Genomic DNA, 57,671 nt, shown 5'->3' on the forward strand with positions numbered 1-57,671 from the left:
GACGGTCTTTCAAGGACGCGGGTTCAATTCCCGCCATCTCCACTAAGTGCCTGCTGGCGTTGATGCACTCACGCGCCAGCAGGCACTTTGTCATGCGGGTGTGCCATTTTTAGCTCCGCGCGTGAGTGTTCACGTTTTCGACGCAAACCCCTAGTTGGGGCGTTACGCTGATGTGTTGACTCTGGTGTGGCATTGCTTACAACTCGCGCTTCGAAAACAGCCATCCTGCCAGGGCGACGATGGCAGCCATAGCGGCAAGCCCGGTCCCCATGGGACACCATGATGGGACGGGTGTACCAGTCGCGATCTTGCCCTGGACATCTGCCAATCCAGCGGGGGAGTACTTCGCGCTGATCCTCAGAGCTCAAGCAGGCTGACATGAGCATGGCTGCGAGGCCAAGCCCCGATGCGGCCGGCCAAGGCGCTGGTGAAGATGGCCGACCCTACGAGCGTCACCGCGACCAGAATGAGCGCATAGAGGAGCCATGCGGCAGTGAGCTGGAGGAGGGGAACGGCTTGGTTGTCGCGGAAGAAGATCAGACTTGCGGCATACTCGACGAGCGCTCCTACGGCCACCGTCGCCGTGCAGAAGATGACAGACGAGACGAACTTCGCCAGCACGTAGCCCCAGCGGGAGACGGGTTTGGTGAGAATCAGGATCTGGGTGCCCTGCCGATCCTCGGCATTGATCGTGCTTCCAGACATCAGGAGGATGGCGACGATGCCGATCTGACTGAGATTCTTCGTCCACTGGCCGAGGGTATAGCGCCGTGTGGGATCGGGGATCAGGGCTGACATGTCGCTGCCAGCCGGGAGCAGGGATTGCATCAGCTCCGTGGTGAAACGGGCTGACAGCACGCTGGTGACCGCCAACACGATGAACAGACCAGGAATCACCCAGACTTTCCAGGTACGAGCGAACTCGAGGAGCTCCTTGCTCGGCAAGGAGATGAAGCCGTTCATCGGTCCTCCTCGGTCAGTAGGACGAAAGCGTCCTCCAGAGTGAACAGCGCTGGCCCGTACTCGCGAAGGGTGAGGCTGGCTGACGCCAAGAAGCCGAGGAGTGCCTTGCCCACGCGGTCCGCGTTGTCGGCGGCGAAGACAACGGCATCGCCGCCGATGGTCACATCCCCGACCCAGGCTTCGTCTTCCAGCAGTGCGGAGACGTGGGCAGTGTCCCCGTCTGTGACCAGACGCATCTTCTGAGCCCCGTCGTAGCGGGAGCGCAGCTGTGTGATGGTGCCTGTGGCGAGGACATGCCCCTGGTTGAGCACGACAGCAGAGTCGCAGATGCGCTCCACGTCGTCCAGCAGGTGTGTCGAGAAAAGGACCGTGGCCTTGCCGCGAAGAGCTTCAATCATGGTGAGCACGTCCTTGCGTCCCAGCGGGTCCAAGGCTGACGTGGGTTCGTCGAGCATCAGGAGCTTCGGAGCGTTCACCAGGGCCTGGGTGGCGCCCAACCACTGCTTCATGCCACGTGAGAATCCGCCGATCTTATGGTTGACCCCGGTCAGCCCTGCCAGCTCCAGCAGGGAATCGACGCGGGAGTCCAGCGTCGCCTTGTCTATACCGAACAGGGATCCAGCGAAACGCAGGAACTCCGGGGCGGTCATCCAGGCGGGGAAGCCAGGGACGTCGGGCAGATAACCGATTTGATGTCGGACGGCGTTTCCGGCCTTTGTGGCATCGTGGCCGAGGACCTGGATAGATCCAGACGTGGGCCGAGTCAGCCCCAGGACCAGGTGCAAGGTGGTCGTCTTTCCTGCGCCGTTAGGGCCCAAGAAGCCCACGATCTGACCCGCGGGAATATCAAAGGGGACAACGCCGATTGCACGTTTGATCTGTCCAGACCCCGCGGTGTAAGTCTTGACGAGGTGCTCGATGTGGATAGCGGGGGCACTCACTGGTAGAGTTCGTCAATCACGGAACTGGCAGTGGCCTTGTTGGCTCCTGCCGTCGTCACGGATGATTGCACCTTGCGACGACCTGCCACGAGAAACGCAAGGGGTTCGACGACACCGATGAAGACCGAGATCGCCAGCCAGACAACGTGGGGAAGTGTCAGACGGTTCTCCGGAGTCTTGAGATTGACGACCACCGCGAACAGGAGAAGAACGAGCTCAACGACGATTAAGGCAACAGTGCCGATCTGAAGGCCAGTTGACAGGGATGAGAAATCAACGTTCACGGCAATCTCCATTCGTGCTGGCTGCGCGGCCGACGGCTGCACGCAGTGGGGCAAGGCCGCAACCCAGACCGATCAAAGCTCCGAAGCCACCTGTCCACGAGCGGCGGCTGCGGGTCAGAATCGCACTGACGACGACATAGCCCAGCGACCGGACAGCGATACGGTCCAAAATGGGTGCCTTGGTGAGCGTAGGCAGAGCAGCTACGGCGTCGTCGGGCTGGATGATGCCCATGTGGACGGCCACGGCGCCCAGATTTAGTGCCCAGCCCACCCCAGCGCATGCGGCACGATGACGCGATCATCGGCGGAGTTGAACAGCCGCCGCCCCCAGCCCGCCCCTACGGACAGGTTCCACGGAATGCCGAACAGGTGGGAAGCTTGTGGCGGGTCAAACTCATCGGGCTGGTCTGCGGAAAACTCGGCGTCCAGTTGGGCCGCGAACTGGTCCGGGTCGCCCATCTCGGCGCAGGCAGCATCCTCTCCGATGGCAGTCGCACGTTCCTCTAACGTAGTGTGTAGGTCATCGAGGCCCGCTCGTGCAGCAGGGTTGGTCAAGCCTGTGCCCACACTGGTCAGGTATTCGTCGATTTTCACTTCTTTTCTCCCTTCGCGGACATGAGGTCAGACATGTCTTGAACCAGATCGCGCCACGCGTCGGCGCGGCGCGATCTCGCACTTTCACCCTCGGAGGTGAGTCGGTAATACCGGTGCGGCGGGCCGCTGGGGGACTCGTGCCACGTCGTCTCCACGAGGCCGGAACTGCAGAGGCGACTGAGTATCGGGTAGACGGTTCCTCGGGTTGTCGCCAGGGCTCCGTACTGGCCAAGCAGGTCGACGAGTTCGCCTACTCCGAGCGTGCCGATCTTGAGCCGCAAGACGATTAATCTGCTGATCCTTGGTGAATCAGGCGACGTTCTCGAAGCACTGACCCGCGTGCCGGAACTGGCGGAAAAGTACGTGGGTAAGGTCAAGTTGATCTACATCGACCCGCCCTTCAACACCGCCCAGACTTTCGCGAGTTACGAGGATAACCTCGAACACTCGGTGTGGCTCACTATGATGCGCGATCGGCTGCTGCACATGAAGAAGTTGCTGAGTTCTGGTGGTTCGATATGGGTACATCTCGATTACGCTGAGAACCACAAGATGCGCGTAAGTCTGGACGAAGTGTTTGGCGGAGAGAATTTCGTTGCTGAAATCGTGTGGCAGAAAGCAGATTCGGGGCGGAACGACGCCACCTACTTCTCTACCGATCAAGATGTGCTCTTGGTATACAGAAAGTCTGCCTTGTTCGAGCTGAACCGCCTCCCTCGGCCCGATGCGATGAACAGCAGGTTTGCGAATCCGGATCATGATCCGCGTGGACCATGGGCGATGGCTGATCCGTGTGCGCCCGACGCGCCGAATAACCAACCGATGGTGTACGCGATTCAGCATCCAATGACTGGGGAGTTGATGTATCCGGCTCAAAGCTCGTGCTGGCGACTCGCTCCTTCCGTGATGTTCGAGGAGATGTCCAAGTGGGCTCGTTATGAATTACGTGATACTGGCGATCGGGTGAAAAGGGCTGAAGTGTCCGGTGTGCCAGTCGAGGCCGCGCATGACATGGTTCCGGCAATCATGCTTGCTGAGCCGTTGGACTCAGCAAGGGAGCATTCAAGGGCAGTCTTGGAGCCCGGCTTGCCGCTCCTGGAGCTGGTCTTCCCTCGCGGCGGGCTCGGGCGGATCATGAGAAAGTCCAGAATCCCTTCACGAGGCATGGTCCCTCGCACGCTTTGGCCCAACTCGGATGTGAGCCACAGTCGTGGCGCGAAGAAGGAACTTGTGAATCTGTTCCCGGGAGTTACGGCTTTTGCGACTCCGAAGCCCGAGCGTCTGCTTCAGCGGGTGCTGTTGATCAGTACGGGTGCGGGTGACCTCGTGCTGGATGCGTTTGCTGGGTCAGAGACAACCGCGGCGGTAGCGCAGAAGATGGGGCGTCGCTGGGTGACGTGCGAGCTGGTCGAGGACACGTTCGAGCGATTCACTAAGGCGCGTCTGGCGAAGGTGGTCAACGATGCTGATCCGGGTGGTGTGACGCGCACGAAGGGGGAGCGGATCGCTGCTGAGGATGTCGAGTTACCCGAGGGCGTCTCGCCCGAGGATGCGGCGAAATTTACATCCGTGCTGAACAAGCTGATTGCCGATGAGCCGGAGGCGAAGAAGGATCCGCGGGTTAAGGCGCTCAAGGCCGCTGCGAAGACCACCCGCACCAAGGAGGTTATGAACTGGCGCGGTGGTGGTGGGTTCCACGTGGCGCACCTCTCGCCGGCATGCTTCGACTATGACCCGGCGCTGGACCGGGTGGTGTCGACGCCGGAGGCGACAGGCCAAGTGCTCATCGAGTCGGTAGCGGCGAATCTGGGCTTCCCGCTGCTGCACCCCGATGACGACTACATTTTCGAGGGGCGACGCGGAAACACGCTACTCAAGGTGATCGAGGGGGTGACCACGGTCGAACTGGTGGATGATCTGGTCAAGGAGCTGGCTCCGGGGGAGACGCTGGTACTGGCGGCCACGAGTGTGTTGGATGGGGTGCGGGAGTATCTGCGTAAGGTGCGCAAGGGCTCGCGGGTGGTGGCGGTGCCGGATGATGTATTCGGCTACCAGAAGGAGACAGCGCTGTGAGCAGGCTTTCCATCTTGTTCGACTCGGACCTGCTGGAGCAGATCGCGTCAGATTTCGATCTGCGTGCCCCAACAAGGAGGCGCTGCGGCAGCTGATTTTCACCCTCGATGGTGACTATGACACGTCGGTGATGCAGGTGCTGAACCTGGCCACCGGCGTCGGCAAGACGTATCTGATGGCGGCGTTCATTGAGTATTTGCGTCGCCAAGGTGTGGGCAATGTGGTGATCGTGACGCCGGGCAAAACAGTGCAGGCTAAAACAGTGCAGAACTTCGCGCTGGGCGAGCCGCGCTACATTGCGGGGTCGTCAGTTCCGCCAGAGGTGGTGACTCCACAGGATTATTCGGCGTGGATTGCCAGGCAGAATGGTGCCGAGATTCTCTCGTCTGGCCGGGAGAAGCCTGTGCTGGCGTTCATCTTTAACATCCAGCAATTAATTGCCCCGAAGTCGGAGGACGGCGAGACCCACGGAGCAGGGGCAGAAGCGCAGCGTCGTAAGCCGCGGCGCTTCGATGAGAACGCGGGCGTGTTGTTCGACTACCTCAAGAGCCTGGACGATCTGGTGGTGATTGCCGACGAGTCCCACCTGTACGGGTTGAGCGCGGTGGCATTCAACGCAGCGTTGAAGGAGCTGGATCCAGCAGCGACGATCGGGCTCACCGCCTCGGTGGACACAGGCGATCACATCTACACCTATCCTCTGTACCGGGCGATCGCAGACCGGTTCGTCAAGGCACCGGTGTTGGCGTTTCGCAAGGCCGGGTATGACGCCACACCTGCCTCGGAAGAGCAGCAGCTGCGAGACGCGCTCGCGCTGCGGGCGATCAAGCAAGCCCATTACGACACCTATGCGAAGGCTAACGATCGGCCGTCGCTGAATGCGGTTGCCTTCGTCGTGTGTTCCGATGTGGACCACGCTACCCAAGTGGCTGATCTACTGCGCACTCCGGAGTTTTTGGGGCGGGATGATACCGTGCTGCAGGTGGACAACAAACATGACGACGACACGACCCAGCGACGCCTCAACGAGCTGGATGCCCCGCATTCATCCGTGTTGGCGGTGGTGAGCGTCAACAAACTCAAGGAAGGCTGAGACGTCAAGAATGTCGCCGTTGTCGTGACGCTGCGGGCGATGGCCTCGGAAGTGTTGACCCAGCAGACCATGGGCCGCGGCTTGCGCCTGCCGTTCGGGCGCTACACCAGTGTGGGGCAGATCGATCAGCTCGGCATCATCGCCCACCAGTCTTTCGCCGAACTGCTGGCTGCCGAGAACGTGCTTCAACAGTTTGGCCTGGACGACACCACCATGGCTGATCCGGCCGCCGTGCGGCAGGCGATCCGAGACGCCGGGCGACCCACGGCCCCCGAGTCCAACGGTGGGATGACCGCCACCTGTCCTGGGCCGTCTCCATCGGGAGCCACGCGATCGGTCGATCCAGCTTCCGGGGTTGTGCCGGTGGACGATACTGGCGAGGGTGACGGCCCGCCGGGACTGGGTGTACGGGCGCTGGATTCCGACCTCGAGGACGATGCGAGCGATTCGATGAAGCTGGTGAGCATCGAGCGCAACCCGGCGTTCGCTGAGGTGGAGTACTGGTTCCCCGTGACGAGGGTGAGTGTGCAGCAGCCTTCGATCGATCTGTCGGACATTCACGATGACGCGATCCATGCAGCCGCCCTACGCGTCACTCACACCGGCGATGTGCTGCTGCGCAGGGAGATTGTCGCCGCACTCGGTAAAAAGTTGCGCGTGGAGGATCGAGAATCTGCGGAGGTCGAGTCGGCGCTGAACAAGCTGAACAAACTCGTCGTCGGCATGGGCGTGGTGCCCAAGACCGATACCACGATCCGCTACGTCGCTCGCTATCTCGTGCCGACGTTCATGAAGCACGTCACGTTCACCGAGTGGACGGTCAAATCGTTGGCATCGCCCAAGTACGAACTGCAGACGCTGATGGATGGCTATGTGGAGGAGGCCCTTCAGTCGAGGCGCGATGTGCCATCTGTCCATCCCAAGCGTGAGCCCGGGAAGGGCTACATGCTGTGGCCGAGAGAGCAGGTCCACGACCAGATTCAAGACCGCTCTCAGTTCGTGCGTGGCCGCGTCTACGGTGGCTGGTCGAAGTCCCTATTCGACAACGAGTCCTTCGACTCCTACACCGGTGAGTACCTGTTGGCTCAGTTGCTCAACACCTCGCCGCACATTGTGTGGTGGCACCGGTTGCACCCGCAGGACCAGGCCTACGTCTACCACACCTCGAAGGACCGTTACTTCCCCGACTTCGTGGCGCTGGACGATCAAGGCGTGCACTGGATCATCGAAGGCAAGGATGAGCGCGGTCGCGACAACGAGAGAGTCCAAGCCAAACGCAAGGCAGCCGAAGCCCTTGTGCGTCGCTTGGTTGCCGAGGATTACTTCGCGGATCAGAAATGGGGTTACCTCATCGCCTACGAAGCTGATACTCAACGTGCCGACTCCTGGGATGACCTGAAGGCCTACTCGGCACCTGTTACCAACGAAATCTGACCAGACGGGGCAGTAACTGTGCGACGAAAAGGAGGCTGTGGCTGCCTCGCCGGTGGTGAACACGATCCCGAACTGGCCCTCGGGAAGGACGCGCACACCCTGAATCGGCGGGACGGGCGCTCGGCCACCGTCGGCAAGGATGCGTGCAGCGTTGCGACCTGCCACTCTCAGGCAGCCCGTGGTGACAGGTGTCTTGGTACACCCGGGGCTTGAGCACGACCAGCGTCTGGCCCCGGGCATGTAGATGCGTCCACAGACCCTACACACCACCGGGACCGACCATTCTGTTCTGGAAGTGGCGGATGCAGCTGCGCTACACATGTGTCCGTACACGCTCTGACAAGGCAAAATATCAACGCGGCCCCGGGTCGCCCACAGCGCAAGCGCCCTGCGGCCGCGATAGACGAGGCTGTGGGCTCACTGACGAAGATGTGGCTCGGCTGGGTGTCTAGCCAAAGAAGATGGGGTCGCCATTATCGGCGATGTAGTCGAGGAGGCCTTGGACGGTGGGAGTTGGTTGGATGTCGTAGGCGTGGAATGCGAGGTTGCGGTCGCGCTAGTACAGGCTCTATAGGACGGTGGCCTTGGTGTAGCGGAGTCTGGCGATGGGGAAGAGGCGGGCTTCGATGTCGGCCTCGATCTTGAGCTGGTCCAACAGGTCTTTGGGGACGCGGGCATCGCACCAGCGAGGGATGCGCGCGAGGTCAATGTTGGGGTTAGCCATGCCTCAACGCTACCGGCGTTTGAGCCGGTCGTAAGGCTTGGCGGATCAGTAGTGTCGGCTGGGTGTCCATCCGCGGGTGAGCGGGATGTTGATCGTCTCACCGGTGGTAGTTTCGACGATGATCCGCGTGGTGCTTGTCACGGTCGCGCACCCGACCTGCGCGAGTACATCCTCGAGACGGAAGAGTGCTCGGTCTGGTCGTGCCGCGAGAATCCGCCGGACGGTGTCGGACGTGTCGGGGACAGCGCTGGTGACGAGGTCGGGGATGTGCTGTGTCGGCAGAGTTTCTGCATAAGCAGGTTCGCGCGGCTGGTGAGGTGGTCCTGTAGATGTGCGGGGTGCCGGTGTTTGCGGCCGTGGGGTTCGCCGCAGTGCCCGCACCAAAGGTAGCCGTGGTGCTGTCTCTGGTAGCTGCCGGGGACCAGTTCCTGGGGCCGTCCCACGGTGGTTTGGTGAGAGCGTGGATCCAGCCGAGTGCTTCGGCTATCTGGAGTCGTGCCCTGTATGCTTCTTGGAAGGTGCAGGCTTCTCGGGCGATCAGGTTGCGAAGCAGCCAGCATGCCCGCCGGTAGAGGGCCCAGGTGTGGTCAGGTGAATGGCTCGAAAGCGATCGCTGAGGGAATGATTGTGGTGGGTGCGTAGCTTGTCGTCATGGAGGCTCCTCTCGTCGTGATGGTGACGGGTCCATACGTCACTCAACAGCGCACGGATAGTAAGTTGTTGACATCGCAGCGGCGAGGCTGCCCGAGGACGGGCGGGGGAGCGAACCAACTCTCACACGCGGGATTCGCGCCGACTGGCGTGGTGGTTCAGTTCAGCCACATCGACTCGACCAGCGAGCTCGACGGTCACACCAGGTCCATGCTTCTGCTGCGCAGATCTCTGGCGACTGACCGCGAAATGGGCTGTGACGGGGGAAAAGAGCGGAGATAGGCCCTCCGTGGTACGGGGCCGCCCACAGCAATGACAGTGTCTACATAACTAGAGGGAAGTGTTGAACTCTTCAGCTGGAGTCAGCATTTTCTCGTTTTGTCGGCATGAGATTTCTATGTGCGATCTCTTCTTCCCTGTTTTGTAGAACCGCGACGCTATGGTGGGAGTTTTTCGACCGACGGAGTGCTCCAGCAATGAGTCCTGTGCCTCATGCTCGCCCGTGCTGGCCTTCGCGTAGCGCTGGTTCAAGTACAGTGCGATGAATGGACAAGACTCTTACGGTCGCTTCGATAGGGTAATCTAATCCTGGGCATCAGAGATGTCCAGGTACCATTTTCTCCGAAGAGAAGAGAGTCTCGTGTCATCCAATCCTGAGTCCAATGTTTCTCCGCAGCGCGGCGAGGTTTCGCTCGCGTCACAGCCGTATTCTGACCAGGCCTGGCAGGCCTATGGTCAGCCGTTGCCCCAAAGCCAGCAGTCATGTGACCCGCGCAGTGTCCCGCAGCCTTGCGCTCCGGCGTTTCAGATGGGGCACTCTTGACACCAACCGGTCCTTGCTCAAGTACATTCTGCTGGGGATAATCACCTTCGGCATCTATGACACCTGGGTGCTGGCCCGGGCCGGCGAGGACCTCAATGTCATCGCATCGCGGTGGGACGGCCGACGTACGATGAATTTCTGGCTCGTCGCCCTGGTGATCTCTCCGCTGACTATTGGAATTGCCGTGTACATCTGGATGCACCAGGTCTGTGGGCGTATTGGGCGCGAACAGAATCGACGAGGCATGAAGTCTGGCGTGACGGCGGGGGATTTCTGGTTGTGGGCAGTGTTGGGCGGGTTCATCATCGTCGGCCCGTTTATCTTCATGCACAAGTTCCTGCACGCCGTGAATGCGCTGGCCGCCGACTATAACGTGCGCGGCTGACGTTGCCACTGATGAGGATCATGCTGTGGCGGTGCCAGTGACAGGGCCGATATCCTGATCAATTCGGTTGGCGTCAGCGCAGTGATTGCCGAGCTGTAGTGCAACGTTTTCGGACGGTTGTTCCAAGAGAAGCGGGGCGAGGGCCCAGGATCAGCTTGTTAACGATCCTTGGGAATCTATAAGTGCCGAGAATACTCGCACTGACTTTGCTCTTGCTGCCTGATCAGTGGTCGAGGGGTCAGCCCGGATTCTGGTTTCGTTGCGAAGACTTGCCGCCCAGTTGTTGCCGTGGTGACTGGGCGGAATTATTTCTACGATCGGGTTGTTTGCACCATGTCGGTGTGAGTGCAGGGGCCGAGCAATAACGACAGCATCGACTGCGCCCGGAGAATGTCTGGACGGTCTTTCAGGAACGTGGGTTCAATTCCCGCCTCTCCACTAGGCAGAGACCCGCAGGCGCTTCTCGGTGGCCCGTCTGGGGGTCTTGCTGTTCGTAGAAGGCGGTGAGCATGCCGGTGAAACCCAAACGCCCCTGCTTCCCACCCTGGCTGTCCCGAATTCACTTCTGAGCGGTTCCACACCGCATATGTCAAAGCCGAGGCGTTCGTTACCGACGCTCGTCGGATCTCTAGAGTTGGCCGTCTCCTCAACGAGTGGGGCCAACCACGCACGAACCCCGAATTCAAACATGGTATTGACCCTCAGCGGGTCAAGAAGCGACGTTAGTGTGCGAGGATTCTCGCGTAGGCGCGGGTTTTCTTGGCCGCCCACTCGTAGTGGGAGCTGGTCGCCGACACAAAGTAGGAACCCAAGCTGGTCGTCCCCGTCCACCCGAAGTGCTTCTTGCTGAACAGCTCGTCGTTACTGAAACCTCCGATCATACCGAGTACGTGCTGGTGTGATGCCGCCAAGAGATCGCGAGCTGCTTCGTAGGTCGTATTCTGATGTTGGCGGATGAATTGTTCGTTGAGCGCGGCGTAGTTACGCCACGTGTACGGTTCAGGAAAAAGCCTGTGAGGGTGCCAGCTTGATTGGCACTGACCCACACGGTGACGAGGTTGTACCATTCATGCAGGTGGATCACGACGTCACGTAGACACTTGTCGCGCTGCCAATGTGCCTCAGCACCGCCCGACAACAGCGCTGCCGGGAATGGCGCGTGGGCTTGCTCGGGAGTGAATCCGTCCCACAGCTCCGTGAGCTTCTTGAAGGAGGCACTCGCTGCGGCCAGCAGTTCGCTCTTCGTCGTCGGGGTCATCATCTTCCTGATCGGTGTGGCCATTGTCGGTGTTCTGGCGCTCAATGCGGCAAATAGGCGGGCTGGCATTTTCGGTCTGGTCATCATCGTTGCGTGTGGCGTCATCGGGTGGCGAGTGGCTCATCCTCGTGCCCGCTGACCGTGGCTGTCCAGGATCTGTGACGTGATCGCCACGGCAATCCGACGCGCCGTGATGACCGGGGATGCGGTGATAGTTAGGTACGTGTCTTGGGAAGGTTGCGTTGGGGATGTATGTCACGGTTGGGTCATCATCGCTGCCTATCCCGTCATCTCCACATATCACGATCAACGCCCCTTGCCAGGGGCGTTTTCATAGTAAAGTACGGTTTGGTGATCGTACAGCGGAGCCATTGGAACGATTGAAAACGAATCTGAGAGTAGCGTAGAGGTCACGGTGTACATGCATCTGAATGCACGTGGCTAGACGTCGAAGCCGAGGCCCGATCAAGATGCAGCGCAACGGGTCGCTATCGGTTCCAGCGCGTCGGACCGGGCGGTCAAGTCCAACGCCGTCATGCTGACATTTTGCACCCGTGCGGGGCGGTGTAGGCCAGACTCTACCTGCCGAAGTCGCTTGCCCCCCAGCGGCGTGGTCAATGATAAGAGAACGGGCACACGGCGGTGACGAGCGTCGATGCCCAAGGCAAACTGCAAAAGCCGTCGACGGTCAGCATCCTGCTTTCTGTCGCGTCGAGCACTGGATGAATGTCTTGAGGGCGCGTTTACTCTCACCCGTCTAAAAAGCCTTGTCAGTCATCATTTTACCTTCTTTTTGATGTCGGAGATCTTGGATTCAAGGCGGCCCGGTTCTCGAGCGCGTAGTACCAGATGTGTCATAGGGTGTCCTGGTCTTCCACATTTTTTGGTGGCGAGGTTCTTGACAGTGGAGATGTTTGCTTCCTGCTGTTTCGACTTGCTGTTCTGGTTTTGCGCCATGCGGATATCGCGGGCCATTGCTGAGTGGACGCCTTGATGGGTTTCGTGATCTGGCTGGTGTCGGTCATGGTGGGTTCGTCTCCTTCTGAGTAGATTGGGTGCCTTTGCATGACGGCCATGAACCTGTCCTAGTGGAACCATCATGGTCCGGGGTCGTTGCCGTGATCGGACTTATGGGGCGCCGAACTGTCGATTCCCGCCATATCGGCCCGTATTTGGGCGGTGGAGAGCTTGCAGGTGGGGACGTGGTGACGGGCGCAGATATTGCGCGCGAGAATGCGGCCTCCTCCACGGCAGGTCAGACCTGGGTGACAACCACTGCTCGTGGGTATAGGCACGTGACAGGCTGGCAAATGAGGCATGGGAGCTGCCGCCAGGGCATATTTCTATGCTGATTGAATGGGTATTTGGTTGGGTGTGGTATGCGACTGCATCCCCGGGCATGCATCGTACCCTTGTGGATATGTCACGCATGTAATGGGCAGGGGTGGGTCGACATGCTGAGGCGAGGTATTCTTCTGTTGATATTGCTTGCCCCAATAAGGACAACAACGAGGATTCTGTATCGGGGTATGGTGAGAGAATTATCGACCGTTCCTGAGTAAATTATGGTGGCCTTCTTGGTGACAGGATGGGATATGTCTCGCGGCATTTTCTCCTTTCTTGGGTTGGATAGAAAGGGGATGTGACACCCATCGTCCTTACCCTGACAAGGGTAGATGTCATGTCATAGAAATGTGCATAAGTGCCATTGATGTCTCTCGCAATGGAAGATGATATGTCACGGGTTTTCTGGCGCCGTTTCCCGACGCGAAACCGTCAGCTTTGAATCAGATTTGAACTGGGGACACCAAGTTGACCCCCTGGTGTGCAACGATGCTTCTAGCTTGCAGTTGCGAGCAATTGTTCCAGGTGAAAGGAACCCACAATGAAGGTTAAGTTCTTGGCAGCGCCGCTGGTTGTTGGTGCCTTGATGGCCCCGGCGGCCTTCTCTGCAACGACAGTCCATGCGGCTCCGGTTGCCCCCATGGCGGCGGTAAGCACCACTCAGCCCAATAAGACCCTTTCTGTTGCGGAGGCGCAGAAGGAACTGCAGGTTGTCAATACCCGCATTGCCTCGCTTCTGGATGCCCAGAGGAGCGCAAAAGAGGCCTTCGCGCCCACGAACATCACCAACATCATTGGCAAGCTCCTTGAGACGGCCAAGCGGATCAAGGAAGCACTTGTCAACATTATCAAGGGTGGGGTTGCCTTCCTCAAGTCGATCCCCACTCGTGTCGAGTTGCTGGTGACGATGGTCGATGCCGTCAACGGTGCGGCCCATACCCTGCAGGATAAGGCCCAGCCAGCCCACTCCCACGTGTTCCTTGAGTTGGTTCACGCCAGTGTGCTGCTGGTGACCTTTAGCGCCACTAACGATCAGCTGAAGAACGAGATGGCGGCTGTGAAGAAGGCTCTTGCTGAGGCTCAGAAGATGCCTGACCTCAAGCCCAACGATGTGGCCACCTTCTACACCAAGACCAAGTTGGCTCGCGTGCTTCGCCAGGTTCGTTTCGATCGCAACACCTGCGTGCTGCCCTTCAAGCACTTGGGCACTATCTACTTCATGAGCCGTGCCCTGCTCAAGGCCACCGGTGTCTTGATGGACCCGCTGGTGCGTGTTTCCGAGGTTGATCAGGCCATCACGGATGTCAAGGCTGCCTACCAGGATGCCCTCAGGGCTCCCAACAGGTTGCTGACCCCGGCAATGCCGTCCTTCTGCGCGCCGGCTCCGGCCGCCTCCTGATGCTGTTGTCCTGACACTTGCATCGGGGTCATTTACGGCATGGGCCCATTCCTCTTGAGGGATGGGCCCATGTTCGTGTTCCCGGTCTCTTCTCCTCCGGGCTCGATTGAGGTGGTGGAGCGGGCACGTAGTCACCCACGACGCCGGATATGCCAACGCTGAAATGGGCCACGGGGTGACCGGACACGCACTCAAGTGACGAAATACCTTGCCCCTCTGGCTTTCGAATTCCGCTGGTCCAGCGAGTCTGCGGGATTGGTGTTTGGCGGTGTAATCGGGTCCGGCCAGACCAATAGCCGTCCAATCCGCCCCTAAGTGTTCATTGGCACCGGGGCGCGTCGAAACCTAGGGCTCTCCTTGGTGCCCCGGGTGGGCTTATTGGCCCTGGCGCATCCATGTCCTGAACTGGCCTCAGCTCACACCCCTGCGGGTCGTGGCAGTAACCCGACACGGCCTGGCATGTTGCACCGACGTGGAATCAGGGCCGGCCTGTGATTATCTTGAGGGTCCAGTCGCGGCGGCTCGGCGGTCGAGATCTGCCAGGAACTGTGTGCCAACGATCATGGAAGTCTGCAAAGTTATGAACGTGGGTGTAACACCCTCCCCTTAGATTTACTTGGATCCGCTCACCATGTGGGGTGGGGATGGTCGATCAGCCCCACAACACACCAGTACGATCGTGAGAGTTCGTTGACGATCGTGCCTCGATTCCCCGCCCGTGGGTGACACAATAGACCTCGTGATACTCGCGAACCCTCTCAAGGCTGGTGACCTGCTGGTGGCAAGTCGCCAGATCGACGAGGGGATTTTTTACGAGTCCGTCACCTATCTCATCGACGTTGGGCTCGACGGCGCCCTCGGGGTTATCGTCAATCAACCATGCACAGCGGGAACTCTGCATAGACAACTGCCGGGCTGGGTCCATCTAGCCACTCCGCCGCAGGACCTCTTCCTCGGTGGTCCGATATCACCAAGTGGGGCTATTTGCCTGGCCCGGGTACAACGATCGAGTGAGGAACCTCCCGGGTGGCGACGTGTCGATGGGCTGACCGGTTTGCTCCATCTTGACACCCCGACCGAACTCGTGGAAGGTGCCTTTACCAACGTTCGTATCTTCGCCGGATACGCCGAATGGGGCCCTGGCCAGTTAGAGGCCGAACTGATCCGCGGCGACTGGGTCAGAGCCGTCGCTCACCCTGAGGACGTCTTTTCTTCTGAGCCACGGGGCTTGTGGCGAGCCGTGCTGCATCGTCAGAACGGCCCTGTCGCGTTGCTCGCAACAGCGACCAGCACCCCGACCCTCAATTGATCGTCGTCCCCCCCAATCGGTCACCAGTTAGGAGTATGGGGACTACCATATGCACCGTCACGGAACCCAGTGAGGAGGCCTATGGTGGACACCGCCGGTGATCATGGGCCGATTCTCGTCGTTGACGACGACGCGGCCTTAGCCGAGATGCTTCAGCTTGTCCTTGTCAAAGAAGGATTCTCGACAGTGTGGGTCGGGCACGGCAGGGATGTCATGGACGTCTTCCGTGAGCGCCGACCTGCCCTGGTCCTCCTCGACCTCATGCTACCCGGGCGTGACGGTATCCAGATCTGCCAAGACATTCGACGCGAATCAGGTGTCCCGATCATCATGCTCACGGCCCGCTCTGATACCCCTGACGTCGTCCGAGGCCTTGGTGCCGGAGCCGATGACTACGTCTGTAAGCCGTTCCGATCCGCAGAGCTCGTTGCTCGTCTCCGGGCCCGGTTGCGCACACCCGCCGCCCAGCGTGAGGAGGCCGGGGTCATCACCGTCGGTGACCTGACCATTGATCCCGCTGCCCATGTGGTCCAACTGGGTGGTGAGGAGATTTCGCTTACTCCGTTGGAGTATTCCCTGCTCCTTACGTTGGCTCAACACCCCAACCAGGTCTTCAGCAGGGAGACCCTGCTGCGTGAGGTATGGGGATACACCAACAGTGCCGACACCCGGTTAGTCAACGTTCACGTGCAGAGACTGCGTTCCAAGGTTGAGCGCAATGCCGATCACCCCCAGATGATCATCACTGTTCGTGGTATCGGTTACCGCATCTGTACCCCGGGGGAGGAAAGCTGATCACCCCGGCCCGGCATGCCGGTCGTGGTCGCCGGCCGGGCCGACGTCCACCGTGGCTGGCCGGACTGCGACGACTATGGTGGTCCTCCCTACCACTGCGCACAGTCACCATCACCCTTTCGAGCAGCTTGGTCATCCTCGTCGTCGGTGGCTTCTTCCTCGTTCGCCAAGCCACGGCTGGCATCGTTGAGGCCAAGTGCACCTCGGCCATCGCCGAGACAACTGCGACCATCAATCGGATCCAAGGGCAACTTCGCCACACCGACCTGCGTACGGCAGCCTTCTACGAGCGGCTCAACCGTCTCGCCGACGACGCCGCGAGCCAGTCGGGCCAATACCACGTCTTCATCCAGGGACCGGTTTCCGGCTTCATCTCCCAAGGCGTGTCCCCAAATTCGGTCCCAACAGACCTGACAGCCAAAGTGGGCGAGTCCAACGGCACGTGGTCTTCCCCCACGACAGTGCACTACACCGACCACGTCCGTCCCGACGTCCCCGGAATCGTCGTCGGGTCGATGCTATGGCCGCCTGGGGCCAGCCAAACCGTCCCGGTGTATTTCATCTTTCCCGAGACCCAGGAGGTCGCTACCATCGCCCTACTGCGCCGCAGCGTCATCAGCGTCGGCGCCCTTATGGCCCTGGCCATTGCGGTTACGACCTATCTGGCAACCCGTCACATTTCTCAGCCGATTCGCCAAGCGTCCATCACCGCCTCCAAGCTGGCCGGTGGCGCCCTTGACGAGCGGATGGTGGTGCGCGGCACTGACGACCTGGCGACTCTGGCATCGTCCATGAACGACATGGCTGCCCAGCTGGACCGACGCATCGGCGAACTCGAGAGATTGTCGAGTTTGCAACAGCAGTTTGTCTCCGACGTGTCCCACGAGTTACGCACGCCGATGACGACGATGCGGATGGCCTCAGAAATGATCGAGGCTGACCCGGAAGATCCAATGCAGGTACGATCCGTCGAACTCATGCGTGCCCAGATGGAGCGGTTCGAACTACTTCTCGCTGACCTGTTGGAGATCTCGCGGTTCGACGCCGGAGCCACCCAACTCACCTTAGAGGACTGCGACATTGTTGAATTGGCACGGGCTGAGATCATGGATGTCACACCGGTGGCCGATCGTCTAGGAACTCCAATCGCGCTCGTCGCCGAGGCCGCGCAGACCGCAGAGGTAGATCCGCGTCGTATCAGTCGCATTATCCGGAACCTGTTATCCAACGCCGTTGAACATGCTGACGGCACGACCGTCGAAGTCACGGTGTGTGCGGTGGGAGTCGGGGTGCGTGATCACGGTGTCGGGTTTGAGCCATGGCAGGCTGAGAAGGTCTTCGGACGATTCTGGCGAGGCGCCCCATCACGGGTGCGTACGCTGGGCGGAAGCGGCTTAGGGCTGGCGATCTCCCGTCAAGACGCGAACCTGCACCATGGTTGGCTAACAGCCTGGGGACGTCCAGGTCAAGGGGCCTTTTTCCGATTGGTGGTTCCCAGACAGCCCGGCGGAATTATCGTCGAGTCCCCGCTTCCCGCATCTCCGACCGATGCCGACTATTCGGACGATGAGGAGAAATGATGACCCTATGCCCCTCCCGGCGCGCCGTGCCGTCGGCCGCCGCTGTCCTGCTTGTCGGATGCGTCGAAGTGCCACCCAGGGCCCGGTGAAGAGAGTCGATGCCCCCACGCTGTCGCGCGCGAGAGCATTGACGTGGCTCCCATCCTCCGGCTAACGGCGCGTCCATCAATCTCGTGATGGCGGGTTCCTACAAGCGATGACGAGGGCGTGACGACTACCGGGTCGCGAGGTCCTACCTCACCAGCGACATGACGGATCGATGAGGTCCCCATGCGAAAGCCACCATCTACGACGCCACGAACCATAAGTCGATCAGCACCGCCGCCACCGCAACGCCCCAGGCCCCCGGGGTGGGACGAATCGATTCCCAGGGCCACCATCACCCGGCCAATTCCCGGACTCTCAACCATGATTCCGAAACGGTGCAGGAATCGGGTCAATGGCGTATCTCCGGGCCGCCCGAAGGGTTGCTCATTTCCCAGTACACCTTCAGCTGGTCGTCGATTCTGATCTTCTTTTTGACGGAGGCCGCCGATCACCTCGTGCCCGACGTCATCCATCCTCCCAGCGTCGCCAACCCAGATGCCGCTCTCCGAGCCGGGTCGCCTGGATCCTGAACGGCTTCGCAGCGATCTCCGCGTCCGGTTTACCGCCGGCTCTATGTTGCCGCTTTCAGAGGCGGCTAAAGACGATACCGTGTCCGCGGACCCCCGCCTTCATTCCTCTCTCCGACCCACTCACCGATCGTGGTCGCCGTCGTCAAGGGGAAGATGAGGCGCTCGGGACATCATGTCCAGATCATGCCCGGCGCGTTGGGGCGAAGAGCGACCACGAATAACGGCGTGGTTAAGGTCGCGTCCACTCAGTTTGTGATGCCAACAACCTCTCTGGCCAGCCCCGGTGCGGTCTGGCGCGCGGTTTTGGTAGACCGGCGTTCGTTACTGAACCAGCAGGAAGGTAGCGGGAATACCCAGGTGCCGGCCACCGGCGTGAACCTGCTGCGGCCACAAGTACTTCGGAAATCACACCGTCATGACCTTGTCGAGCACAGACTTGATGCTGATCGTCGTCAGAGCAGACGGCACTCTAACGTCGACCATCGTTGATCTGGCGGGCACAGGGTAACCTCATTCAGCGTGGCCCCTGATGCCACCCGAGTTGCCCTCATCCTCGAACAGGGGGGAGTGCACGCGGGCTGGGGATCGGGTTGTTGACTCGCCAGGAGGGCGTGATACACCTAGGTCACATCGTCGACATTCCGTTGTCCTCCTCGGACGCGAATCTGTCGATCATCACCGACGCTGTACGACTACTCGATTGTGCGTGCTGGGCCTCGCGATCGAGGCCGGTGTGACAGCGCGGTTGCGGTTACTGCTTGACCCTTCCGCCGAACTAGGCTGAGCTACGAAACTAGTGGATCGTGAACACACTCGAATCCCTGGCAGATCTGCTTCTGGGAGCATGTTGTCCCGGTTGCGCAGCGCCTGGAATCGGAATCTGCCAGGCGTGTCTGAAAACCGTATATCCGGCGCCTCGAGTCATCCTTGACGGACCGCCCATGGGCTACCACGGTCCGATTCCGGGAATCGTCACCGCTCACAAGGACCGCAGTGCCACATGGCTCACCGATTACCTTGGCCAGTGGTTAGCTTACGGACTGGCACCAGCCGTGGCTGCCGCTCCGGGGCACGTTGACGTCGTCCCAGTGCCGTCGTCGGGTCGGGCAGTAAGGCGGCGAGGAGCCGATCACGCTGCCGACATGACTCGGTCAGCCTTGGAGTGGCTTGAGATACCTAATGCAACAATGGCCCACCTGCTGCGTCGGACCCGTCGGGTCGCCGATCAGCTCGAGGTTAGCGATGAGCAGCGGGGCGCTAATCAACGAGGGTCAATGAGGGCTGATCCTGGCAGCGGAGACGTCATTGTCGTTGACGACGTACGTACGTCCGGAGCGACGGTGGGGGAGGCCTGCCGTGCCCTGACCCGGTCGGGACGACGGGTACTTTCGATCGTCGTTCTAGCTGACGCTGCGACCGCGACGCGATGGCCGTGATCATGACTGGCTCGTCGATATGATCAGGCACTGTAGACATCGGCACCGGGGGCATTGAAGCTTGCCAAACACCTGTTGAGAGCGCCCCGTATGGGCTAGCGTAGATGCATGGCACGACCGAGCGGCACCTGGATCTCCAGTCGGAGGGCGGGGCTCGGTCGTGTTTATGTGTCAGCGTCGGAAAGACCGATGCAAACCCCAGCACAGGAGGTTGTCATGGAGGTCATCGTTTCGGGACGGCATTGCCACGTCAGTGACGACGTGCGCGCCCAGGTCGAGGACAGGCTCTCCGGGGTCGAGAAGTTGAAGGATCGGGTTCAGCGCGCCGAGGTGGTCTTCACTGCCCAAGGCACTAAGGGGCCCAAAGACCAGGCCATCACATGTGAGATCACGCTGCGGGCTAAGGGACCGGTGGTGCGAGCCGTCGGACAGGCGGAGGACAAAATGGTTGCCTTTGACATGGCGGCCGATCGGCTTCGCACCCAGTTAGTCAAGGCTGCGGATCGTCGTCGCAGCCGCCGTGGGTTGCGTGTTTCCCAGGTCCTGGATGTTTTGCCCGAGGAGAGCACCGACGAGGCACCCGATATCCTGACCACGAGGAAGATCGCGGGTGACGTGGAAGTCACCGGGGACAGCCCCCTCTATGTCAAGGAGAAGATCTTCCAGGCCGTCCCCCTGACCCTGGCTCAGGCTCTCGATGAGATGGAACTGGTTGGTCATGACTTCTTCCTCTACCTTGATCAGGATTCCAAGCGGCCTAGCGTCGTCTACCGGCGCAAGAAGGGATACAACTACGGTGTCATCCATTTGGACCTTGACCATGAGTAATACCGACTGAGGTTTTGAGGTCGCGGCGATGTGGGGAAGCCCGCATCGCCGCTTGTCGGGTTGGGGCGATGAACCCTGCGCAACTTCCGGTATTCGGCATTGCGGTGACGTCGACGCTGCACCGCAATGAGGTGGATTGAGCTGCCGTGTTCTTGGTTCGGCCGGCGACCCCCTAGGATAGGGGCGGTGGCTTTGTTACGCCACTCGTCGGGCATATGCTCCGACGGTTACGACGTCTACTCCTTGAAGGACCTGCCCCGTGAACCTCATGGATCGCGTGCTTCACGCCGGTGAAGGCAAGATCATCCGCCGACTCAACCGCATTGTCGGCCAGGTCAACAGCATTGAAGAGGACTACGTCGCCATGGACGACGACGAGTTAGCGGGTCAGACCGCTGACTTCCGTCAGCGTCTCGACAACGGCGAGAGTCTGGACCCTCTTCTCCCAGAGGCCTTCGCGACGGTGCGTGAAGCCTCAAAACGCGTGTTGGGTAAGCGCCACTTCGATGTTCAGATCATGGGTGGTGCAGCCCTCCACCAGTGCAACATCGCTGAGATGAAGACCGGTGAGGGCAAGACACTGGTCGGTCTGCTACCCGCGTACCTCGAGGGTTTGCTCGGCAAGGGCGTGCACATCGTCACGGTCAACGACTACCTGGCCCGGGTACAATCAGAGCAGATGGGACGTGTGCACCGGTTCCTCGGATTGTCGATCTCGGCAATCCTCTCAGACATGCCGCCGATGGCCCGTAAAGAGGCATACGAGGCCGATGTCACCTACGGCACCAACAACGAATTCGGCTTCGACTACCTGCGTGACAATATGGCCAGTTCGCTCGGGGAGTGCGTGCAGCGTGGCCACCATTACGCGATCGTTGACGAGGTCGACTCCATTCTCGTCGACGAGGCCCGTACCCCGCTGATCATCTCCGGTCCAGCCGAAGAGAACAAGCAGTGGTACCCGGAGTTCGCCAGGATCGTCTCACGGCTTGAGCGCGACGTCGACTACGAAGTGGACGAGAAGAAGCGCACCGTATCTGTGCTCGGGCACGGAATTACCGTTGTGGAGGAGAGGCTCGGTATTGAGAACCTCTACGAGTCGGCAAACACACCCCTTATCGGGTACCTCAACAACGCCATCAAAGCCAAGGAACTCTTCCATCGCGACAAGGACTACGTCGTGGTCGACGGTGAAGTCCTCATCGTTGACGAACACACCGGTCGTACCCTTGCTGGCCGTCGCTACAACGAAGGCCTCCACCAAGCCCTTGAGGCCAAGGAACACGTCGAGATCAAGGACGAGTATCAGACCCTTGCGACGATCACCCTGCAGAACTACTTCCGCATGTACGACAAGCTCGCTGGCATGACGGGTACCGCCAAGACCGAGGAAAGCGAGTTCCAAAAGATTTACGGTCTGGGCGTTATCCCGATCCCGACAAACCGTCCGATGATCCGCAAGGACCAGAAGGACCTCATCTATCGCACCGAGAATGCTAAGTTCGACGCTATCATCGCCGATGTTGTGGAGCGTCACGAGGCGGGTCAGCCGATCCTCATCGGTACGGCTTCGGTGGCCAAGTCGGAACTTCTCTCCGAGAAGCTCAAGCGGGCCGGCGTGCCGCACAAGGTGCTGAACGCCAAGCACCATGAGTCTGAGGCCGCGATCGTCGCGCTAGCTGGCCGCAAGGGGGCCGTTACGGTCTCGACGAATATGGCTGGCCGTGGTACCGACATCATCCTCGGTGGCAACCCCGAGTTCCTCACTGAGCTTGACCTGCGTGAAAGGGGTCTGGACCCGGTCGAGGACCAGGATGCCTACCAGACTGCATGGAACAACACCTTAACCAAGTACGAGGAGCAGTCCAAAGCCGAGCACAACGAGGTTGAGGAGCTCGGTGGCCTTTATGTCATTGGTTCAGAGCGCCACGAGTCTCGCCGTATCGACAACCAGTTACGAGGACGTTCTGGCCGACAAGGCGACCCCGGTGAGTCGCGGTTTTACCTGTCGCTGCAGGACGAGCTCATGCGGCTATTCAAGCCCGAGGTCATTGACCGTGCCATGGTCACCCTCAAAATGCCCGAGGATATGCCCATCGAATCGAAATGGGTGTCGCGTCAGATCGAGAGCGCCCAAAAGCAGGTCGAGGCGCAGAATTTCGAAATGCGAAAGAATGTCCTCAAGTACGACGACGTCATGAACCGTCAGCGTCACGTCATCTACGGTGATCGTCACAAGGTCTTGGAGGGTGCCGACGTCGAGGCCGAATTGCGCGCCACCACCGACCGCGTCGTCGAGGCGGGCGTCCGCAAATACACCGAGGGCTACTCGGAGGACTGGGACCTTGACGCGATGTGGAACGAGATCGGGACCGTATACCCGGTCGGTCTGGACATTGACGAGTATGCCGATTGCCAGGACGTTGAGGAGCTCATTGAGGACTTCAAAGCCGACGCTCAGGAGGCCTACGATCGCCGCGAGTCAGAACTCGGCGAAGCAACCATGCGACAGCTTGAGCGTGAGGTCCTGCTGACGGTCTTAGACCGTAAATGGCGCGAGCACCTCTACGAGATGGACTATTTGCGCGAAGGTATCGGTCTGCGGGCCATGGCGCAGCGTGACCCGTTGGTCGAGTATCAGCGCGAAGGTGGCGACATGTTTAACTCGATGATGGACTCTTTCAAGGAGGAGGTTGTCGGGTTCCTGTTTAACCTCGAGATTGAAACCAGCCCGGAGGTAGGCCTGGTCACCGACGACGGAGGCCAACCGGTGACGGCTGACTCGGTGCTCCCCAAGGAGAATCGTCCGCGTCGGGCCTTGACCTATTCGGCGCCAGATGAACAGGGTGAGGCAGCGACAACCTCGGAAGGTGGGCAGAATCCCCGTGGCCAGGGGAATCGCGCCGCCCGAAGGTCTGCAGCGTCGAAGAAGCGTCGCAGCAAGAACAAGAAGCGTCGGTGAGGGGTTGATGGCGTCGGTCCAGCGCGTCTGGCGCCGTGCTATCACCCCAGTCCGACGGTCTCACAGGTGATTTTCTTCGACGTCAATAACATGGCCACTTTGGGGTTGAGGACCAGTTCGACGGCGTCGAGACGCCAGGCACAGCCCTCAAGCGCCAGCCTGGTGGCCATCGGTAGTCTTCGACCTCTGAGGTCAAGCAGACCCACCCCGTCGACTTGGTTGTCGTCGTAACTTACACGCGGCTCACCAACGAGAAGCATACGGCTCCAGCCCGGGCCTCGAGGCCAACGCCTCATCGTCGCAATTGCACGAGTGCTACTGGCTTTGACGAGCTGACTCATGGGCCGCCGTCCAGCCATTGTCTCCACGATGATGATGTGAACAGCGCGAGTGAGTTTCGTCGCCTCGTAGCGAGCTTGCGAGTCATCTCTGTCGAGGCACAGGGTCGGCGCCGATGAGACGATACATAGTTCGTCGGGCCACCAATCGCGGTCGAGTTCCAGGAAGACCCCGCAATGGTCGACTAGTGCCGAGTTGAGAGGTTTAGGCGATGGTGTCGTCATCATGCGTTCAAGGACAGCGCATGGGATACCTTGAGCGGAAGGGTTGATGGGAGAATCTGTGGACAACTCTGGTGAGCGAATCGTTCCATTATCCGGGACGTAACGGACCGGTATATGGTTCACATTCGCATTCGAGTAGCGTGGATCATGGATTTGGGACCACGCTGACCAAGGAGGGTTCAATTGTCGACGTCCACCATCGTCTTCATCCCAACCAATGCGGAACAGGCTCATCACCTCGTTGCTGCACCGGCGAAACAGGTGACGGCCTTCACAGTTACCGAGGAGTTGCAATCCATCCTTGACGTCACTGATCCCGAGGAAACCGAGCATGCCGCCATGGTTATCGGCTCCGTGTGGGGATTGACCCGTACTGGTCGACGCTTGGTGCTTGTCGCTCACGTCCCGCCTGAGCAAATCACCGACCATGAGGAGGTCGACAACGGTGGAGTGACCCTCACCCGGCTCGAGCCTTCTCAAATTACCGCGTGGTTCGCTGACGACGACGATGCTGACTCTCGGGAAGCGGCAGAGGCGGTCAAGGGCATGACCATTGACGACGCGTGGAACGACGTCACCATCCAGACCCTTATCGGTGAGCACGAGTTGTCATGGCATGACGTCACCGAAGAACTTCCTGCGGCTGGCACCGATCCGGAGGGTTTCCACGGTCTCGAGTGAAGCTGGCCGCCTTGCCTGGCCTGACGAGGTTAGCTTCAGCGAGAAGCCAACCAATCGTTACCAGCATCCTGCTGCATGTCAAAGGCCTGAGTGATGTGAGGGGCCGCGGCTTTTTCAAGTTTCTTACCCACCAGCGGCACCGACACTGTGAAGGTCCCAGTGTAAATAACCTTAGTCCCGGTGGCGTCGGGATACACCGAGGCGTGGCCATCTGCCTTCGCGGGCACGCCCTGAGGGACGATCTGAAGTGTACCTTCGCGTGAACCGTCGGGGCCAGCCGGCTGCCACGACAGCGTCTGCTTGGCGGTCAGAGTCGAACCGACGAACTTGGTAACCTGGCTGGGAGCTGGCATAGTCACGTCCAACCTCAGCGTATCCCCCGTAACAACAGCGTTGCTGGTCGTGCCACCGCCACGACGGTGAACGTCTTGCCACCATGCCGGATCAGTCATCATAGCGACAACTTGATCGGGGGTTGCGTCGAAATGAGTCTGTGAATTGATGTCCATGCCACCATGATGCCGGACGATTACGTTACGTCTCACACCAAGCTGGTTCACGCGAAGGCATTGACCCTTGTAGAGTTCTTGATGAGGGCCACGTGGAGGTGGCCCCTTAACCATGACGAAGGTGACCTGATCGTGTCAGAGATGGACAAAGTCATCCCGGCTCTCGTGGCAGCTGTGCAGCAACAACACGCTACCGAAGACCACTACCGTGAAGAGGTGATTCGTCAAGCGATGGAACATCAGGTGCAGCTTGCGCTGCAACCTGGGCCGGTCCGTGTTGACGTTATCGTCGATCCACCGTGGTCAGACGGGCAGATCAATTCTGTTCAGGTCGTCATGGATGACCGCCCCTTCCTCGTAGACACCGTGGTGTCGTGCCTACTAAAGCATGGGTGGCGGGTTGAAGACGTACGGCATCCGATTATCGGCGTGAAACGCGAGCGCGACACAATTGAGTCGGTCGAGATGGCCGGTCGCAGAGGTTATGTTCCGGAATCGTGGATTCACATTGATGCGACGGCACCGCTTGGTATCGATACCGAACAGGCTGCCGAGCAGCTTCGCGACGATCTGGGTGCGTGCCTTGATCAGGTCGTTCGTGCCACCGATGACTGGGGCGCAATGCACGAGGCAATGCTGCGCACAGCTGAGCTCGTCAGTGCATCTCAAGGACCAGCCGACGACCGTGACTCAAGTCGTGAGTTACTCGAATGGCTGGCTGATGATCACTTCATGTATCTCTCCTATCAGGAATTCGCGGTCGATGGCGAGATGATGACTTCAGTCGCTGGTACTCGTCTAGGCATCGCTGAGGACGGGCCACGGTTTGACGCTATTGTGCATAGTGACGACAATGCGACCGTTATCGTCACCAAGGATTCGGTGCGCTCGGCAGTACAACGCAACGGCTACCGCGACTACATCGGCGTACGGATTCGTGACGAGCACGGCGCTGTCGTTTCCGAGCACCGTTTTCTTGGCCTGCTGGGGTCCGCGGCGTACACCGAGTCTGTGGCTCATATCCCGGTGTTGCGGGCGAAGGCGTCTCGTATCCTCGCGCTGTCTGGCTATCGCGCTGATTCCCACGGTGGAAAGGCCGTTATCCGCACAATTGCTGAGTTTCCGCGTGACGACCTCTTTGAGGCCTCTGCCGAGGAGCTCGTGCCGCTCATTATGGCCATCGTCGATCTGCGTGAGAAACAGCGTCTGCGTGCCCTCGTGCGTCGCGGTCCGTGGGGTCGTTTTTTCTACCTTCTCGTCTTCATTCCGGCAGACCGCTTTGACGCCAGCACTGTCGGCGTCGTTGAGGGGATCGTGGCTCAGCGTACTGGCGCGGTGGACGTTGACTCGACCACAGTGATGGGGGAGTCCTCGCTAGTGCGAATTACAGTGACGGCCAAGGTTGCTGATGGAGAAATCTTACCTCCAATCGACGACGAAGAATTGCAGGCTGAACTTGCAGATGCCACCTCGAACTGGGATGACGAATTCATCGCTTTAGCCAACGCCATTCCTAGCAACCGGCGAGGAGTCGATTTCGGCCCCGAGTACAAGCAAGAGTTCACCGCGAAGCAGGGCATCTTGGATTTGGAACTCCTCAACGGTTTGGTCGAGGACGACCTAGGGCTCGTGATGTACCGCCCCGATGACCCAGCCGACCCGTCGAACTTGCGGCTGAAGATCTTCAACCAGCAGGCTCCGATGACGCTGTCTCAGGTGATGCCCCACCTGTCGAGCCTGGGCGTCCAGATTGTCGACGAGCACCCGCACCGCATCATATTACGTGGGCGGGAAGTGTGGCTGTTCGACCTCGGTCTGCAAACTCTTGGCGAGCTATGGAAGGACGCTGGACGACATCGTTTTACCGAGGCGTTTGCAGCGGCGTGGAGAGGGGAGTGCGAGTCTGATACCTTCACCGGATTGGTGACTGAAGCTGGACTGCCGTGGTCCCAGGTAGCGATGCTACGGTGTATCGCTCGGTATTTGCGCCAAGTTGGTAGTCCCTTCTCACAGACCTACATGGCACGGGCTTTGCGGGCTAACCCGAATCTGGCAAGGGACCTCGTGAGGATCGTTGAAGCGAAGTTTGATCCCACTGCTTTCAATGATGGAGTTGACGCCGGTTCGCAGCGTTTGGCCAAAGTTGAGGAATTGTCGGAGTCCTTCCTCGCTGATCTTGAGGAAGTGGCTTCCCCTGACCATGACCGCATCTTGCGCATGATGCATGCTGTCATCAAGGCCATGATTCGTACGAACTGGTGGCAGAGCGGTCGGCGGGCGCTGGCTTTCAAGATTCGTCCTACCGATCTCGATTTTGCCCCTGCCCCGCGGCCCAAGTTTGAGATTTTTGTCAACTCGCCACGAGTGTCTGGAACCCACCTAAGGTTTGGTGCCGTTGCGCGAGGTGGCCTGCGGTGGTCCGATCGTCCCGAGGATTTCCGCACCGAGGTACTTGGCCTGGTCAAGGCGCAAATGGTCAAGAACTCGGTTATCGTCCCCGCTGGCGCTAAGGGCGGATTTGTGCCCGCGCATCTACCCGATGCCACGACGAATCGCGGGGGATGGGCTGAGGAAGGCAAGGAATGCTACCGCATTTTCGTGTCCTCCCTACTGTCGCTGACAGATAATGTCGTTGAGGGCGAAGTCGTTGCACCTGAGAACGTGGTTCGTCACGACGGTGATGATCCGTATCTTGTTGTCGCGGCCGACAAAGGCACAGCAACCTTTTCTGATATTGCAAATGCTATCGCCGCCGAACACGGCTTTTGGCTTGGGGATGCCTTCGCTTCTGGCGGGTCGCACGGTTACGACCACAAAGCGATGGGTATTACGGCGCGTGGTGCATGGGAATCAGTCACCCGGCACCTGGCAGACCTAGGAATTGACCAGGCTGCCGACGATTTCACATGCGTTGGTATTGGCGATATGTCGGGTGATGTCTTCGGCAATGGGATGTTGTTGAGCAAGCACATCAAGTTAGTTGCCGCTTTCAACCACCGTCACGTCTTCGTCGACCCGAGCCCGGATCCGGAAACCTCGTGGCGGGAGCGTCGCCGTCTTTTTGACCTTCCTCGCTCGAATTGGGGCGACTACGACTCCTCCCTTATTTCTGAGGGTGGCGGCGTCTGGGACCGCACCTTGAAGTCGATCCCGATAAGCCCGCAAATGCACCAGGTGCTGGGAATTGACGCATCGGTGAGGCGGATGACGCCCGATGACCTCATTTCTGCGATCCTGCGCGCCCCCGTCGATCTGTTGTGGAATGGCGGTATCGGCACCTACGTGCGTGCCACGAGTGAAACAGATGCCCAGGTAGGAGATCGTGCCAACGATCCGGTGCGTATCACCGCCAAGGAGGTACGTGCTAAAGCTGCCGGTGAGGGTGGAAACTTAGGGTGGACCCAGTCTGGCCGTATCGAGTACGCTCGCAATGGTGGTCGTATCAACACGGACTTCATCGACAACTCAGCGGGAGTAGATACCTCTGACCACGAGGTCAACATCAAGATCCTCCTGGACGCTGAGGTGGGGGCAGGTCGAATCAGCGAGAAGGAACGCGATGAGTTGCTTCCGGCCATGGCAGATGACGTTGCTGCCCTGGTGTTGCGTCACAACCGTGCACAGAACTTGGCCTTGGCTAACGCATTGAGCCCATCTGGGCCAACAGCTGGAGTGCTAGAAGCGTGGATGTGCCAACTGGAGGAGTCGGGTCACCTCGATCGCGCCGTCGATACCATGCCATCAACAACTGAAATGAACCGAAAAATGGCGGCAGGGGAGAGGCTTGTTAGTCCGGAGCTATGCACCGTGCTGGCCTGGACGAAGATTGCCCTGTGTGATGCCGTGCTGGCGACAAACCTGCCGGAAGATCCATTCGTCGCGGACCGTCTTGTGGGCTACTTCCCACCACTTTTGAGGGAGAGGTTCGCTGAGCAGATGCCGGCGCATCGATTGCACCGCGAGATCATCACGACCGAGGCCGTGAACCGCTTCGTCGACTCGCAGGGTATTACGGCCTACTACCAGTTGCATTTGCAGACGGGGGCAGATATTGCCCAGGTCATTCGATGCCAGCTAGCTGCGCGGTCAGTATTTGGGCTAGGGAGAGTCGAGACGGACCTCACGCATCTCGGTTTGGATGCCGTCCGGACTGCCAAGATTCGACTTGCATTGCGCGACCTTGCTATGGGTGCCACGCGATGGTTCCTCAACCACGGTGGCGCCGACGACATCGCAGGAACTATCGAGACCTACCGACCTGGTATAGCCAAGCTTGTTGAGAAATTGTCCGAGTTGCTGCTTGGTGACAACGCGGATGCCTGGCAAGAGAAGGTTGACGAGGTCACCGAGCTCGGGCTTGATCGTTCTGACGCTGCCGTTGTCGCTGCTTGCGACTGGGGCTCAGTGCTTCTCAGTGTCGTAGAGATCTCGGAAGAGGGCCACCCTCTTGATGAGGTTGCGGATGCCTATCTGACGTTGGCCCGCCGTGTCGACATGATTCGCCTTACCCGACTCGTCGAGCAGCTTCCGCAGGATCGTCCGACAGATGCCAGAGTACGGGCGAGTCTTCGCGAGGATCTGTTGCAGGTGATGTCGGACGCGACTCGACGCGCCCTTAAGCATGGAACAGACAATGTTCTGGTAGACGGTGGTCGTATCGTGGAGGCAATAGCGACAAACCCGGATCTCGCGCACTGTGTCGTGATGGTCAGTGATCTGCGGTCCGCCGTAGGCCAGGAGGCCACATTTTGAGAATTGATCTCCACACTCACTCAACGATTTCAGACGGGACGGACTCACCGACCCGCCTGATGATGAAGGCTGCGAGAAGCGGTCTGGGCGTTGTCGCCCTCACTGATCACGATACCTTTGATGGGCTGGAGGAGGCTCAGGCAGCCGGACAGCGTTTCGGCGTCCGCCTGTTGCCCGGCTTCGAAATGACATGTCATATCGGCGGCCGGGATGTGCATCTGCTCGGTTACGGTGCCCGTCCCGACGACCCGGTATTAGGAAGGGAATTGCAGGCTACCCGAGCATCGCGAGCCGGACGCCTAGACGCCATCTGCCAGCGACTGTCGGACGCCGGGATGACGGTAACAATCAACGATGTGCACCGAGCCGCCGGGGCCGCTTCCAGCCTGGGGCGCCCTCATGTCGCGGATGCGATGGTGGCTAAGGGATACGTCGAGGACCGCGACGAAGCCTTCCGCGACTGGTTGTCAGACGGAAAACCGGCCTATGTACCGAGGCACAGCGTGGCATTGGAGGTAGGCATTGATCTGGTTCACAATGCCGGTGGCGTCGCCGTGCTGGCCCATCCGTGGGGACGACGAGCTCAGCAGGTTCTCACGCCGCAAGTGATTGCATCCCTGTCGGCGTACCACCAGCTGGACGGGATCGAGGTCGAGCATCAAGACCACGACCAGGTCGCCCGTCGGATGCTCTTTGATCTGGGCGGACGGCTCGGATTGGTCCGAACTGGCGCAAGTGATTATCACGGGTCAGGCAAAAAGGATCACGAGTTAGGGTGCAATTTCACCCGTGAAACTGCGTACCGAGAGTTGGTGACGAGGATTCAGCTGCGCGGGGGAGTTCTTCGCGTCCGGTGAGACTGCTACAGTGACCGGCATGACGAGTGCATCTGCGACTACCACCTCGTGCTGGCGTCGCTGCGTGCGGCACTGACAATATAACGGCCGCCTTACCTGGCGGCGTGTCCTCGTCGTTGGAGGGCGGCGAGGAAGGATTAACGATGACCAGCGACGTCCCCAAGATCGGATCCAACTCCGCGACCTTGGCGCGTTCTCAGGCCCGCAGCGATAAGGTCGAGGCTGATTTGGCCGTTCATCCGGACAAGTGGCGCATTCTTACCGGGGATCGTCCCACTGGCAGCCTGCATATCGGGCACTACTTCGGGTCGCTTGCCAACCGAGTGCGCCTGCAGGACAAAGGTCTTGAGTCCTTCCTGGTCATCGCTGACTATCAGGTCATCTATGACCGCGACGGTGTCGGCGAACTGCAGACCAATGTCATGTCGAATATCGCCGACTACCTGGCAATTGGCATTGACCCAGCTCGCACGACGATTTTCACCCACTCGGCGCTGCCGGCCCTCAACCAGTTGCTGCTACCTTTCCTGTCGTTAGTGACTGACGCCGAGTTGCGTCGCAACCCGACTGTTAAGGACGAGCTGTCCACCTCAGAACGTCCGATGTCCGGTCTTATGCTTACATTCCCGGTACATCAGGCTGCTGACATCCTCTTTTGCAAGGCAAACCTTGTCCCCGTCGGCCGCGACCAGCTTCCTCACATCGAGCAGACCCGTGTCATCGCCCGTCGTTTCGACGAGCGGTACGGGCGCGGCGAGGCCTCTAAGCCAGTTTTCCCCGAGCCTGAGGCACTGCTTTCGGCGACCCCGCATGTCCTCGGTCTGGATGGCACCAAGATGAGTAAGTCGAAGGGCAATTCCATCGAGCTCGGTATGACCGCAGACCAGACCGCCAAGCTCATTAAAAAAGCCAAGACTGACGCCGAGCGTCATATCACTTGGGATCCGGAGAACCGTCCAGAGGTTTCCAACCTACTGCTGCTTACTTCCCTATGCGAAAACGGCGATCCGGCCGCTATCGCCGAGGAGATTGGTGACGGAGGCTCTGGCACGCTCAAGAAGCGTCTAACTGCGTCCCTCAACGACTATTTCGCCCCGATTCGGGAACGTCGTGGTGAATTGACAGCCGACGAGGGCCACCTTCGTGAGGTGCTTCGCGAGGGCAATCGGAAGGCCGCAGTGATCGCGGACCAGACGTTGGCACAGGTGCGCGAAGCTATGAAGATGGTGTACTGAAGGAGCCATTTTTTAGTCTAATTGTGCATCGGCTGGCCAGCGGTGTGATAGCGCGGGACCTCATCAGAAAGTGATGTCTTCCTGGGCGTTGAGCTCGGGATGGCGTGCCTTATTGTGCTTGACAGCTGGCCAGGCGAGGAGCATGACGGCGATATACACTAAGGAGGCTGCTAGCACGATTCGATTTTGGGAATCGAGCACCATGAGGGCCGTCACCCCAGCTAGGCTGACAATTCCGAAGATACCCGTGATCGGATAACCCGGCATGTGGAAACCGGAATCCGTGATCAGACCCCGATTCACTCGTCGGCGCAACACTAACTGACACCAGAAGATCGTCGCCCACGTCCAGATGACACCCACCGCAGCTGTGTTGATGGATACTTCGAAGGCGCGTTCGGGAACGACATACTCGAGCCCCACACCCAGTAGGAAAACGCTGGCGGTCATGAGGATGCCGCCGGCGGGCGTCTTGAACCGGTTGAGGGTGCCGGCGAATTTTGGAGCTTCTCCTGCGGCAGCCAACGATTTGAGGACTCGACCCGTCGCGTACAGCCCGGAGTTCACCGAGGAGAACGCGGCGGTGATGACGACGACATTCATGGCGTCACCTATCCATCCGACTCCCATGGCCGAGAATGCTGTGACGAAGGGTGACTCATCGGCGGAGTATTTGTTGTACGGCAGCAACATGGCCAGTAGGGCCAAAGATCCTAGATAGAACACGACGAGCCGAAAGACGACCGCATGGACGGCTTTGGGGATGACCTTGCGGGGATTCTGCGTTTCCCCGGAGGCGGTGCCAACTAACTCGATGGTGGCATAGGCGAAGATGACGCCTTGGATGACCAGGACCAGGGGCAGCGCCCCCTGCGGGGCGAATCCGCCGTCGAATCGCCATAGGTTCGACACCGCTGCCCGGTGTCCGCCAACGTTGACGTGGCAGGCGACCAGACCGATGGCCACAACGATGAACGCTGTCAAGGCCACGACCTTAAGCAATGCCGCCCAGAACTCGAATTCTCCGAAGGCCTTGACACTGATGAGATTGACCGACACGACGATCACCAAGGCGACGAGCGAGGGCACCCACATCGGTAGGTAGGGCCACCAGAATTGCAGGTAGGTACCTGTGGCGGTCAGCTCGGCGATACCCGATGTCATCCAGTTGAGCATGTACATCCAACCCACGGCATAGGCCCAGCGGTCGCCGAGGAGCTCCCGAGCGTAGGAGACGAAGGAACCGCTCGAGGGACGATGGATAACCAACTCACCAAGCGCCCTCATGACGAGGAAGGCGATAAGTGCGCAGAACGCGTAGGAGAGGACGACTGCTGGTCCGGCACTGCGCAGGCGGCTCCCTGCACCAAGAAAGAGGCCGACCCCGATTGCTCCACCGATCGCCATCATCTGGACCTGGCGATTGGACAGGGTCGCGGCGTAACCTTGGTCGCCTAGATCGACGACCTGCTGGACCTCCCTGATCGGGGGAGACTGGGGGTCGGCATGGGTCGCACCGATCTTGGGACCTTGTGGGACATCGTCACGGGGCTGCTGGAGTGTGTGGGCCATCATTGGACCTTCCAAAACGCTTTGGCTGAGCCTCAACGTGGTGTTTCCGGTTCACCGGAAACACCACGTATTTCGCTTAGTGTACACATTTTTGTTCAGCGCGAGGGGCGAAGTGGTTACTCTAAAGACCTCATTCCTGGTCGATTTTTGGACCAGATGTGATCGATGCAGCTTGTTAGACGGTTAGTTGTGCAAGGCATTCCGGGCGCGTCGGCGTCTTGGCTGCGTCCCGCGCCGATCGTCGACCACATCGTGGTTGGAGCGGTCTGCTGGCCGCCGCTCTTGATGTGGGGTGCCTTGGAGCCGTTGGGCATCCGAGTTGGGCGCAGAGCCCCTGACGACTTTGCCGTTACGGCGGCGGATGCGGTTTCGACGCGTGTTACCACCATCCTTGGAATCATTGCGAGAGCGCCGCCTCGTGGTCTTCCCAGAACTGCTATGGCTGTGGTGATGCTGCCGTCCCTTCTTTTCGGTATCACCCTTCCCGGCGCCGGCGATCTTACCGCGAGCGTCCTCGGGTATATCGAGATCGGTATACAGGTGTGGGGACGTGGAATAGGTTTCGACCGGTTCGGAAAGTTCGAGGTTAAGAGCCTTGTCGATGAGCTTCCAACGGGTGACGTCAGCCCAGTCAACGAGGGTGACGGCGACGCCCTTGGTGCCGGCGCGGCCAGTGCGGCCAATGCGGTGAACGTAAGTTTTTTCGTCCTCGGGACACTCATGGTTGATGACGTGGGATACCCCGGTGACGTCAATGCCACGGGCAGCGACATCGGTCGCCACCAGAATGGTTACGTCGCCATGACGGAACCTTTTGAGAGCCTTCTCACGGGCGACCTGTGTGAGATCACCGTGGATGGCGCGGGCTTTGAAACCACGGTCGTTGAGGTCGTCAGAAAGCCGCTGGCACGCACGCTTGGTGCGGCAGAAGATAATGACCTTCTCGGCGTCATTGGCTTGCAGAATGCGTCCAATGATTTCGATCTTGTCGAGGGGATGGGCCTGATATACAAACTGCTGGGTGTCGGGAACGGTGGCCTGAGTGTCGGCTCCCTCTGCGCGAACGTGAACTGGACGGTTCAGCTGAGACCGGGCCAAAGCCATAATCGGGGCCGGCATAGTGGCCGAAAACAGCATGGTTTGGCGCGGGGTCGGAGTGCGTCCGATGAGATTTTCGACGTCGGGCAGGAAACCGAGATCCAGCATCTCGTCGGCCTCGTCAAGGACGACGATGTGCACGTGGGATAGATCGAGGTTTTTGCGCTGGGATAGGTCAAGAAGGCGTCCAGGAGTACCGACGACAACGTCGACCCCCGCTTGGAGCGCGTCAATCTGCGGCTCATAGCCAACCCCGCCGTAGACGGTAAGGACGCGTGCGCCCCGGACAGAAGCGGCAGTTGAGATGTCTTGAGACACCTGGAGAGCCAACTCTCGGGTGGGGCACATCACGAGTGCCTGGGGCTTACCTTTAGTGGTGAGCTCTTCCCAACCTTCGTCACCAGGCAGGGTGATGCGCTGCAAGATAGTGATACCGAAGGCAAGGGTTTTGCCAGTGCCGGTACGAGCTTGCCCAATGAGATCCGTGCCTTCAACGGCAATCGGGATCGACATGGCCTGGATGGGGAAGGGGGAGACGATACCCACTCCTTCCAATGCCTGGCAGATATCTTCTCGGACGCCGAGGTCGGCGAAGGAGGTGGGAACGGAAACAGTAGTCTCGGTCAGTGTCTTGGCCTCTTCGTGCGTGGGCCCATCCAGGCCCGGTGTCGTTGTTGTGACGTCGTCCAACGCCACGTCTGGTGCGGACCGGCGAGGTTACGCGTTCAACACACCAACAACCATGTTACCTCTCGTGTCATCAACCCTCTAGCCTGTTGGGGTGAGCATCGACGACACGAACCCCAGTCACACTGCCGCTGCGACGATCTTCTGGTCTGTTGCAGCATCCTGCGCCTTGCACGGGTTTTCGGCGACAGTTGCCGGCATGGCGCTAGCCCCTGGGCTTGCGGAACGGTTTCTTATCGTCGATCGCAGCGCCGATATACAGCACACTCTGGCGGAGGCTAGGACTCGTCTCACAGACCGCGAAACACTCGCTGAGGTTGAGCCTCTCATCGGTTCGGTAGAAGAATACGTTTCCGCCGAGGCATGGTCCCAGGTACTGTTGCGCGACCACATTCTGGTCGAGCTCATTTCCGACTTCCTGGATCGGGTTGAGCCAAATCTCGAGCCCCAGCTTCATCCTGAGTGTGGGTCTTTTGGCCCGTGGCTGGGACGAGGTACTGAAAGCCGGGTGAGATGGGACGCAGCGATGCATCAGGTTCTCGCAGCGAAGCGAGATAAGTCTGGTGACTCTCTTTTTGCTCGGCGACTTGTAGGTGAGGTGTTGTCGGTGGCTCAGCGGCTCTTCGCTCGGCATCAGGGCCTCACCTCTGCACTGACCCACGCCGGTAGCGGTGAATTCGATGATCTTGATCTCATCAACGAAGTAATGGCCGGTGTGCTTGGTGGCCACGATCAGCGCATGATTGAACTTGGCTTGGAGCCCTGAGAAAGCCCTTGGCGACAGTGGGAGTCCCGGCGATTTCCGAGAACTCCGACAGCGTCGTCGTGACGAAGGTTAGAGGGTTCCGAATCCCACTTGACGGCTATTGGGCTGGCCCAGGTCGAGGTAGGCGATCCCACGAGCTGGAATGAGGACCCTGCGGCCCTTGGCATCAGTCAAAGCGAGGATAGCGTTGGGCTGGGCCAGGCTCTCTTTGAGTTGCTGCTCGATGGCTTCGGCGCTCTCCTGAGCGTCGATACTGACTTCGCGTGCGGCGTTGACGATACCGATCTTGATCTCCATGAGCTCAAACTTACCGTTAGATCAAGAATCCCGACGCCACAGAGCCACCGTAGTATTGTCATGCCCGCCGCAATTATTGGCGTAGGCGATCAGTCCGTCGGCTACGTCCGTCGGAGAAGTGTGACCGTGATCGTCAGTGCGCGCCGTGCTGATGAGGTCGGCCATGAGCTGGGCCAAATCGTCGGAGTCCGGTACGTGGTTCCACAATCCGTCGCTGCACACTAACAACCATCCAGATTGCTGCGGCTGATAGGTCATAATGCGGGGCGCAACATCGGCAGCGGATGCACCGACCCATCTTGTGATGGCGTGAGCGCCGATTCCCCTCTCGGCCTCTTCCCGAGACAATCCCATATCCATTTGGGCCTGGGCCATCGAGTCGTCAATCGAGAGGCGAATGGGGTCGCCGTTATCAGGGAACCAGTACGTGCGGGTGTCGCCAATATTGCCGACGACAAGACGATCTTGGGTAGCAACTGCTGCAGCCAGGGTGCACGCACCGATCGGATCCGATCCATTGACCACCGCCTCATGGGCTTTTCGGAAAGCGCGTTCGAACAAGGTGACGGTGTCGTCGTCGTTGGTCGGCATGCCCTGGTCCATCGTTGTCGTAAGGTAGTCGCGCGCAGTGTGGGAAGCGATCCTGGCGCATTCCTCGGCTCCCTCGGTTGAGGAGACACCATCAGCGACGACAAGGACAATGTAGTGTCCTGAACCGTCAATACCCAGGGCTGCCGCATCCTGATTAGTCTCGTGACGCAGCCCAATATGCGACGCACACGCGACATCTCCACGCGCCGCGGCTCTGGCGGTGAGGTCCACTCGTGAGGTGGCGGCGGTATCGGGTTTCACGACGTTGGACTGGTCCGGCTCGTTCATGAAGGTCCTCAGGCTGGGCAAGTAATTTCCGTGTGGCCGCTGGGGCCGCGGATTACGCTCACCGTGATCGTGTCAGTGGTGGATGGGCGTCTGCTGACACGTTCGTAGCGAGCTATTCGGTGCACGGATGTGCCTCATTGTGTGAGACAACAGTTCCACCCTACTCATATGGCAAGCAGCTGCAGCTAGGAGATGGCCCCTAACAACGTTGTTCTGTGTCACCGCCATGGGCTTTCGCTAAATCTGTCAGAGGGTCCTGGTGAGATGTGTGTCATGCATGGTTGGGATGATCCCCAGGCTCGTGTGCTTGCCGATGACGCCGACATGGTCCTCGTCATGGGCGGGCCGGGTACAGGGCGGACAAGCCTATGTCTCGAAATTGCAGCGCGACATGTTGCCTCCGGGGGGCTGTTATCTGATGTCTTGGTGTTGGCTCAGACACGGCCATCGGCCCAGGCTTTACGTACTGCGCTCGTTCGTCGGCTCGCAGGTGCTCACCTAGAGCCTCAGGTTATGACGGTCCATGCTCTCGCCCGACGTATCGTCGCCTCCCCGTCGCGGCGGTTGCTCACGGCGCCGGAGCAGGAGTTTCGGATGAGGGAACTTCTTGCTGCACGAGACATGTCTGATTGGCCTGACGAGTTACGCACCTGCGCCGGAACGGCGCAGTTTGCCTCTGACGTCAGGGTAATGGCGGCGCGTCTGCGTCAGGAAGGATGCGACCCGCAAGATCTGACTGACGCGGGCGTCACGTGGGGAGTGCCCGAATGGCGAGTATTGGGGCCCTTCCTGGCCGACTACTTGGACGTTCTCGATTTGGAGGGGACACTCGACTATGCCGAGGCTGTCCATCGGGCTCGGATCGCGTTGACCCGGCCAGGAGCCGATATTGAGGTGCGATCGCGGATCAAGCTCCTCATCTGTGACGACGTGGTCGAATGCGACTCGTCCCAGATTCGTTTTCTCTCTCAGATTGCGCGATGTCATATTCCCTGTGTATTGACCGCGGATCCCGACCAAACGATCTATGGGTTCCGTGGTGCCGTTGCGGAACGGCTTGACGAGGTCATCGATGAGTTCCCCGACGTGTCGGTTCACCATCTGGCAACGAATTACCGCAACAGCCAGCACATTGCTGAGGTCGTCGAGAGCTTGCGAACGAGGATGCCTGCGGTGCCGTCATCAAGTCAGCTGCGTCGTCGTGCCAACCACAGCGCCGTTACTGAGGACGGAACCGTAGCGGCCGTGCGAGCCCCTAGCATGACCCGATTGGTCAGAAAGATCGCCGGCACACTGCGTCACGCACATGTCGCTGACGGCGTGGCGTGGCGGAATATGGCAGTGGTCACTCGCCATGGCGGTGAGTTGGGCATTATTGCGACGGTGCTTGCGGCCGAGGATATTCCGGTTTTGAGGTCGCGTGATGAACATGCGTTGTCGGACATTAACGCCGTCACGCACATCGTGAATGCGTTGGCGATAGCAGTTGCTCTGGCCTCAGGAAGGCAACCTAGCGATCGAGATGTTGCGACGCTTCTGTCGAATCCGCTAGCGGGGATTGATCGTAGCCTCGTTCATAGGCTAGAAACCTGGTGCCGCCTGGTGCGCGGTATTGACATCGACTGGCCACTGTTGGGGGAGCTCGGTGCTGATCCGATGGCCGCAGTGGCGGCCGAGCGAGGTAATGAGAGGCCTGAGGATGGCAGTCGGGCTGAGGTTGACGGCCGAGCTGAGGAGGCCGGCAAGGAGGGGTCCGAGACGGCGCACGAGGCGTACTCAGTACCTCCAGGATTACGAGCCCTCGCCCAGCCACTAGCGATGATGGTTCAGCGGGTGCAACGTGCCGCGGATCTCCTGCGCTCTGATGCTAGCTGTCATGAAGCATTGTGGGCCTTGTGGCAGGGCAGTTCGTGGACATCGTCGCTGCGTAGTCGAGCCTTGGCCGGAGATTCTGCGGCCGACCGCGACCTGGATGGCTTGTGCTCGCTTTTTGATATGGCTGACGGTGCCCAAACAATGGCGGGAATAGCAGGCGCTCGACGTCTGATCGAAGTAGTGCGACAGGAGCAGATCCCAGCTGATCGAGCGCGCGAATCCGATGAGGACCGTGATGGGGTGAGCGTTGTGACAGCCCACCGCGTTAAAGGGCGCGAATTTGACGTCGTCGCCGTATGCGGCCTCGAAGAAGGTAATTGGCCCGCTGATAACCACACGGGATCCCTGGTCCGTGCAGACCGCTGGTCTCCCGACAGCCTCGTCGCCGCGCCTGGATGGTCAGAAAACCTTCGGGCTGAAACGAGACTATTACTCGTGGCATGTTCACGAGCGCGTCGCCAGTTATTGTTGTGTACGGTCGAGTCCGCCGAGGAGGGAAAACGCCCATCTGGGCTGGTTGCTGGGCTTCCCCACGTCGAGGATCATGTTGATTCGCTGAACTTCACCAGTCTCACTGAACTCGTCGGCGAGTTGCGTCGAGTCGTTGTCGACAACTCTGAACTGCCGGGAGTCCGGGCTGAGGCACAAGCATTGCTTGATGACTTGCGCGTCGAAAAGCATCGTGGGCGGCAGTTGGTGCCACAAGCTGATCCTTCGACCTGGTGGTGCCAAGGGGCTCCCCATCAGGCGGACGTGGCCGGGGAGATAGAGCTCAGCGCGTCCCATATCGGAGAACTGCTCACCTGTCCGCGACGATGGTTTATGACCCGTCGCGCCGGTGCCAGCAGCGGATCCGCTTTTCAGGCGAGTATTGGCTCTCTCGTGCACCGAATCTGTGCGGAGAACATGGGTCATTGGTCTCTACCTGGCGCTCTGACTGAATTAGAAGAGGCATGGCCTGAAATCGACGTGACGGCGGAATGGCAGCGTAACGCTAAATTAGCGGATGCGAAAGCAGCAGTGCAGCGCTTTGACGGGTGGTTGCAGTCGCGTCATCGTCAGCTCATCGGGACTGAGGTGCGGGTCGATGGCACGATCGAGGTCCCGTCTGGCACGGCGCGAGTGCGCGGTAGCATCGACCGACTCGAGCGCGACGCAGAAGGCGCGTGTTACGTGGTGGATCTCAAAACTGGGGCCAGTCAGAGTGAGGAGACTAAACGATCCCACCGGCTACAAATTGGCGTGTACCAAGCCGTCGTCGCGTCCGGGGGAGTCAAAACTATAGGTCCGAAACCTGTCAGCGGTGCCGAATTAGTGCATCTTCAGATCGGCGCAGGTAAAGGCAAGTTAAGTCCGAAAGTTGACCATCAGAGTGGGCTTGCCGATGTGCCTTGGCCTAACGAGATCGACCCTGTCGACGGCTGCCGTAATTGGATTGAGGCCAGCGTTGATAAGGCCTTGAGAATTGTCATATCGGGCGACTACCCCGCAGTTGTGAATAGAGGCTGCGGTCATTGTCCTGCCAAAGCTGGATGCCCCGCGCTGGTACCAATGGATCCGGCAACTGCACGTTCAAACCGACGAAGGAATGCCTTATGACGGTCATGACTAACAATGGTTCGATTGATGGCGTTGATGTGGCAGGGCTGCTAGGCATCCCCATTTCTGCCGAGCAAGAGAGAGCGGTGAGAGCGCCATTGGATCCTTGCGTCGTTATTGCCGGTGCGGGAACGGGTAAGACAACGGTGATGGCTGCTCGCGTAGTGTGGCTTGTCGCTAGTGGACTGGTGAGCCCGGAAGAAATCCTCGGGTTGACATTTACCAACAAAGCGACGATGGAATTATCCGAGCGCATTGAATCCAACCTCACTCGGGTGGGCCTGCTGAAACCAGATCAGCCCCGCCCGACGGTGGCGACCTATGACAGCTTTGCGGGGACACTAGTAGGCGACTATGGAGCCTGGGACGGTATTAACACCGGAGCACACCTCATGACTGGCGCCAGGGCGTACCAGCTCGCTTCAGAGGTCGTTGTGGGACTCGACAAGGCTCCACTAGCCGCGACCCATCTGGGGCCGACGCCCATAGCCCAAGCAGTAGTGAAACTAGCCGCGGCCATGGCCTCGCACGACGCAAGTCCGGACGAGGTGAGGAAAGCTGATGCCCGGTGGCGTCAGATGCTCCTCGACGCCCCGACTAAAAAGGGAGGTGGCAGATATGCTGATATCGATACATGGCTTTCACGAGTAGATGAGCGCGAAGAATTCCTCGAACTTGTCGCGGCTTATCAGGAACTCAAGAAAGAACGCGGATTAGTTGAGTTTGGCGACCGTATGGTTCAGGCCCTCCATCTGGTAACTCATCACCCGCGGGTGGGGGAGGAGTTGAGGGCGCGATACCGTGTTGTTCTCCTTGACGAGTATCAAGATACATCGTCGGCCCAAGCTGACGTGCTTGCTGCGCTGTTTTCGGGTCCAGATTCATCTCATGGCATGGGGCACCCGGTGATGGCTGTCGGTGACCCGCTTCAGGCTATTTATGAATGGCGTGGTGCGGCAGCCAGTAACATCTTGGAATTCCATCGGCGCTTTCCGGATAAGGAATGGAATCCAGCTCAGGTACTTTCTCTCACAACTAACCGAAGATGCGCCGATCAAATCATTAATGCCGCCAATATGGCATCTGAAGAGTTGCGAGAACGGTTATCTTCGACGATGAATTTTGACAATGATGCTCCCGCCGGCGATCGGGCAGATGTGGCAGTCGGCCAGCCTCTCGTCGCCCCCGAGGGGAATCGACCTGGTGAGGTCACGGTGGCCGCATACCCCGACTGGGCTGAGGAATGTCGTGCGTGCGCCGACATCGTGGTCGAAGCCAAAGAACGTGGCATCATCACCCACTGGTCTGATGCCGCAATCCTTGTTCGACGCAATTCGGACGTGGCCGACCTCTACGACGCCCTCAGTACCCGTGATGTCCCAGTGCGATTAGCGAACTTGTCTGGACTGCTTCGACTCCCAGACATTGCCATGGTGGTTGCGCATCTTCGGTTATTGGTGGACCGTCAAGACGATGCAGCGATGGCGACTCTGCTTGCCTCCCCACGACTTGGACTCGGCACTGACGACCTGGCGATGGTGTATCGACGCGCCCGCGTATTGGCGAAAACCCGCGCGCAGGCCGATGGGCTGGACCCCGACGATGTTGAGGTTCACCTGTGTGACGCCGTCATGGAAAGACGACCAGGCGGTCACGAACGGCTGCAGCATGCGCTGGCACGGGTATGCGCCGAAATCGTTGACGTCGAAGCGCACCAGGGAGATAGTCCCGACGACTTGGTTCTACTCATTGAGGCCATTACCGGACTCGTCGACGATATGGCCGCTGACGACCCGCACCGCAGTGCAGCTCGGCGAGACCACCTGGATGCGCTATGGGACGAAATACGTGAAGCTCGTCGCAGTGACCCCACGATGACGACCGCAGGAATTGTCGCCTGGCTCGCGGCGGAAGAGGATTTTGGTGACGGGCTTGCGCGAGCCGCTACTGACGACCGCGACGCCGTAACGGTGTCGACAGTTCATGGGGCCAAGGGCTTGGAATGGCCGCTGGTCATGATCCCCGACATGGCTCAAGGCGTATTCCCGTCAACGGCGAGTCCAGACAACTTCACCTCGGTGGCTGCTGTGCTGCCATCCTTCGCCAGAGGAGATGCCAACGACGTAAATCATCCAGCGTCGGGAAGTGTCGCCGATGCCAAGGCCTACGTAGCGGCGCTCAAGGAAGATTCCCAGTGGGCTGAGGCCCGACTCGCTTATGTGGCCCTCACCCGGGCCAAAGAGCGATTAGTCGTGTCGTGGCACAAATGGAGTCCATACCGCAAAGCCGGCTTAGAGCCAGGCCGATATGCAGGGCTTCTTGCCGACATGCTTGGAACGGAGTGGCCGGACTTCGGTGAACGCCCTAACAACGACGTTCAGGCCGGCACATCCTGGCCTGTGATCGCCGAAGATGTGGATCACGGCCCCATCGACAACGTATACCAGTCCGTTGATGATCCTGGACAGGCCGATCGGGTGAATACATGGCGGTCCGATGCTGACGCTCTGCTTAAAGATGCCAGACGACGCATCGATCTGGAGGATGACGTTATGCTTCCACCCCGCCTGACGACCTCGCAGATGGTGAGGCTCAATGCAAATCCCCGGGCTTTCCGAGAGGAGTTGCGTCGCCCCATGCCTCGACCAGCAGACAGGGGATCTGGCATTGGTACGGCATTCCATGAGTGGGTGAGTCGACGGCTCGCGCCAACCGCACCGATTCCACTGTTCGATGCCGACGAGATCGCAGAGCTGGAGGAGGATGATTTCGCACCTGAGGTCGTCGCAGCTGAGCCCGGCGGCGCTGAGGGACATGCGCTGCGAAGCCTGTGCCAAGCCTTCGAAGAAAGTCGGTGGGTGGACGCCACTGTGCTGGCCATCGAGAAATCCTTTGTTATGACGATTGGTCAGACGGTCGTGCGGGGTCGTCTTGACGCCGTTGTCGCTGACCCGGATCATCCTGGAGACGAGCTCGTTATTGATTGGAAGACCTCACGACCAGGTTCAGCGGACCCGCTTCAGCTATCCATCTATCGGCTGGCCTGGGCGCAGGCGAGGGGAATTGACCTGTCGAGGGTGCGTGCGGTCTTCCACCACGTTGGTGCAAACAAAACGATTAGTGCCGAGCCATTTTTAGATGCAGATGAAGTGGCAGTGATGTTGACGACGGCGTCTTCGGGTGGGCCAGTGGGGCATGGGCCTGAGGCGTGAGTTCATATCGGGTTTAAAGTGGCGGCGTGAATAGGATCAGCGATGTCCGGGTCGTCGGGCGGCCGTTATTAGACCGCTGTCATGCCGATCGGGACGATGAGAATGCTAACCGGGTTAGGTGGAATGATCCGGCCGCCCAATTGTTGCTTATTGATCCGCACGACAAGGTCGTTATGGCTGATGGCCGGGTGGTCGCGGTTCCGACCGAGGGCGAGCGTGACGACCAGCGTGACCTGCTACTTGGTGTCGTTGACGGCGTGCCTTGGTTCGCGCGTCGTACTAGTGAGCCGCGACCAGCGGCCCGGAGCTTGCGCACGGTTGACCTTGTCCCAGTTGATCGGGAACTCGTCATGTCGGCAGTTGCAGCGCTGGCTTGGCATGAGAGCCACCCGCTTTGTCCGCGTTGTGGGCGGTCTACCCACATCACGAGTGGTGGGCCGGTTCGGGTCTGTCCTCAGGGGCATCGAATATTCCCTCGCACAGACCCAGCAATTATCACCGCCGTCCTTGATGGCGAAGACCGCATCGTGCTCGCTCGTCAGCACTCTTGGGAGCCGCATCGCAGGTCAGTGTTGGCAGGATTCATCGAAGCCGGCGAATCTGCAGAGCATGCAGTAGTGCGCGAAGCTGCCGAAGAAACAAACCTGACAATCACCTCGGCGTGCTACGTAGGTTCGCAGGTGTGGCCGTTCCCCCGGTCACTCATGTTCGGCTACGTAGCTCGGGCGAGTGGGGCCATCGATGTCGGCCACGATGAGCTAGCGGAGGCTGATTTTCTCAGCCGTCAGGAGGTGTCTGACCAGGTTGATGCTGGTCACCTTCAGCTGCCGCCAACCCTGTCGATAGCACGAGCCCTCATTGATGCATGGTTGGAATACCGGCTTCCGAAACCAGAGAGCGGGTTCGACTTATTGGGCTCACCGACATGACGGCACATTGACGTTGAGAGCCCGGTCGCACGAGGAAGTGCGATTCTCCTCCCAACGTCGCTGAATCCCAGAGCGTCGATCATTGGCCCGGTCAATTGCCCGCTCTACCGACTCTTTGGTGCCCACCACGCTGAGGTGCTCACGGGCACGCGTGATCGCGGTGTAGAACAACTCGCGAGTGAGGAGGGGCGAGTCGGGTGGTGGCAGGATCACCGTCACGTCCGTGAACTGGCTGCCCTGCGCTTTGTGAATGGTCATGGCCTGTAGTGGTTGCAACGATGGGATGAGGGAACACGGCAGCCGTCTCGGGGCTCCACCGGGTCCAGGTAGAGCCACCGTCGGGATGGGGCGTGTTTCAACAACGACGCCGCAGTCACCGTTATTGATTCCCAACTGCGCGAGGTTGTGCGTCACGATCGCAGTTTCACCGAGAGCCCACCGGCTCTGGTCAACGCCGGGCAACACATCTGAGAGCACAGCAACCATGCGTTGCGACCACTCATCTACTCCGTATGGCCCTTCTCGGTGAGCGCACAACAGTCGGTGGGCGTCGACGAGTTTGAGCGCGGCGGCGTCGGCACCCTCCTCGGTCAGTTCAAGCATGTGCGCCCCGGTACGTGCGATCACGTTCGCAACCGCCGGGAGGTCGGACATAGTGATGCTCGCTGGGTCGGCGTCGATCCATGTGATGCTGTGACGGTCGCTGTTCGCAACGCTGTCATCGGGGAAAGGCGGGGTTACTTTTGCGGCTGCTACCAATATGTCCAACGCAGCACTGGTGTCACCCTCACGCACCGCCTCTGACAACCGTGCGATATCTCCCCTAGAGCGGTGATTGTGGGTGAGGATTGTGACGGGAAGTCGTGCTTGGAGAGTGTCAGCTGACGACACGATATCTGCCAAGACGCTACCGGCATCCACTGAGACGAGCTGGCCTGGGTCCCCCACGAGGATGAGACGAGTTCCAGGCCCGATTGCAGACAGGAGGTTAGCGGCCAGAGGTAGAGACAGCATCGACGCTTCATCAACAACGACGACTCCAAATGGAAGCTTGTGCTGCTCGTCATATCCAAATGAGGTCCCCGGCCCCTGCCATTTCAGCAGTGAGTGGACGGTGGCTGCGTCAGCAACGAGGGGTTTCAGGTCGTCGGGCATACGCTCAGACACCTGCGAAACGGAGTCACGCAAGCGTGCCGCGGCTTTGCCGCTGGGGGCTGCGAGGGCCACGGCTCCAAGGCGCGGGTCAGCCTGCTGGAGAGCCGCCAAGAGGGTACATACCGTGGTAGTCTTTCCCGTCCCTGGGCCGCCCGCGAGGACACTAATCCGGTGCGTAATTGCTGCAACGGCAGCATCAGCTTGAGCCGGGTCCAGAACGATCCCGGAGGCTGCTAAGGAACTGCTGACGTTGGCAACAACATCGTCAGCGGACACAGGGCCTTGGCTTGGTGGATCCGCAGCGAGGACAGCGAGATCGCGGGCGACATCATGTTCAGCCTGCCAGTACTTCTCTAGGTAGACCATGCCGTCATCAAGACGAGCCGGCAACCGATTGAGCGGATCCTCGCGGTCAGCAACAACGGGACTTGCTTTTAACGCCGTTAGCCACTTGCCAGGGTCTGGCCAATCCAATTCTGCGAACAGTGCTGCCTGGTCACTACTTTCGATGTCTGGAATTGCCGGATCAAGAACCTGACGGCGGACGACATCTGCGATTTCATGGGGATCCCAGAACACTGAGCCACGCCGGAGTTCACGGCATGATAGAGCGACGGCGAGACTGACGTCACCATTTGTTTCGCCACCGATGCGGCAGACCAGATTGGCTAAATGGATATCACTGGATTCGAGGACTCCGGCTCGGGCGAAAGGCTCTAGCCGTTCTCCTGCTCCAACCGGTACGAGGTCAGCCATGAATACCTCCCAACCGCTCACTGATCGCCTCAATGAGCTCAGGTTTCGGATGCCAGGTGAAAACCCCGTCGGACATGTCGCCGTCAGATATCGGACGATGAGCCATACCGCGAACGAAAAGGTAGCCGATGGGGCCGAGGTGGGTTGCGGGATCGTATCCAGGGTGGCTTGACGCCAGGAATCGATGCAAGGCTGCCGAATACAACAAGCCTTGTAGCGGGTAGTGAGAACTGAACATCATGGCCCTCATCGTGTGTGCGTCATACATACGAGGAGTTAGTTTCGAGACCCCAGGAATCCGATTCGTCTTGTAATCGACAACCAGATAACGACCATCGGGGCGCCTCAACACCGCGTCGATCGAACCTGTAAGAAAGCCGTGCAATGCTTGGTTGCCATTGGGGATATGAACCAGCATCTTGCCATAACCGCTAATGGGGTCATCCGGTGGCACCAGGCTCGGATCGCAGAGGGGAGACGCTAGATCTGCCATAGTCGCCGACCCTCCGGACTGGGACATGGCAAGTTCGAAATTCATTTCGGCCAGTCGATCTGCCGGAGAAAAATCTGCCAACGTCATGCCCGGGGCCAAAGATCCGAGATCGCTATGAAGGACCTGCTCCAAACCGGCGGCAAGGTCAGCTGGTGGGACGTCTGGTAGGGGAGATGTTCGAAGGGTCCTGCGGGTGATTGCCAGTACCTCGGCGGAAAGGTCGGTAGCTGAGGTATCGATGTACTCAAGGACCGCGTGGACCAGACTGCCGAAGGAGGTTCCACCTGGTAGCCCACACAGACCGGGGGCAGTGTCGTCGACGGATTTGTCGTCCACGGGTTCGTCGATGAGAGTATTCGCCAGTGTCGGCACAGCTGCATGGAGGTCGGCCGTCAAACCTGAATATGAGGTTCGGACAAATGCGGTGTCGACCGGTCGCGTTAGCGTCCGAGGGACGACGCGGGCGCGAGATTGGGTGGTGGCCGTCGGGGTAAGGCATCTCTGGTTAGCAGGTGCTATCGCTGTGGCGATCGGTCCAGAATTGAGCCAGGGGAAAGTTCCCGGAACAGTCCCGGCATTGCCTAGGCCGAGCTTGCCTGTCGCACGGTCCATCTCTACGAGACGTTGGAAGGCCGACCACGAATGTCGCTGAGGGCAAGGAGACCACCACAAACGCACGGCAGATCGAGCGCGGGTCAGGGCGACATATAGTAGGCGAAGATTCTCGCCACGCTCATCCTCTTCGTGGCTCTCGACTGCTATAGCACGATCGGCGCCTTGCGAGCTGATGTCCAGCACGCGCCGTTGCCCGTCATGCCACACGACCGGACCACTGATGCTCTTTTTGGGCGCCCATGCGCTAGCGATGTCGGGCAATAACACGACGGGGAACCCAAGCCCTTTTGCCTCATGGATAGTCATGATGGTGACGGCCTGTTGGTCGCTATCAAGGCGGCGGGGATCGTCGTCCCCCGCCTGTTGCTGTTGCTCGCGGATCCATGCCGCGGTTGCCGTCGCCGTCAACATTCCTTTACAGGCTGCAATATGTGCCTTTTGTGCAACCTGACGTAGGTCGGTGACATACCGCTCGCCACCCGTCATGCTCACTAGACGCGTCAGCACATCGGGACGATGAAGGGCAGCCTCAATGGTTCCCCATACCCCCGTCATCGTCCACGTACTCGACCATCGAGCCAGGTCAATCGCGAGGTCAGAGCGCACTCGCGAATCCGATGCCGCTAAATCGGCGGGGGTCGCACCGATGAGGTCAGACAGGCACAACCTGGTCCGCAGCCGTTCATCAGTATTATCGAGAGCTTCGAGCAGGGTCACAAGATCGTCGGCAGCCTGAGACGACCACACCGATAAGGCGCCAGAAAATACAGCAGGCTGGTGAGCCTGTGACAGCGCTGCCGCAAGCTCAGCACCCCTACGACGCCTTCGCACTAAGATGGCGATGTCGTTGGGGCGAAGTGGCCTTACCTCGCCGTCGTCATCGGTAACGACTGTCCCGCCCTCAAGCATCATGATGACCTGATTGACGAGGTCTTCAGTGACCAGTCGATCAGATGCCGTCGTATCTAACCGCACGTTAGCAGGAGCTTGTATGCAGCGGATCTGGAATGGCTGAGACCAAGAGTAGTGCGGCCCATTGGTGGCTGCAGTAGCGATTCGGGATTCTTGATGACGAGCCGTCACCGACCCCATGGGGATGCCGTGGCCCAATTGTGCGCTGCCAAAGAGGGTGTTGATGGCCTCGACAATGGTCTTATCAGTTCGGTAGTTGACGTCGAGATGGAGGACATAGCTGGCAGACTGGGCCGCATCTTGGTAGGCGTGGACGTCGGCCCCGCGGAAGGCATAGATCGACTGTTTTGGATCTCCGATCAGCCAAAGATTGCTGTGGCCATGAAAGGCACGCTGCAATGTCTCCCATTGCAGAGGATCAGTGTCTTGGAACTCGTCAACCATGACGAGTCGAAACCGGTTAGCGAGTGTTGCGCAAGCTAAAGGGCCGCGATCTGAGTCACGAAGAGCGTCGACAAGATCGCTAATGAGGTCGTCAAAGGTATGAAGCGCCCGCAATCTAGAACGCTTTCGGACGTCTTTGCGTACTGACTGCGCCCACATCAAGTCTTGCGCGGAGACCTGCATATCCTCTTTGGAGGAGATCGGAACTTCGCCGTATTTGACGGCGACATCGCAAGACAACTCGCGCTTCTCACGCACCGAGGGCGGATGATCACAATCGAGGTACCGCGCCAGGTAGTGGTCATCAGAAACCTCGGTCGCTAAGGGGGTGAGATCAGTCATGAGGACCGAGGATGGGTCGTGGTCTGACAGCACCCCTAGTTCCACAAGCATTCGGGAAGCGAACTCATGGGTCGTGGTAATGACCGCCTTATCGAAGGCGTCGAGAGCGGACTCCACTCGTGTCAGGCCGTCCTGGCCAAGCCTAATAAGCGCCTCATCGCAGGGGTCAGAGGGTTTTCGGGAGCCTGCTAGCAACGAACGAGTGTTGACAAGGCGCTCGTAGACCCGCCCGCGTAACTCGCGAGCAGCTGAGCGGTTGAAGGTCACCAGGAGCAGGTTCTCCATGTGAACCATGCCAGTTGCGATAGCCTTTGCGCATACCGCTGAGATAGTCCATGTCTTGCCGGTTCCGGCGCTTGCTGCAAGCAGGACAGTTCCTCGTGGCAGCGATTGAGTGATGTCAAAGGGGGTGCTGGTTGTCATGCTATCCCCCCAGGATTCGAAAACTGGGCCATCGTTGGTTGTGAAGGCCCAACTCCTCTGGATGCTTGGATAATCGGATTGAACAGCCATCCTGAAAGTTCCTCCAGGGTGGTACCCAACTCATGACAGCGTGCGATGAGTTCACCCACATCGGTTCCCAAGAAGGCAGCCCAGTTCGCATCCCGCTCCCGCAACCACTGCACCTGGAGGGCGCTGTTTCCGGTGCGGTAGTCGTTGCACGCCATGGGAGGCAACCCGACAAGCGCATGTGCTAACTTCACAGGTAATGGGATGAGCTGTTGGTTGCTCCACCAGGCGAGTCGGGCGAGCCCAGCTAAGATGTCGCGGGCATGGTCGGGGGCTGGGGCGGCCATCTGCAGGACGCCGTCGCTGGATACAAGAGCTCCAAACCATTCGGCTTCGTCAGTCGCGACAGTCACAGCGAGCAGGTCGATCCACAGGTTGAGGAGTGGCCTGGCGTTCGCCCGGGTCGCAACGGCATGGACAATCTGATGGCCCCTCACACCGACTCGACCACGTAGGTGAACTGGGTGCATAGGATCGACAATGAGTTCGTCAGGCCACAGCAACTGAGGGCTGTTACCCTCAACGAGGTCGAGGCCAATTTCGATGAACTGTTCGTCCTGGTTGTTGCGGAGCCGATTAGCCGTCTGAGAAATCCGCATCGCGTCTTCAGCCAAAAGGGTGACGAGGCGCTGACCCAGGCGTCCGGGAGGAGTAGAACCGCGGAGCCGTTCGGCATCGATGGCGTCGTCTGGCAGAGACCCGTGTTCCAGGTCGGCCAGAATACGGGAACGTATCCAGTATTTGTCCAACGAGTTTGGAGCAAGTGGAAGGGCGACCGCAAGCTCGGTAGATCTTTCATTAGCTGGTGCACCGACACGAGCTCGCAACAGCGTCCGTGCCGGGTGAGACAGAGCAAGAGTGAGGTCGGCAGGGGACATTCGGGACTCAGGCAGCTCAGTCACCGGAGGCAAAACGATGCGATGAGGTCGAGGCTGTGAACCAGGATGACACCGTGCCGCTGCGGCCGCTGCGTCGTCGAATCCACTCCAAGAGGTGCCACTGCGATCAGAGAATTCATCGATGGAAAAGGGTTGCAAACCGTGATTGACGTGACGCGGTGCTATGGACCGCGCTGCTAGAGCTTGGGAGAGTGTTGTCGTAAAGGGGCCTGGTAGCACGGGGAGATTGCTCACGGGGTTACGCGCCTGCCTCACGACGACCAGGAGAGTCCTGGCCGACAGGGCGACGTCAAGAAGGTTCTGACGTGTTTGAGCAGCGGGATCGAGACTTTCATCTCGCAAGCCTTGAAGGGGATCGGCATGAACAACATCGTGGTCGGGATCAACAATAATCACGACCTCATGGTCGACAGGGGAGAGTTCACCCGGACGGCACACCTGAATCGATCCATCAAACCAGCTGTACCGGCCGTGATGGACGTCTGTGAGCCAGTTGAGGAGGTCGATGATTTCCTGACGATCAAACTCCCTGTCTTCTGCGACTCCTTGTAAGCCTGTCAGCAGAGCGAGAGTCTCTAGCGTCGATTGAGGGGCATCTACGGGAGCGGCAGTGAGGTTATCAGCGATCTCACTGACTCGGTGACTCCAGGTGGTAATCGATGCGGGTGCTTCAGTGTCGAGGAACGCCTTGCGTATACGGGATACGAGTTCGGCGAGTTTCCCGACGACGGGGATTGTTGTCGATCCGACATCAGTAATTGGCGTGACCGTCCCCAGATGAGTTGGTGGGGCAGACGACATCGCGATGGCGAGAACCATCCTTTCGGTGCCAGCCAGCCAGGTCGATTGCCTAATCCGACCTAGTCCCACCTTTTCCCGTGCGGCAGGGTCAACTCCCCACCGGATATCGGCTTGGCTCACTAGCCTTTCAATTGTTTCCTGGTCGTCATCGGAGAATCCGAATCGGGCTTGCACCGCGGGCATGGCGCACAGGCTGAGTAAGTCTTGTCCCGTGGCACGCGAGGACGCCAGGCCCAAGATGGTCGTCACTGCTTCAGTGACGGGATTGGCATGCTCACGTGGCGCAGGGGTCGTGAATCGCAACTGATGTGCGGGATGATCGGTATTTGCCAAAGTCCCGGCGGAAAGAAGGTGGGCGGTGTCCTGGCGCCCGCAGCATACGACGACGATGTCCCTGGGTTCCAAGGTTGGGTAGTCAGCGAGAGCGGCGCACACTGCATCGCGTACTACTTCGGCCTGGCGATCAGCTCCGTGGCAGTGGTGCATTTCAACGGTTGGCAGCTCTGTGTGGCGGGCATTCGCAGCGCTTTGGGCCGTGCGGATGGACGACGATGTCCACCGTGCGGTAGTAGCAGAGCGCACCCGGTCAAAGGTTCGCCACGGATCCGCGCCACCGATGCCATGATCGAGATGGATGATGGAGACATTGTGCGAAGACGATAACGCCTCCGCCATATTGACGTCGTGTTGAGCCGTGGCCGTCGACGAGAACCATACGATTGGTGGCTCAAACTGTTCGTGAGTGAGTATCGCCTTGACGAGGAGCTGGTGTCGAGTCACAGGGTCAGGGACATGGCACGGCTCGGCGAGGAGGGCACGCCACAGCGGGGCCCACCATGCGCGGGCGGGATCCAACCGGTTACCTGCAAGGTCAGCATCATCTCGGTGAGATATAGGGTCCTGCACATCAGCCCAGGCACTCAAGACCTCGTGAGAGTCGCGAGCCAGTGCATAGATCGCGTCTGCGGCTTGACGCGCAGTTGTCCATGCTGCACGTGGTACCCCCCGTCGACGACTGGCCTCCAGATGAGCCGAAACGATCTCAAAGCCGAGGGGATTGGTCTCGATGAGGCGAGAGATACGCAGCGCAAGGGGCCCGAGCTGCCACGGGTCGGTTTCCCGCTCGATTCCCAGGAGATCTTCCTCGAGTCGGGCTCGTAGACCTTGCGGGGTCGTTGTATCGATACCGGCGGCGATTCCATGACGACGGGCAAGGGATTGCAGCAGGGCCCGAGACTGAGCATTGCCAGGAGCAACCAGAATCGGCCGAACAAATGGATCGCTCGTGGGCTCCGACAAGGCAGCTACAACGGCATCGCGGACATCACTCCAAGAATGAACGACCTTCACCACACCCGTCATCGACGCACCTCCTCGTGATAGTTCGGCCTTCTGCCGAACTGAACGGTCAGTCTAGGTGCGAGGCATGACAGGTTGACGAGCCAGTTGTGGCACAAGAGCAGAACATGCCCGACCTCCGTGGCACGTCGCTGTCGGTCCTGCCCCTTATGGTGATCGCTGTGAAACCCCAATCGGCAGATGCGATTCTGGCGGCACTGGATCCTGAACAGGTCAAGGTTGCGAAGACCTTCGACGTTCCGGTGTGCGTCATAGCTGGTGCCGGGACAGGTAAAACTCGTGCCGTCACTCATCGCATCGCCTACGGTGCGGTGACGGGCAAGCTTGATCCGCGTCGTACCCTTGCAGTCACGTTCACGACCAAGGCAGCCGGCACGATGAAGGGTCGACTCGCTGATCTCGGGGTTACTGGTGTGCAGGCTCGCACTATTCATTCCGCTGCGTTGCGGCAGATCAAGTTTTTCTGGCCACGCGCATATAACTGTGAATTGCCACCGGTGAGTGATTCTCGTTTCTCGATGGTGGCGGAGGTGAGCCGACGTATTGGTCTGGGCAATGACAAGGCGTTGCTGCGCGACTTGTCCGCCGAGATATCGTGGGCGAAGGTTTCTAATGTGCCCACTGATCAATACGCGTCCCTGGCTAGGGCGGAAGGTCGGGTTGTGGCAGGGGTTTCGGCAACTGACGTAGGGCGAGTTCTGGCCGGATATGAGGCTGTAAAGAAGGAACGCTGCGTCATTGATCTGGATGATATCTTGTTGTGTGCCGTGGGATTGCTGGTTCAGCACCGTGACATCACTGAAGAGGTTCGAGTTCGGTATCAACATTTCGTTGTCGACGAATACCAGGATGTTTCTCCGCTGCAGCACCGATTGCTTGAACTGTGGTTCGGGGATCGAAATGATGTGTGCGTCGTTGGAGATCCGCACCAGGCCATTCATTCCTATGCGGGCGCGCGACCTGACTACCTCCTCAACTTCGTTGCCGATCATCCTGGCGCTAAGCGTATCGATTTGGTTCGCAACTACCGCTCCAGTCCCGAGATCATTCGATTGGCCAATGAGGTTCTTGTTAACCGCATGACTTCGGAGGAGGCTCCGGAACATGGCAGAGGAGTCACGTTGGTTTCCCGTGGGCGATCCGGGCCCGAGCCTGTCTATCAAGCCCTCGGCGATGATGCTTCCGAGGCTGCAGCTATAGCAATGTGGGTCGAGTCGCGCCACGCTGCGGGAGTCCCGTGGTCTGAGATTGCCGTCTTGTACCGGGTCAATTCTCAGGCAGCCCACCTTGAGACCGCGCTGGCGGAGAGATCCATTCCATATCTTGTGAAGGGTTCTGAGCGCTTCTATGACAGGGGCGAGGTGCGACGTAGCCTTGATGCTTTGGTTCGGCTTGTTGCCGACGAGCCGGGTGCCGATCCGCTGTCGACCTTTGATCGCGTGCTCACTGCTCAAGGTTGGTCGGTTATTGCGCCCGGGGGAGCAGGCGATGTCAGGCAGAGGTGGGAATCGTTGCAGGCCTTGCACGACCTGGCGATCTCGCTCGTTAACGATGGAACGACGACGCTGGAAGGATTGGCAGCCATGTTCTCCCGTAGGACTGCTACCCAGGAAGCGCCAGTCGGCGACGGTGTGACCCTGGCGACTTTGCACGCATCCAAGGGGCTCGAATGGGATGCCGTAGCCCTGTATGGCATGAGCGACACGATGGTGCCCTTCATCATGGTTGAAACTCCGGCTGAGTTGGCTTCGGAACGCCGGTTGTTGCATGTTGGCGTGACGCGAGCACGACGAAACTTGTGGGTCTCGTACTCGTGCTCGGGGGGAAACCGAGACCGGCAGGGCATCTCGCGATTCTTGCGCGGCCTCCCCGGAACGAGGGAAGTGACCGACAAACCGCCGCGCCATCGTCGTAATCGCCGTGCCACGGTTACGGTCTGCTCGGTGTGTGGTAAAGCCCTTACAGCGGCCAGAGACCGAAAACTTGGCCACCACATTGCTTGCGAGGTTGGGGTCGACCCAGATCTCGTCGAGAGGTTGCGGCAGTGGCGCAGCAAGCGTGCGGAAGCCGATCGAGTACCAGCTTTCGTCATTCTCACCGACGCCACGCTGCTGGCCGTAGCAGAGAAGCGGCCTGACTCCCTGGAAGGTCTGTTGCAGGTCCCAGGAATTGGCAGGCGCAAGGCTGATCTTTACGCGGCTGATCTTATCAAGGTGCTGCACGGCTCCTCCTCAGATAACCAACAGTGACATCCAGGCTGAGCTGGCACCTCAATACTGCGTTCGCCGGCGATAGTGCGCACATGGAAGGTCTTTGGTCGACGGGAGACCGCCGGGTCGCGGATAGATAGTGCAGCATCTTCAATCCGGTTGACGAGCCATTCAGTGACCGCCGGATCGTGACCTCCCTCCGCCATACTGCGAGCCATCGTCACCCAATCAGGGTCGCGGGCGGCCATCGCCATGTCGGCGCAGTGCTGACATCCGGGGTGGCCATCGTTGACAGGACCAAGCGTGACCCAGTGATGGTGGCCCCATGCGACGACCGATGGGACCCCTGCTCGACGGCACTGCTCGGCCACGTCACGGCCTCCGAGGAGACTCCGAGGGCAAATAACAACGACGTGGACGTCAGTAAGGGTGTGTCCACTTATGCGGCGTAAATCGCGGGCGTTCCCGGGTTCAGGTGCTCTTACCCACGTCGCAACGTCGATTCGCCGCGCTGTGAGACCTCGCACCAGATCATCTGAGCACCCATGGTCGCTGACGACTGTCACGCGAAGATCGCTGCGCTTGGTGGCTAGGCCCGCTTCATATAGGTGACGCGCGACATCTGCTGGAACCTCGACATGTCCATCGACACTTGCCGTCGCGCCGCGCAGTCGGAAGGACCGGCCATCTGGAGCGAGCAGACGCAACCCTCCTGGAACCGAGATCCACGGACAATCAAGTTCAACATACATAGTCTGAACCTTCCCAAGCCATGGATGCTGACGAAAGTCCCGGTGGAGAGACGGGCAACACGATGAAGAAGATGGACAACAACTCGACTCTTCCGGGCAACACGTCATGCCAGTAGGACAACATGTCGCCAGGTCCGCCGCCGAGGCTGGCCTGGCGATACACAGAAACCCTCGGACCATCATGATGTGCCTTCCCCTGCACATCCGAGACCCGAGGGCTAGCTTTAATGTAGGACAGGCTCGAGTTCTCGTCAACTTTGCCCGTTCGCCGAAGTCGTGAGGCCAAAAGTGCCCTTCTTACCCGGCATGATAGGTACCATGGTTGACAGGGCAGTTCCGGACGAGATCATTGAGGCGCGAGATGGTAGGCCTGAGATCATCATTCGACGCAGTGCCCGTCGTCGTCGCACCTTGAGTGCCAGGATGGAGGGGACCTCCGTGCTCGTGATGGTGCCCATGGGTATGCGGGAGGCTGGCCAGGACCGTCAAGTGATGGAATTGGTGGACAAGGTGACGAAGTCTGATGCTCGTCGGCGACACCACGCTAGCGATGAGGAACTGACTCTACGCGCCCTTCGGTTGTGCCGGAAATACCTCGGTCCGCGGGTCAACGACATGGTCGAGCCAACGTCGGTGCGGTGGGTGTCCAATCAGAACACTCGCTGGGGTTCATGCACGCCGTCGACTGGTCAGATTAGGTTATCCGACCGCATGATCGAATTCCCCGACTGGGTCGTCGATCATGTCTTAGCGCACGAACTGTGCCACCTCGTGGAGGGCCATCACAATCGACGATTTCATGAATTGCTCGCCGGATTCCCGAACGCCAAACGTGCGGAAGGATTTCTGACGGGCTTTCAGTGGGCCGTCGCCGACCAAGCTGATAGCACCAAGAACGGTCCTGACGATAACACTGCGGGTCACTCGTCGTGACCGTGGTCTCGCAGCAGCTTCTCTAGCTCAGCGTCGAGGTCGTCGCCCTCTGAGGACTCTTGGCGATCCCCTGAGACATAGCCCAGTGGATCATCGAGGTCGGTGGTAGTTGGGACGAGGTCGGGGTGGTTCCACACCTGGTCTCGGCCGACCGTTCCTCGAGCCTCGCGCAGAGCAGCCCACAGGTTTGCGGCGTCGCGCACCCGGCGGGGACGCAACTCGAGACCGAGCAAGGATTGGAAGAAGACTTCCGCAGGACCGGATGTGGCACGACGACGGCGCACTGCTTCGGCAAGCTGGTCATGGCTGGGAAGCCAGGTGCGAGCAACCTGGGAGGTGACCTCGTCAACCCATCCTTCGATGAGAGCCAACAAAGTCTCTAGACGCTGAAGCACGCCGTCCTGTTCTGGCGTGCGGGTCGGCTCGAAGAGACGCCCTCGCAAACGCTCCGACATTTCCTGGGCCTTTTCTGGCGTCAGCTGGGAA

42 protein-coding genes, 2 other RNA genes and 2 pseudogenes (2 of these 46 running past the window's edge) are annotated in these 57,671 nt (G+C 59.5%); 25 read left to right on the forward strand and 21 right to left on the reverse strand.

The annotated features are described in order from the left end of the window. Positions 1–45: a transfer-messenger RNA gene (ssrA, locus tag F1563_RS00320) on the forward strand; it begins 326 nt to the left of the window's first position. A gap of 312 nt (positions 46–357) precedes the next feature. Here ssrA (F1563_RS00320) and F1563_RS00325 read toward each other — a convergent pair. From F1563_RS00325 to F1563_RS00350, 6 genes are read right to left on the reverse strand one after another with little or no spacing between them, the layout of a single operon-like run. Beyond that, a complete protein-coding gene (locus F1563_RS00325; RefSeq protein ID WP_002526629.1) occupies positions 358–963 on the reverse strand; it encodes an ABC transporter permease in 606 nt (201 codons plus the stop codon). Beyond that, positions 960–1,904: an ABC transporter ATP-binding protein gene (locus tag F1563_RS00330; RefSeq protein ID WP_002526630.1), complete on the reverse strand. Its 945-nt coding sequence runs from the start codon at positions 1,902–1,904 to the stop codon at positions 960–962. Before F1563_RS00330 ends, F1563_RS00325 begins: the two co-directional genes overlap by 4 nt. Then, on the reverse strand, positions 1,901–2,188 hold the full coding sequence (locus tag F1563_RS00335) for a hypothetical protein (protein ID WP_227431964.1): 288 nt from the start codon (positions 2,186–2,188) through the stop codon (positions 1,901–1,903). The genes F1563_RS00330 and F1563_RS00335 overlap by 4 nt, the downstream gene beginning before the upstream one ends. Beyond that, positions 2,178–2,432 (reverse strand): hypothetical protein, encoded by a 255-nt coding sequence (locus F1563_RS00340; RefSeq protein ID WP_227431965.1) that lies wholly within the window; start codon positions 2,430–2,432, stop codon positions 2,178–2,180. Before F1563_RS00340 ends, F1563_RS00335 begins: the two co-directional genes overlap by 11 nt. An 11-nt stretch (positions 2,433–2,443) precedes the next feature. Then, positions 2,444–2,782: a hypothetical protein gene (locus tag F1563_RS00345; protein ID WP_002526633.1), complete on the reverse strand. Its 339-nt coding sequence runs from the start codon at positions 2,780–2,782 to the stop codon at positions 2,444–2,446. Continuing rightward, the gene (locus F1563_RS00350; RefSeq protein ID WP_308478674.1) at positions 2,779–3,159 is read right to left on the reverse strand and encodes a PadR family transcriptional regulator; all 381 of its coding nucleotides are present in this window, start codon (positions 3,157–3,159) and stop codon (positions 2,779–2,781) included. The genes F1563_RS00345 and F1563_RS00350 overlap by 4 nt, the downstream gene beginning before the upstream one ends. Between F1563_RS00350 and F1563_RS00355 the strand changes: the two genes are divergently transcribed. From F1563_RS00355 to F1563_RS00365, 3 genes are all read left to right on the forward strand, one after another. Further along, complete coding sequence (locus tag F1563_RS00355; RefSeq protein WP_007433480.1) at positions 3,044–4,855, forward strand: site-specific DNA-methyltransferase; 1,812 nt, start codon at positions 3,044–3,046, stop codon at positions 4,853–4,855. The genes F1563_RS00350 and F1563_RS00355 overlap by 116 nt on opposite strands. Positions 4,856–4,985: 130 nt before the next feature. Further along, complete coding sequence (locus F1563_RS00360; RefSeq protein WP_002526636.1) at positions 4,986–5,948, forward strand: DEAD/DEAH box helicase; 963 nt, start codon at positions 4,986–4,988, stop codon at positions 5,946–5,948. 39 nt (positions 5,949–5,987) lie between these two features. After that, the gene (locus tag F1563_RS00365; protein ID WP_002526637.1) at positions 5,988–7,382 is read left to right on the forward strand and encodes a hypothetical protein; all 1,395 of its coding nucleotides are present in this window, start codon (positions 5,988–5,990) and stop codon (positions 7,380–7,382) included. Between the two features lie 568 nt (positions 7,383–7,950). Here the strand turns inward: F1563_RS00365 and F1563_RS13350 are convergent. Next, on the reverse strand, positions 7,951–8,106 hold the full coding sequence (locus F1563_RS13350; protein WP_002526638.1) for a hypothetical protein: 156 nt from the start codon (positions 8,104–8,106) through the stop codon (positions 7,951–7,953). 1,487 nt (positions 8,107–9,593) lie between these two features. Here F1563_RS13350 and F1563_RS00385 point away from each other — a divergent pair. Next, complete coding sequence (locus F1563_RS00385) at positions 9,594–9,965, forward strand: DUF4234 domain-containing protein (protein ID WP_230845033.1); 372 nt, start codon at positions 9,594–9,596, stop codon at positions 9,963–9,965. A 102-nt stretch (positions 9,966–10,067) separates the two neighbouring features. Then, positions 10,068–10,406, forward strand: a transfer-messenger RNA (tmRNA) gene (gene ssrA / locus F1563_RS00390). A gap of 281 nt (positions 10,407–10,687) precedes the next feature. Here the strand turns inward: ssrA (F1563_RS00390) and F1563_RS14545 are convergent. Further along, positions 10,688–11,032 carry a ClbS/DfsB family four-helix bundle protein gene (locus F1563_RS14545; protein ID WP_250637250.1) on the reverse strand — a complete coding sequence of 115 codons (345 nt, stop codon included), beginning with the start codon at positions 11,030–11,032 and terminating at the stop codon, positions 10,688–10,690. After that, positions 10,978–11,226 (reverse strand): annotated as a pseudogene (locus F1563_RS14550) (ClbS/DfsB family four-helix bundle protein); the annotation flags it as partial. The gene F1563_RS14545 and the pseudogene F1563_RS14550, both read right to left, overlap by 55 nt. Here F1563_RS14550 and F1563_RS13360 point away from each other — a divergent pair. After that, a complete protein-coding gene (locus tag F1563_RS13360) occupies positions 11,162–11,362 on the forward strand; it encodes a hypothetical protein (protein WP_007433474.1) in 201 nt (66 codons plus the stop codon). The pseudogene F1563_RS14550 and the gene F1563_RS13360 sit on opposite strands and share 65 nt — an antisense overlap. Positions 11,363–12,037: 675 nt before the next feature. Here the strand turns inward: F1563_RS13360 and F1563_RS13880 are convergent. Continuing rightward, positions 12,038–12,346: pseudogene (locus F1563_RS13880) on the reverse strand (hypothetical protein). 762 nt (positions 12,347–13,108) lie between these two features. Between F1563_RS13880 and camp1 the strand changes: the two are divergent. The 8 genes from camp1 to secA all read left to right on the forward strand — a co-directional run bounded on the left by camp1 (position 13,109) and on the right by secA (position 23,493). Continuing rightward, a complete protein-coding gene (gene camp1 / locus F1563_RS00420) occupies positions 13,109–13,966 on the forward strand; it encodes a CAMP factor pore-forming toxin 1 (protein WP_002526648.1) in 858 nt (285 codons plus the stop codon). A 730-nt stretch (positions 13,967–14,696) separates the two neighbouring features. Beyond that, positions 14,697–15,275, forward strand: coding sequence for a YqgE/AlgH family protein (locus F1563_RS00425; RefSeq protein ID WP_172623569.1), 579 nt, complete (start codon positions 14,697–14,699; stop codon positions 15,273–15,275). Between the two features lie 84 nt (positions 15,276–15,359). Further along, a complete protein-coding gene (gene mtrA / locus F1563_RS00430; RefSeq protein WP_172623570.1) occupies positions 15,360–16,070 on the forward strand; it encodes an MtrAB system response regulator MtrA in 711 nt (236 codons plus the stop codon). Between the two features lie 65 nt (positions 16,071–16,135). Continuing rightward, positions 16,136–17,650 carry an MtrAB system histidine kinase MtrB gene (gene mtrB, locus F1563_RS00435; RefSeq protein WP_269148777.1) on the forward strand — a complete coding sequence of 505 codons (1,515 nt, stop codon included), beginning with the start codon at positions 16,136–16,138 and terminating at the stop codon, positions 17,648–17,650. Positions 17,651–17,961: 311 nt separating this feature from the next. Continuing rightward, complete coding sequence (locus tag F1563_RS13805; RefSeq protein WP_478210292.1) at positions 17,962–18,267, forward strand: LpqB family beta-propeller domain-containing protein; 306 nt, start codon at positions 17,962–17,964, stop codon at positions 18,265–18,267. Positions 18,268–19,208: 941 nt separating this feature from the next. Further along, entirely contained in the window at positions 19,209–19,703 is a 495-nt protein-coding gene (locus F1563_RS00450; protein WP_002546911.1) for a ComF family protein, read from the forward strand. Positions 19,704–19,919: 216 nt separating this feature from the next. Continuing rightward, positions 19,920–20,531, forward strand: coding sequence for a ribosome hibernation-promoting factor, HPF/YfiA family (hpf, locus tag F1563_RS00460; protein ID WP_371863502.1), 612 nt, complete (start codon positions 19,920–19,922; stop codon positions 20,529–20,531). 259 nt (positions 20,532–20,790) lie between these two features. Further along, the gene (secA, locus tag F1563_RS00465; RefSeq protein ID WP_443090025.1) at positions 20,791–23,493 is read left to right on the forward strand and encodes a preprotein translocase subunit SecA; all 2,703 of its coding nucleotides are present in this window, start codon (positions 20,791–20,793) and stop codon (positions 23,491–23,493) included. A gap of 41 nt (positions 23,494–23,534) precedes the next feature. Here the strand turns inward: secA and F1563_RS00470 are convergent, their stop codons facing one another. Next, positions 23,535–24,059 carry an Rv3235 family protein gene (locus tag F1563_RS00470; RefSeq protein WP_002526660.1) on the reverse strand — a complete coding sequence of 175 codons (525 nt, stop codon included), beginning with the start codon at positions 24,057–24,059 and terminating at the stop codon, positions 23,535–23,537. A 180-nt stretch (positions 24,060–24,239) separates the two neighbouring features. On the opposite strand from F1563_RS00470, the gene F1563_RS00475 reads away from it, so the two are divergent. After that, on the forward strand, positions 24,240–24,737 hold the full coding sequence (locus tag F1563_RS00475) for a DUF6912 family protein (protein WP_002526661.1): 498 nt from the start codon (positions 24,240–24,242) through the stop codon (positions 24,735–24,737). A gap of 35 nt (positions 24,738–24,772) precedes the next feature. Here the strand turns inward: F1563_RS00475 and F1563_RS00480 are convergent, their stop codons facing one another. Further along, the gene (locus tag F1563_RS00480) at positions 24,773–25,246 is read right to left on the reverse strand and encodes a DUF2505 domain-containing protein (RefSeq protein ID WP_002526662.1); all 474 of its coding nucleotides are present in this window, start codon (positions 25,244–25,246) and stop codon (positions 24,773–24,775) included. A gap of 81 nt (positions 25,247–25,327) precedes the next feature. On the opposite strand from F1563_RS00480, the gene F1563_RS00485 reads away from it, so the two are divergent. The 3 genes from F1563_RS00485 (at position 25,328) to trpS (ending at position 32,090) form a co-directional block, all read left to right on the forward strand. Next, complete coding sequence (locus F1563_RS00485; protein WP_172623542.1) at positions 25,328–29,998, forward strand: NAD-glutamate dehydrogenase; 4,671 nt, start codon at positions 25,328–25,330, stop codon at positions 29,996–29,998. A gap of 2 nt (positions 29,999–30,000) precedes the next feature. Next, complete coding sequence (locus F1563_RS00490; protein ID WP_081414833.1) at positions 30,001–30,855, forward strand: PHP domain-containing protein; 855 nt, start codon at positions 30,001–30,003, stop codon at positions 30,853–30,855. 143 nt (positions 30,856–30,998) lie between these two features. After that, the gene (gene trpS / locus F1563_RS00495; protein ID WP_002526665.1) at positions 30,999–32,090 is read left to right on the forward strand and encodes a tryptophan--tRNA ligase; all 1,092 of its coding nucleotides are present in this window, start codon (positions 30,999–31,001) and stop codon (positions 32,088–32,090) included. Positions 32,091–32,153: 63 nt separating this feature from the next. Here trpS and F1563_RS00500 read toward each other — a convergent pair whose 3' ends face one another. Both F1563_RS00500 and F1563_RS00505 read right to left on the reverse strand, forming a co-directional pair. Continuing rightward, positions 32,154–33,665, reverse strand: a complete 1,512-nt coding sequence (locus F1563_RS00500) for an amino acid permease (protein ID WP_002526666.1) — start codon at positions 33,663–33,665, stop codon at positions 32,154–32,156. Between the two features lie 180 nt (positions 33,666–33,845). Further along, on the reverse strand, positions 33,846–35,456 hold the full coding sequence (locus tag F1563_RS00505; protein WP_002546908.1) for a DEAD/DEAH box helicase: 1,611 nt from the start codon (positions 35,454–35,456) through the stop codon (positions 33,846–33,848). Positions 35,457–35,646: 190 nt separating this feature from the next. On the opposite strand from F1563_RS00505, the gene F1563_RS00510 reads away from it, so the two are divergent. After that, positions 35,647–36,213 carry a hypothetical protein gene (locus F1563_RS00510; protein ID WP_172623572.1) on the forward strand — a complete coding sequence of 189 codons (567 nt, stop codon included), beginning with the start codon at positions 35,647–35,649 and terminating at the stop codon, positions 36,211–36,213. 69 nt (positions 36,214–36,282) lie between these two features. On the opposite strand, the gene F1563_RS00515 is transcribed toward F1563_RS00510, so the two are convergent. Both F1563_RS00515 and F1563_RS00520 read right to left on the reverse strand, forming a co-directional pair. Next, on the reverse strand, positions 36,283–36,510 hold the full coding sequence (locus F1563_RS00515; RefSeq protein ID WP_002526669.1) for a DUF3107 domain-containing protein: 228 nt from the start codon (positions 36,508–36,510) through the stop codon (positions 36,283–36,285). A 21-nt stretch (positions 36,511–36,531) separates the two neighbouring features. Beyond that, positions 36,532–37,389 (reverse strand): PP2C family protein-serine/threonine phosphatase, encoded by an 858-nt coding sequence (locus F1563_RS00520; RefSeq protein WP_002526670.1) that lies wholly within the window; start codon positions 37,387–37,389, stop codon positions 36,532–36,534. A 264-nt stretch (positions 37,390–37,653) separates the two neighbouring features. Between F1563_RS00520 and F1563_RS00525 the strand changes: the two genes are divergently transcribed. From F1563_RS00525 to nudC, 3 genes are read left to right on the forward strand one after another with little or no spacing between them, the layout of a single operon-like run. Further along, positions 37,654–40,863: an ATP-dependent helicase gene (locus tag F1563_RS00525; RefSeq protein WP_002526671.1), complete on the forward strand. Its 3,210-nt coding sequence runs from the start codon at positions 37,654–37,656 to the stop codon at positions 40,861–40,863. Then, the gene (locus F1563_RS00530; RefSeq protein WP_002526672.1) at positions 40,860–44,075 is read left to right on the forward strand and encodes an ATP-dependent DNA helicase; all 3,216 of its coding nucleotides are present in this window, start codon (positions 40,860–40,862) and stop codon (positions 44,073–44,075) included. The genes F1563_RS00525 and F1563_RS00530 overlap by 4 nt, the downstream gene beginning before the upstream one ends. 26 nt (positions 44,076–44,101) lie before the next feature. Continuing rightward, on the forward strand, positions 44,102–45,004 hold the full coding sequence (gene nudC, locus F1563_RS00535; RefSeq protein ID WP_002526673.1) for an NAD(+) diphosphatase: 903 nt from the start codon (positions 44,102–44,104) through the stop codon (positions 45,002–45,004). Here the strand turns inward: nudC and recD are convergent. The 3 genes from recD to F1563_RS00550 are packed head-to-tail and all read right to left on the reverse strand — an operon-like array spanning position 44,993 to position 53,293. Continuing rightward, entirely contained in the window at positions 44,993–46,915 is a 1,923-nt protein-coding gene (gene recD, locus F1563_RS00540; protein WP_002546906.1) for an exodeoxyribonuclease V subunit alpha, read from the reverse strand. The genes nudC and recD overlap by 12 nt on opposite strands. Beyond that, positions 46,908–50,144 (reverse strand): UvrD-helicase domain-containing protein, encoded by a 3,237-nt coding sequence (locus tag F1563_RS00545; RefSeq protein ID WP_007433461.1) that lies wholly within the window; start codon positions 50,142–50,144, stop codon positions 46,908–46,910. Before F1563_RS00545 ends, recD begins: the two co-directional genes overlap by 8 nt. Further along, complete coding sequence (locus F1563_RS00550; RefSeq protein ID WP_002526676.1) at positions 50,141–53,293, reverse strand: exodeoxyribonuclease V subunit gamma; 3,153 nt, start codon at positions 53,291–53,293, stop codon at positions 50,141–50,143. The genes F1563_RS00545 and F1563_RS00550 overlap by 4 nt, the downstream gene beginning before the upstream one ends. A gap of 104 nt (positions 53,294–53,397) precedes the next feature. On the opposite strand from F1563_RS00550, the gene F1563_RS00555 reads away from it, so the two are divergent. After that, entirely contained in the window at positions 53,398–55,539 is a 2,142-nt protein-coding gene (locus tag F1563_RS00555) for an ATP-dependent DNA helicase UvrD2 (RefSeq protein ID WP_002546904.1), read from the forward strand. Here the strand turns inward: F1563_RS00555 and F1563_RS00560 are convergent. Further along, complete coding sequence (locus tag F1563_RS00560; protein ID WP_172623543.1) at positions 55,482–56,435, reverse strand: hypothetical protein; 954 nt, start codon at positions 56,433–56,435, stop codon at positions 55,482–55,484. The two genes, F1563_RS00555 and F1563_RS00560, sit on opposite strands and share 58 nt — an antisense overlap. 123 nt (positions 56,436–56,558) lie before the next feature. On the opposite strand from F1563_RS00560, the gene F1563_RS00565 reads away from it, so the two are divergent. Next, complete coding sequence (locus F1563_RS00565; RefSeq protein ID WP_002526680.1) at positions 56,559–57,185, forward strand: M48 metallopeptidase family protein; 627 nt, start codon at positions 56,559–56,561, stop codon at positions 57,183–57,185. On the opposite strand, the gene F1563_RS00570 is transcribed toward F1563_RS00565, so the two are convergent. Further along, positions 57,173–57,671: the 3' portion of a zinc-dependent metalloprotease gene (locus F1563_RS00570; RefSeq protein WP_002526681.1), read on the reverse strand. It continues 860 nt past the right edge of the window; only the last 499 of its 1,359 coding nucleotides appear in the window; its start codon lies beyond the right edge, outside the window; its stop codon occupies positions 57,173–57,175. The two genes, F1563_RS00565 and F1563_RS00570, sit on opposite strands and share 13 nt — an antisense overlap.

The sequence above is a fragment of the Cutibacterium modestum genome, assembly GCF_008326345.1.
Classification (GTDB): domain Bacteria; phylum Actinomycetota; class Actinomycetes; order Propionibacteriales; family Propionibacteriaceae; genus Cutibacterium; species Cutibacterium modestum.

What these genes read in the sequence shown, in the direction of transcription:
- F1563_RS00325 (WP_002526629.1), bottom strand. Translation starts at nt 963, where the DNA reads ATGAACGGCTTCATCTCCTTGCCGAGCAAGGAGCTCCTCGAGTTCGCT.
- F1563_RS00360 (WP_002526636.1), top strand. Translation starts at nt 4,986, where the DNA reads ATGCAGGTGCTGAACCTGGCCACCGGCGTCGGCAAGACGTATCTGATG.
- F1563_RS00365 (WP_002526637.1), top strand. Translation starts at nt 5,988, where the DNA reads ATGGCCTCGGAAGTGTTGACCCAGCAGACCATGGGCCGCGGCTTGCGC.
- F1563_RS13350 (WP_002526638.1), bottom strand. Translation starts at nt 8,106, where the DNA reads ATGGCTAACCCCAACATTGACCTCGCGCGCATCCCTCGCTGGTGCGAT.
- F1563_RS14545 (WP_250637250.1), bottom strand. Translation starts at nt 11,032, where the DNA reads ATGGTACAACCTCGTCACCGTGTGGGTCAGTGCCAATCAAGCTGGCAC.
- camp1 (WP_002526648.1), top strand. Translation starts at nt 13,109, where the DNA reads ATGAAGGTTAAGTTCTTGGCAGCGCCGCTGGTTGTTGGTGCCTTGATG.
- F1563_RS00450 (WP_002546911.1), top strand. Translation starts at nt 19,209, where the DNA reads ATGGGCTACCACGGTCCGATTCCGGGAATCGTCACCGCTCACAAGGAC.
- hpf (WP_371863502.1), top strand. Translation starts at nt 19,920, where the DNA reads ATGGAGGTCATCGTTTCGGGACGGCATTGCCACGTCAGTGACGACGTG.
- F1563_RS00470 (WP_002526660.1), bottom strand. Translation starts at nt 24,059, where the DNA reads ATGATGACGACACCATCGCCTAAACCTCTCAACTCGGCACTAGTCGAC.
- F1563_RS00480 (WP_002526662.1), bottom strand. Translation starts at nt 25,246, where the DNA reads ATGGACATCAATTCACAGACTCATTTCGACGCAACCCCCGATCAAGTT.
- F1563_RS00485 (WP_172623542.1), top strand. Translation starts at nt 25,328, where the DNA reads ATGAGGGCCACGTGGAGGTGGCCCCTTAACCATGACGAAGGTGACCTG.
- trpS (WP_002526665.1), top strand. Translation starts at nt 30,999, where the DNA reads ATGACCAGCGACGTCCCCAAGATCGGATCCAACTCCGCGACCTTGGCG.
- F1563_RS00500 (WP_002526666.1), bottom strand. Translation starts at nt 33,665, where the DNA reads ATGATGGCCCACACACTCCAGCAGCCCCGTGACGATGTCCCACAAGGT.
- F1563_RS00510 (WP_172623572.1), top strand. Translation starts at nt 35,647, where the DNA reads ATGGCGCTAGCCCCTGGGCTTGCGGAACGGTTTCTTATCGTCGATCGC.
- F1563_RS00515 (WP_002526669.1), bottom strand. Translation starts at nt 36,510, where the DNA reads ATGGAGATCAAGATCGGTATCGTCAACGCCGCACGCGAAGTCAGTATC.
- F1563_RS00520 (WP_002526670.1), bottom strand. Translation starts at nt 37,389, where the DNA reads ATGAACGAGCCGGACCAGTCCAACGTCGTGAAACCCGATACCGCCGCC.
- F1563_RS00525 (WP_002526671.1), top strand. Translation starts at nt 37,654, where the DNA reads ATGTGTGTCATGCATGGTTGGGATGATCCCCAGGCTCGTGTGCTTGCC.
- F1563_RS00530 (WP_002526672.1), top strand. Translation starts at nt 40,860, where the DNA reads ATGACGGTCATGACTAACAATGGTTCGATTGATGGCGTTGATGTGGCA.
- recD (WP_002546906.1), bottom strand. Translation starts at nt 46,915, where the DNA reads ATGGCTGACCTCGTACCGGTTGGAGCAGGAGAACGGCTAGAGCCTTTC.
- F1563_RS00545 (WP_007433461.1), bottom strand. Translation starts at nt 50,144, where the DNA reads ATGACAACCAGCACCCCCTTTGACATCACTCAATCGCTGCCACGAGGA.
- F1563_RS00550 (WP_002526676.1), bottom strand. Translation starts at nt 53,293, where the DNA reads ATGACGGGTGTGGTGAAGGTCGTTCATTCTTGGAGTGATGTCCGCGAT.
- F1563_RS00555 (WP_002546904.1), top strand. Translation starts at nt 53,398, where the DNA reads ATGCCCGACCTCCGTGGCACGTCGCTGTCGGTCCTGCCCCTTATGGTG.
- F1563_RS00560 (WP_172623543.1), bottom strand. Translation starts at nt 56,435, where the DNA reads ATGATGGTCCGAGGGTTTCTGTGTATCGCCAGGCCAGCCTCGGCGGCG.
- F1563_RS00565 (WP_002526680.1), top strand. Translation starts at nt 56,559, where the DNA reads ATGATAGGTACCATGGTTGACAGGGCAGTTCCGGACGAGATCATTGAG.